47 protein-coding genes (2 of these 47 cut by a window edge) are annotated in these 57,671 nt (G+C 71.3%); 26 read left to right on the plus strand and 21 right to left on the minus strand.

Translation table 11 applies throughout. The annotated features are described in order from the left end of the window. On the plus strand, positions 1-140 hold the 3' end of the coding sequence (locus LUU90_RS15345; protein WP_425596238.1) for a response regulator transcription factor. The gene continues 520 nt to the left of window position 1, outside the view; only the last 140 of its 660 coding nucleotides appear in the window; its start codon lies beyond the left edge, outside the window; the stop codon is at positions 138-140. A 36-nt stretch (positions 141-176) separates the two neighbouring features. On the opposite strand, the gene LUU90_RS15350 is transcribed toward LUU90_RS15345, so the two are convergent. Next, on the minus strand, positions 177-626 hold the full coding sequence (locus tag LUU90_RS15350) for a MarR family winged helix-turn-helix transcriptional regulator (RefSeq protein WP_275004349.1): 450 nt from the start codon (positions 624-626) through the stop codon (positions 177-179). Positions 627-792: 166 nt separating this feature from the next. Between LUU90_RS15350 and LUU90_RS15355 the strand changes: the two genes are divergently transcribed. Beyond that, a complete protein-coding gene (locus LUU90_RS15355; RefSeq protein ID WP_275004351.1) occupies positions 793-3,966 on the plus strand; it encodes an efflux RND transporter permease subunit in 3,174 nt (1,057 codons plus the stop codon). A gap of 13 nt (positions 3,967-3,979) precedes the next feature. Here LUU90_RS15355 and LUU90_RS15360 read toward each other — a convergent pair whose 3' ends face one another. From LUU90_RS15360 to LUU90_RS15380, 5 genes are all read right to left on the minus strand, one after another. Continuing rightward, positions 3,980-4,603: a dihydrofolate reductase family protein gene (locus LUU90_RS15360; protein WP_275004352.1), complete on the minus strand. Its 624-nt coding sequence runs from the start codon at positions 4,601-4,603 to the stop codon at positions 3,980-3,982. Further along, a complete protein-coding gene (locus LUU90_RS15365) occupies positions 4,600-5,496 on the minus strand; it encodes a metalloregulator ArsR/SmtB family transcription factor (RefSeq protein WP_275004354.1) in 897 nt (298 codons plus the stop codon). Before LUU90_RS15365 ends, LUU90_RS15360 begins: the two co-directional genes overlap by 4 nt. A 55-nt stretch (positions 5,497-5,551) precedes the next feature. After that, entirely contained in the window at positions 5,552-11,641 is a 6,090-nt protein-coding gene (locus LUU90_RS15370) for an Ig-like domain-containing protein (protein WP_275004356.1), read from the minus strand. A gap of 152 nt (positions 11,642-11,793) precedes the next feature. Next, a complete protein-coding gene (locus LUU90_RS15375) occupies positions 11,794-12,117 on the minus strand; it encodes a hypothetical protein (protein ID WP_275004358.1) in 324 nt (107 codons plus the stop codon). A gap of 52 nt (positions 12,118-12,169) precedes the next feature. Further along, positions 12,170-13,372 carry a winged helix DNA-binding domain-containing protein gene (locus LUU90_RS15380; protein WP_275004359.1) on the minus strand — a complete coding sequence of 401 codons (1,203 nt, stop codon included), beginning with the start codon at positions 13,370-13,372 and terminating at the stop codon, positions 12,170-12,172. A gap of 144 nt (positions 13,373-13,516) precedes the next feature. Here LUU90_RS15380 and LUU90_RS15385 point away from each other — a divergent pair, with 144 nt between their 5' ends. From LUU90_RS15385 to LUU90_RS15405, 5 genes are all read left to right on the plus strand, one after another. Further along, a complete protein-coding gene (locus LUU90_RS15385) occupies positions 13,517-13,729 on the plus strand; it encodes a heavy-metal-associated domain-containing protein (RefSeq protein WP_275004360.1) in 213 nt (70 codons plus the stop codon). Continuing rightward, on the plus strand, positions 13,726-14,781 hold the full coding sequence (locus LUU90_RS15390) for a heavy-metal-associated domain-containing protein (protein ID WP_275004362.1): 1,056 nt from the start codon (positions 13,726-13,728) through the stop codon (positions 14,779-14,781). Before LUU90_RS15385 ends, LUU90_RS15390 begins: the two co-directional genes overlap by 4 nt. Positions 14,782-14,891: 110 nt before the next feature. Further along, positions 14,892-17,090 (plus strand): heavy metal translocating P-type ATPase, encoded by a 2,199-nt coding sequence (locus LUU90_RS15395; protein WP_275004458.1) that lies wholly within the window; start codon positions 14,892-14,894, stop codon positions 17,088-17,090. A 71-nt stretch (positions 17,091-17,161) separates the two neighbouring features. Then, positions 17,162-17,470 (plus strand): YHS domain-containing protein, encoded by a 309-nt coding sequence (locus tag LUU90_RS26415; RefSeq protein WP_342470383.1) that lies wholly within the window; start codon positions 17,162-17,164, stop codon positions 17,468-17,470. Positions 17,471-17,493: 23 nt separating this feature from the next. Beyond that, on the plus strand, positions 17,494-17,832 hold the full coding sequence (locus LUU90_RS15405) for a metal-sensitive transcriptional regulator (RefSeq protein ID WP_275004363.1): 339 nt from the start codon (positions 17,494-17,496) through the stop codon (positions 17,830-17,832). 115 nt (positions 17,833-17,947) lie between these two features. On the opposite strand, the gene LUU90_RS15410 is transcribed toward LUU90_RS15405, so the two are convergent. Further along, the gene (locus LUU90_RS15410; protein WP_275004365.1) at positions 17,948-18,505 is read right to left on the minus strand and encodes an NADPH-dependent FMN reductase; all 558 of its coding nucleotides are present in this window, start codon (positions 18,503-18,505) and stop codon (positions 17,948-17,950) included. A 237-nt stretch (positions 18,506-18,742) separates the two neighbouring features. Between LUU90_RS15410 and LUU90_RS15415 the strand changes: the two genes are divergently transcribed. Further along, positions 18,743-19,165 (plus strand): winged helix-turn-helix transcriptional regulator, encoded by a 423-nt coding sequence (locus LUU90_RS15415; protein WP_275004366.1) that lies wholly within the window; start codon positions 18,743-18,745, stop codon positions 19,163-19,165. A 101-nt stretch (positions 19,166-19,266) separates the two neighbouring features. Here the strand turns inward: LUU90_RS15415 and LUU90_RS15420 are convergent, their stop codons facing one another. Continuing rightward, entirely contained in the window at positions 19,267-19,620 is a 354-nt protein-coding gene (locus LUU90_RS15420; RefSeq protein ID WP_275004368.1) for an LOG family protein, read from the minus strand. 43 nt (positions 19,621-19,663) lie between these two features. Between LUU90_RS15420 and LUU90_RS15425 the strand changes: the two genes are divergently transcribed. The 4 genes from LUU90_RS15425 (at position 19,664) to LUU90_RS15440 (ending at position 27,596) form a co-directional block, all read left to right on the plus strand. Further along, positions 19,664-21,868, plus strand: a complete 2,205-nt coding sequence (locus tag LUU90_RS15425) for a heavy metal translocating P-type ATPase (protein ID WP_275004369.1) — start codon at positions 19,664-19,666, stop codon at positions 21,866-21,868. A 250-nt stretch (positions 21,869-22,118) separates the two neighbouring features. Then, positions 22,119-24,947 carry a glycoside hydrolase family 97 catalytic domain-containing protein gene (locus tag LUU90_RS15430; RefSeq protein WP_275004371.1) on the plus strand — a complete coding sequence of 943 codons (2,829 nt, stop codon included), beginning with the start codon at positions 22,119-22,121 and terminating at the stop codon, positions 24,945-24,947. 82 nt (positions 24,948-25,029) lie between these two features. Further along, on the plus strand, positions 25,030-26,499 hold the full coding sequence (locus LUU90_RS15435) for a glycerophosphodiester phosphodiesterase family protein (RefSeq protein ID WP_275004372.1): 1,470 nt from the start codon (positions 25,030-25,032) through the stop codon (positions 26,497-26,499). A gap of 149 nt (positions 26,500-26,648) precedes the next feature. After that, complete coding sequence (locus LUU90_RS15440; protein ID WP_275004373.1) at positions 26,649-27,596, plus strand: DUF808 domain-containing protein; 948 nt, start codon at positions 26,649-26,651, stop codon at positions 27,594-27,596. Here the strand turns inward: LUU90_RS15440 and LUU90_RS15445 are convergent. Together LUU90_RS15445 and LUU90_RS15450 are read right to left on the minus strand one after the other, a co-directional pair. Continuing rightward, positions 27,586-28,347, minus strand: coding sequence for a GNAT family N-acetyltransferase (locus LUU90_RS15445; RefSeq protein ID WP_275004374.1), 762 nt, complete (start codon positions 28,345-28,347; stop codon positions 27,586-27,588). The two genes, LUU90_RS15440 and LUU90_RS15445, sit on opposite strands and share 11 nt — an antisense overlap. Positions 28,348-28,567: 220 nt before the next feature. Beyond that, entirely contained in the window at positions 28,568-29,680 is a 1,113-nt protein-coding gene (locus tag LUU90_RS15450) for a LacI family DNA-binding transcriptional regulator (protein WP_275004376.1), read from the minus strand. 132 nt (positions 29,681-29,812) lie between these two features. Between LUU90_RS15450 and LUU90_RS15455 the strand changes: the two genes are divergently transcribed. The 4 genes from LUU90_RS15455 to LUU90_RS15470 are packed head-to-tail and all read left to right on the plus strand — an operon-like array spanning position 29,813 to position 35,840. Beyond that, on the plus strand, positions 29,813-31,132 hold the full coding sequence (locus LUU90_RS15455) for an ABC transporter substrate-binding protein (RefSeq protein ID WP_275004378.1): 1,320 nt from the start codon (positions 29,813-29,815) through the stop codon (positions 31,130-31,132). 7 nt (positions 31,133-31,139) lie between these two features. Beyond that, on the plus strand, positions 31,140-32,069 hold the full coding sequence (locus LUU90_RS15460) for a carbohydrate ABC transporter permease (protein WP_275004379.1): 930 nt from the start codon (positions 31,140-31,142) through the stop codon (positions 32,067-32,069). Next, a complete protein-coding gene (locus LUU90_RS15465; RefSeq protein WP_275004380.1) occupies positions 32,066-32,905 on the plus strand; it encodes a carbohydrate ABC transporter permease in 840 nt (279 codons plus the stop codon). Before LUU90_RS15460 ends, LUU90_RS15465 begins: the two co-directional genes overlap by 4 nt. A 13-nt stretch (positions 32,906-32,918) precedes the next feature. After that, positions 32,919-35,840, plus strand: coding sequence for an alpha-L-rhamnosidase (locus tag LUU90_RS15470; protein WP_275004381.1), 2,922 nt, complete (start codon positions 32,919-32,921; stop codon positions 35,838-35,840). Here LUU90_RS15470 and LUU90_RS15475 read toward each other — a convergent pair. Then, positions 35,837-36,622 (minus strand): SDR family NAD(P)-dependent oxidoreductase, encoded by a 786-nt coding sequence (locus tag LUU90_RS15475; RefSeq protein ID WP_275004383.1) that lies wholly within the window; start codon positions 36,620-36,622, stop codon positions 35,837-35,839. The genes LUU90_RS15470 and LUU90_RS15475 overlap by 4 nt on opposite strands. A 140-nt stretch (positions 36,623-36,762) precedes the next feature. Here LUU90_RS15475 and LUU90_RS15480 point away from each other — a divergent pair, with 140 nt between their 5' ends. The 9 genes from LUU90_RS15480 (at position 36,763) to LUU90_RS15520 (ending at position 47,172) form a co-directional block, all read left to right on the plus strand. Next, a complete protein-coding gene (locus LUU90_RS15480; RefSeq protein WP_275004384.1) occupies positions 36,763-38,190 on the plus strand; it encodes a glycoside hydrolase family 125 protein in 1,428 nt (475 codons plus the stop codon). After that, on the plus strand, positions 38,187-39,074 hold the full coding sequence (locus tag LUU90_RS15485) for a carbohydrate ABC transporter permease (RefSeq protein WP_275004385.1): 888 nt from the start codon (positions 38,187-38,189) through the stop codon (positions 39,072-39,074). The genes LUU90_RS15480 and LUU90_RS15485 overlap by 4 nt, the downstream gene beginning before the upstream one ends. Then, positions 39,071-40,012, plus strand: coding sequence for a carbohydrate ABC transporter permease (locus LUU90_RS15490; protein WP_275004387.1), 942 nt, complete (start codon positions 39,071-39,073; stop codon positions 40,010-40,012). The genes LUU90_RS15485 and LUU90_RS15490 overlap by 4 nt, the downstream gene beginning before the upstream one ends. Before the next feature lie 74 nt (positions 40,013-40,086). Further along, complete coding sequence (locus LUU90_RS15495) at positions 40,087-41,340, plus strand: ABC transporter substrate-binding protein (protein ID WP_275004388.1); 1,254 nt, start codon at positions 40,087-40,089, stop codon at positions 41,338-41,340. Positions 41,341-41,456: 116 nt separating this feature from the next. Beyond that, positions 41,457-42,557 carry a glycoside hydrolase family 76 protein gene (locus tag LUU90_RS15500; RefSeq protein ID WP_275004390.1) on the plus strand — a complete coding sequence of 367 codons (1,101 nt, stop codon included), beginning with the start codon at positions 41,457-41,459 and terminating at the stop codon, positions 42,555-42,557. A gap of 63 nt (positions 42,558-42,620) precedes the next feature. Then, on the plus strand, positions 42,621-43,715 hold the full coding sequence (locus tag LUU90_RS15505; protein WP_275004391.1) for a GntR family transcriptional regulator: 1,095 nt from the start codon (positions 42,621-42,623) through the stop codon (positions 43,713-43,715). Between the two features lie 116 nt (positions 43,716-43,831). After that, positions 43,832-45,730: a glycoside hydrolase family 76 protein gene (locus LUU90_RS15510; RefSeq protein WP_275004393.1), complete on the plus strand. Its 1,899-nt coding sequence runs from the start codon at positions 43,832-43,834 to the stop codon at positions 45,728-45,730. Between the two features lie 112 nt (positions 45,731-45,842). Next, on the plus strand, positions 45,843-46,367 hold the full coding sequence (locus LUU90_RS15515) for a hypothetical protein (protein ID WP_275004395.1): 525 nt from the start codon (positions 45,843-45,845) through the stop codon (positions 46,365-46,367). Next, positions 46,342-47,172, plus strand: coding sequence for an alpha/beta fold hydrolase (locus LUU90_RS15520; protein WP_275004396.1), 831 nt, complete (start codon positions 46,342-46,344; stop codon positions 47,170-47,172). Before LUU90_RS15515 ends, LUU90_RS15520 begins: the two co-directional genes overlap by 26 nt. Positions 47,173-47,206: 34 nt before the next feature. On the opposite strand, the gene LUU90_RS15525 is transcribed toward LUU90_RS15520, so the two are convergent. Continuing rightward, complete coding sequence (locus tag LUU90_RS15525; RefSeq protein WP_275004397.1) at positions 47,207-47,683, minus strand: ANTAR domain-containing protein; 477 nt, start codon at positions 47,681-47,683, stop codon at positions 47,207-47,209. Between the two features lie 124 nt (positions 47,684-47,807). Here LUU90_RS15525 and LUU90_RS15530 point away from each other — a divergent pair, with 124 nt between their 5' ends. Continuing rightward, on the plus strand, positions 47,808-48,302 hold the full coding sequence (locus LUU90_RS15530; RefSeq protein WP_275004399.1) for a heme-degrading domain-containing protein: 495 nt from the start codon (positions 47,808-47,810) through the stop codon (positions 48,300-48,302). 96 nt (positions 48,303-48,398) lie between these two features. On the opposite strand, the gene LUU90_RS15535 is transcribed toward LUU90_RS15530, so the two are convergent. From LUU90_RS15535 to recQ, 9 genes are all read right to left on the minus strand, one after another. Then, positions 48,399-49,046, minus strand: a complete 648-nt coding sequence (locus LUU90_RS15535) for an RICIN domain-containing protein (protein ID WP_275004400.1) — start codon at positions 49,044-49,046, stop codon at positions 48,399-48,401. Positions 49,047-49,182: 136 nt separating this feature from the next. Next, positions 49,183-49,827 carry a hypothetical protein gene (locus tag LUU90_RS15540; RefSeq protein ID WP_275004402.1) on the minus strand — a complete coding sequence of 215 codons (645 nt, stop codon included), beginning with the start codon at positions 49,825-49,827 and terminating at the stop codon, positions 49,183-49,185. A gap of 19 nt (positions 49,828-49,846) precedes the next feature. Beyond that, a complete protein-coding gene (locus tag LUU90_RS15545; RefSeq protein ID WP_275004403.1) occupies positions 49,847-50,149 on the minus strand; it encodes a hypothetical protein in 303 nt (100 codons plus the stop codon). A 110-nt stretch (positions 50,150-50,259) separates the two neighbouring features. Then, entirely contained in the window at positions 50,260-51,738 is a 1,479-nt protein-coding gene (locus LUU90_RS15550; protein WP_275004404.1) for an aldehyde dehydrogenase (NADP(+)), read from the minus strand. Next, positions 51,729-52,865: a mandelate racemase/muconate lactonizing enzyme family protein gene (locus LUU90_RS15555; protein WP_275004405.1), complete on the minus strand. Its 1,137-nt coding sequence runs from the start codon at positions 52,863-52,865 to the stop codon at positions 51,729-51,731. Before LUU90_RS15555 ends, LUU90_RS15550 begins: the two co-directional genes overlap by 10 nt. Then, positions 52,862-53,872 (minus strand): dihydrodipicolinate synthase family protein, encoded by a 1,011-nt coding sequence (locus tag LUU90_RS15560; RefSeq protein ID WP_275004406.1) that lies wholly within the window; start codon positions 53,870-53,872, stop codon positions 52,862-52,864. The genes LUU90_RS15555 and LUU90_RS15560 overlap by 4 nt, the downstream gene beginning before the upstream one ends. Next, positions 53,869-55,218: an MFS transporter gene (locus LUU90_RS15565; RefSeq protein WP_275004407.1), complete on the minus strand. Its 1,350-nt coding sequence runs from the start codon at positions 55,216-55,218 to the stop codon at positions 53,869-53,871. Before LUU90_RS15565 ends, LUU90_RS15560 begins: the two co-directional genes overlap by 4 nt. A gap of 153 nt (positions 55,219-55,371) precedes the next feature. After that, entirely contained in the window at positions 55,372-56,043 is a 672-nt protein-coding gene (locus LUU90_RS15570) for a GntR family transcriptional regulator (protein WP_275004459.1), read from the minus strand. 103 nt (positions 56,044-56,146) lie between these two features. Beyond that, positions 56,147-57,671, minus strand: the 3' portion of a protein-coding gene (recQ, locus tag LUU90_RS15575; protein ID WP_275004408.1) for a DNA helicase RecQ. It continues 332 nt past the right edge of the window; 1,525 of the gene's 1,857 nt are visible here — the last part of the coding sequence; the start codon falls outside the window, past its right edge; it ends in the stop codon at positions 56,147-56,149.

A 57,671-nucleotide genomic window follows, 5' to 3' on the forward strand; every position in this document is an offset into this window, starting at 1 on the left:
CCCGGCGCCTGTTCGTCACGGAGGCGACCGTGGGAAAGCATGTGGGCAACATCTTCGTGAAGCTCCGTCTGCCCCAGACGGACGACACGAACCGTCGTGTGCTGGCCGTGCTCGCGCACCTGGCCGGGCAGGGAGGTTAGCCCGGACCTGACGGTGATGGTCCGGGTGGTGGTTGGTCAGGGTGCCAGCTTCCGGGCGGCCCTCAGCAGGGCGCCGGTGCCCCGGATGAGCGCGTGCAGGTCGTCGACGGAGAGCAGCGCCAGGAGGTCCGGGGGCAGCTCCTCGTCGTGCGCGACGAGGCGGCGGATCGCCTCGGTCCCCTTCTCGGTGCTGGTCACGCGGCGGACGCGACCGTCGGCCGGGTCCTGCGTGCGGACCGTCATACCGGCGGCGGTCAGGCGGTCCAGGATCCCGGAGACCGTGGCGGCGGAGACGCCGAGCGCCTCGGCGAGCCGTTGCGGTGTCGACTCACGGTCCACCTGGACGAGCGCCAGGGCGCGCAGCTGCTGCACCGTCAGGTCGGTCTCCAGCAGGGGCCGCAGCCGGGAGGCGAAGAACTCCTCGCCGAGCCGGCGGTGCAGGTCGGCGAGCTCGGCGATGAGCTGGTCGCGGGTCTGGTCGGTCACGCGCTGACTGTAGTCGGCACTTCACCCGCTGCGCCGGTCGCCGGAACCGGAGTTGCAGGGCGGGAACCCTGGCAGGATCCTTTGCGTTAGGCAAAATACTGCGCCGAAGGAGTCGTGGGCCCGGCGTATCCCCAGATCTGGAGGCAGTGTGTTTCGTCTTGCCCGAATGTCGCTCGCGAACCGTGCGCTCGTCGCCCTCGCGACGATTGCCGTCTTCGTCGTCGGCATCTTCAGCATGGGGCAGCTCCGGCAGGAACTCATCCCGTCGATGAGCGTGCCGATGGTGGCGGTCACGGCCGCCGACCCGGGCACCTCGCCCGAGATCGTCGCGGAACGGGTCACCGACCCGATCGAGTCGGCGGTCCAGAGCGTCGACGGGGTCACGGGTGTGACGTCGACGGTCTCCACCGGCGTCTCGATGACGACCGTCGAGCTGGAGTACGGCACGGACGTCGACGCCGTCGAGCAGGAGATCACCTCGGCGGTCAACGGCCTCCAGGACCTACCGGAGGACACCGAGCCGCAGGTCATGGCGGGCTCGTTCGACGACCTGCCCGTCATCCAGCTCGCGGTCTCGGGCGACGGCAGCGAGCAGGAGCTGACGGACGCCATCGACTCCGTCCTGGTGCCGGAGCTGTCGGGCATCGCGGAGGTCCGGGACGTCACGGTCACCGGCGCCACCGAGCAGCAGGTGGTCATCGAGCCCGACGACCAGAAGCTCGCCGCGGCAGGTCTCAGCACCGCGCAGCTCACGTCGGTGCTGGAGGAGAACGGCACGGTGACGCCGGTGGGCGCCGTCACCCAGGACGGTGAGACGAACAGCGTCCAGGTGGGCACGTCCGTCGACTCCGTCAAGGAGCTCGAGGAACTGCCGGTCGTCCCCGCCGCCGGCCCGTCGGCCCCCGCGCCGAGCGCCGCGCCGAGCCCCGCCGACGTCGTCCGCCTCGGGGACGTCGCGGACGTGAGCGTGCAGGACGTGGCGCCCACCTCCTACTCGCGCCTGGACGGTGAGCCGTCGCTCGCCATCGCCCTGACGAAGACGCCGGACGGCAACACGGTGGACGTGTCGCACGCGGTGCACGACGTGCTGGCCGACGTCGACGACGAGCTGGACGACGCCGGCGTGAGCACCGCCGTCACGTTCGACCAGGCGCCGTTCATCGAGGAGTCGATCGAGGGCCTGACGACGGAGGGCGGCCTCGGCCTGCTCTTCGCCGTCCTGGTGATCCTGGTGTTCCTGGCCTCGCTGCGGGCCACGCTGGTCTCGGCGATCTCGATCCCGCTGTCGCTGGCGGTCACGTTCGCGGCCATGAACCTGACCGGCTACACCTTGAACATCCTCACGCTCGCCGCCATGACGATCTCGATCGGGCGCATCGTCGACGACTCGATCGTCGTGATCGAGAACATCAAGCGGCACCTGTCCTACGGTGAGGACCGGGTGCACGCGATCGTCACCGCCGTCCGCGAGGTGGGCACCGCCATCACCTCGTCGACGATCTGCACGGTGGCGGTCTTCGCCCCGATCGCGCTGGTGGGCGGCATGGCCGGCGAGCTGTTCCAGCCCTTCGCAGTCACCGTCGCGATCGCCATGGGCGCGTCCCTGGTGGTGGCTCTCGTCGTCGTGCCGGTGCTGGCGTACTGGTTCATCAAGGTTCCGGCCTCCACCGACGGCGGTGCCGCCATGCGCGAGGCCGCGGAGCTCAAGGAGCGCCGCGGCGCCTGGCAGCGCGCCTACGTGCCGTCGCTCGCCGCCGCGCTGCGCCGCCCGGCCGTCACGCTCGTCATCGCCGTGGTGCTGCTGGCCGGCACTGTCGCGCTGGTGCCGCGCATGGAGACCAACTTCATCGGGGATGCCGGGCAGGACACGCTCTCGGTGACGCAGGAGTTCGAGCCGGGTACGTCGCTGGCTGCGCAGGACAAGGCGGCGAAGGAGGTCGAGGACGTCCTCGCGGACGTCGACGGCGTCGAGACCGTGCAGACCACCGTCGGGTCCGGGGACGGGATGGCCGCCGCCTTCGGCGGTGGCGCCGGCGGCAGCAGCGCGTCGTTCGCGATGACGCTGGCCGAGGACGCCGACGGCGAGGCGGTGCAGGACGAGGTGAACGACGCGCTCGACGAAGCGGCCCCGGACGGCGAGATCACCGTGGCCGCCGGCGACTCCGGCTTCGCCAGCACCACCGTGGACCTGGTGGTCACGGCACCCGACGCCGAGGGCCTGGCCGACGCCGCCGGTGCGGTCGAGGATGCGGTGACGGCAGTGGACGGCGTCGAGGACGTGACGAACAACCTCGCCACCGAGCAGACGGGCGTGCAGGTGACCGTGGACCGGGACGCGGCGGCGGAGGTCGGCCTCACGGAGGCGACGGTCTCCGGCCTCCTGGCCGGTGCGATGAACGAGTCGAGCATCGGCACGGTCGACCTGGACGGGACGTCGCTCGACGTGGTCGTGGCCGGCGACATGCCGGAGACGACCGCCGACATCGAGAAGATCGACGTGCCGACGGCGGCCGGTGTGATCCCGCTGAGCGACCTCGTGACGGTCGAGGAGGTGTCGGCCCCGGCATCGGTCACGCGGGTCGACGGCGAGCGCAGCGCCACCGTGGCGGTCACCCCCGCCGGACAGGACCTGGGGTCGCTGACCGTGGCCCTGACCGAGGAGATCGACACCATCGACCTGCCGAGCGGCGCCGAGGTGACCATGGGCGGTGTGGCGTCCGACCAGGCCGAGGCGTTCGAGGACCTGGGGTTGGCGCTGCTGGCCGCCATCCTCATCGTCTACCTGGTGATGGTCGCGACGTTCCGGAGCATCGGGCAGCCGCTGATCCTGCTCGTGTCCGTGCCGTTCGCCGCGACGGGTGCGCTGGGCGCGCTGCTGCTCACCGGCACGCCGCTCGACGTCGCCGCCCTGATCGGCCTGCTGATGCTGGTGGGCATCGTGGTGTCGAACGCGATCGTGCTGATCGACCTCATCAACCAGTACCGGGCCGACGGCCGGCCGCTCGACGAGGCGGTCAAGGAGGGCGCTCGCCAGCGCCTGCGGCCCATCGTGATGACGGCGGCCGCGACGATCCTCGCGCTGACGCCGATGGCGTTCGGCCTGACCGGTGGCGGAGCCTTCATCTCGCAGCCGCTGGCGCTGGTGGTCATCGGCGGCCTCGTGTCCTCGACGCTGCTCACGCTGTACGTGGTGCCCGTCATCTACACGCTGTTCGAGCGGCGCACCGAGGACCGCTCCCCGAAGCGGGCCGCCCGGGCGGCCCGCCGGGCGGAGAAGGCGCAGGCCAAGGCCGCGCAGGCGGCACGGGTCGCCGAGGAGCTGGCGGCGGGCGCGCGGTAGGCGCCGCCGCTGGTCAGCGGACCTTGTCGTAGACGAGCGCCAGCGTGCCGTGCTCGCCCGCCCTCTGGCTGACGAGCTTCCACTTCCCGGCGGGCAGGCCGTCGTCGAAGAGACGCGGCCCGCCGCCGAGGAAGACGGGAAAGACGCAGAGCGCCAGCCGGTCGACCTCGTCGGCGACCAGCAGGTCCTTGATGACGCTCGCGCTGGAGAAGACGACGATGTCGCCGCCGTCGGTCGCCCGGAGGTCTGCGACCGCCTCGGTGGTCGGCTTGTCGACGATCGTCGTCCGTTCCCACGGCGTGCCGTCGTGGCTGGAGGTGGGGCCGGCGGCGAGCGTCGAGGAGAGGACCACCTTGTCGACGTCGACCAGCCACCGCGCGAACGCCTCGTCGCGCGGGTCGGCGCCCTCCTGACCGATGACGGAGGGCCAGAACCCGAGGAAGCCCTCGGCGTTCACCCGCCCGAGCAGGGCGGTGGTCGCGGGCTCCCAGAGGCTGGTCAGGTGGTCACGTGCGACGTCGGTGACCGCGTACGGCAGCACCCAGCTCATGTCCAGCGGATCGGGTGCGGCGTAGTGACCGTCGAGGGAGATGCTCATGTTGGCGACGACCCTGCGGCCGCCGGTCTGCTCGTTCACTGGGTGCTCCTCGTGCTGTCGTCGGTGCTGTTGTTCGTGCTCGTCGTCTGGTCCGACGCCGCCGCCAGGATCGCCGCGAGCTTGTCCAGGCTCTGCCCGAAGCCGATCTCGATGCCCGCGACGAAGTCCGCGGAGTCCACGGTGCTGTCGGTGATGGCGTAGCGGACGTCGAGCTCGGTGCCCGAGGCCGCGCCCGAGCCGTCTGGGGGCACGGTGGGCCGGAGCGCGAGGTCGACGAGGGCGGTGAAGGCGGTACCGCCGTCGGGGAGCAGGGGAGCGGAGCGGTAGGTGAGCCGCTCGGCGGGTCGCGCGACGTCGACCACGCCCTCGGCGCGGCCGACGACCACGTCCGCACCGCCGGCGTCCTCGATGTCGCGGTACTCCAGGACCACCCGCCCGCCCGGCCGGGCCTCGAAGACGAGCTCGGTGACACGGAGGTCGTCGGGCGCCCACCATGTGGCGAGCAGGGACGGCTCGGTCAGGTGGCGCCAGACCTGCTGAGGGTTGCCGGCCAGGGACCGGTGGAACGTGAACGAGCGGTCGTCGGCCCACCCCGGCCGTTCGGCCGCGAGCCGCTCGGCGTGCAGGCTCCGTCCGTAGCGGTCGAAGGTCTCACGCGTGCCGCCGGCCCCGTCGGCGCTGTCGGCGAGCCGGCTGAGCTCGGCCGCCAGGTCGCGCAGCGGGCCGGGCTCCAGGGCGTAGACCCGGCGCTGACCGCTGCGCTGCGAGGTGACGACGCCGGCGCGCTCCAGGGTCTGCAGATGCTTGGTCGTCTGCGGCTGCCGCGCGCCGGCGAGCTCGGCGAGCACGCCGACCGGGCGCGGCCGCTCGGCCAGCAGGCTGACGAGGCGCCAGCGCGCCGGGTCGGCGAGCGCGGTGAGGAGTGTGTCCATGGCGACAAGTATTCGCCGTGGAGCATATTCGCGTCAAGGAATAAGTGAGAAGTGGTCAGCCGATGTTCCAGGTGCTCACCTTGTAGAGGTTGTCCGGGGTCTTCACGCCGATGGCAGTGCCGTTGTAGCTCCTGCCCATGAAGCAGGACAATCGCTTGGAGCCGCTGTTGCCGCTGATCGTCGCCTTGGTCTCGCTGCCGTTCCATGTCTGCGCGTGCGACTTGATGTCGTGCCAGTAGGACGGCCCGCCGTCGGACGACGTGTCGCCCGCCCAGCAGGCGACCTGGTGGTTGCCGCCGCCCAGGTTGTCCCAGGTGATCTGCCAGTACTCGCAGCGCTCGTTCTCACACCCCGCGCTCACCCCGGACGACGAGATGCGGTACACCGGCGCCGGCCGCGGGTCGGTCTTGCCTGACGCGCTGGACCACGCGCTCCAGCCCGCGGCGTTGTGGGCCCGCGCCTGCAGCGTGAAGCTCTGGTCGTAGTCGTTGCCCACGCTGACGTTGAACGGCCACGACGTCCGTGTACCGGAGTTGCCGGCGACCTTGTACTCGATCTTGTCGACGTTGCGGCCGCCGTTGCTGCCCGGCCCGGTCACCGTGAAGTACCCCTTGGTCGCCGAGGACCGGTGGTACGTGATCCCCGGAGACCCGGGCACGGTGTACGGCGTCACGGCGTTGGACGGGGCCGACCAGTCGGAGCACGTGTACTGGTTGCAGGCCCGCGCGCGGAAGGTGTACGACCGCCCGTTGCTCAGGCCCTTGTACGTGTACGAGGTCGAGTTGCCCGCGCTTCTCGCGTCCAGGCCGCTGGCCTCCACCTCGTAGCGCGGCCCGGTGCCGCGGAACGCACCGGAGGCTCCCCACCGCACGTCGGCCTGGCCGCTCGTGTTCGACCCGAGCGATGCCGTGGGCGTCCCCGGCTTGTCCGGTGTGCCGTGCGGCACCACCTCGTTCGAGAACGGGCTCGCCTCACCATGGCCCGCCTTGTTCGTCGCCCGTACGCGGAACTTGTACGAGGAACCGGTGGAGAGGTCCTCCACCGTCTCCGTCCGGGACGTGGTGTCGATCGACCTGACCAGCTCACCGTTCGTGTAGACGCCGAGCCAGTACTTGTCGATGGCGTCGCCGTTGTTCGCCGGCGCGTTCCACTTCACGGTGATCTGGCCACCGCTGAAGGTGTTCACCCGGGTGGCGGTCGGCGCGGCCGGCGCCGCCGGGGGAGCGGCCGGGGTCTCCGGCGCCGACGGTTCCGACCAGTCCGACGGGTCGTCGGCGTCGTTCTTCGCCTGGACCCGCACGGTGTAGGCAGTGCCGTTCTCCAGGCCCGACCAGGTGACCGTGGTGCTCTCCAGGCACGTCTTCTGGGTCACGCCGTTGGTCGGGGGCGGGCTGATCTCCAGGTTGACGCACTCGATCGGCGACCGGTCCGTGTAGGCCTTGTTCTTCCAGCTGACGGTGAGCTCGCTGTCGCCGAACTCGAGCGTCGGCGGCGCCGGCTTGTCCGGCTTCTCGTCCGGGCGCGCCTCGCGCGACGGCGGTGACGGCTCCGAGTCGTCGACCTCGTTGGTCGCCACCACGGTGAACGTGTACTTCACGTTGTTCTTGAGCCCGCTGAACGTGCACGTGGTGGTGGTGCACTTCTGCTGCTGGCCGTTGCTCGCCTTCAGCGTGTAGCCCGTGATGTCGGCGCCGTTGTTGTTCGGCTGGTCCCAGCTCAGCACCACCGTCTCGGAGCGGACCTCCTCGATCCGGGGTGCCCGCGGGGCGTCCGGCTTGCCGAGCACCGTGAGCTTCGCGATGCCGTCGACCTCGCGGTCGGGGTCCTTCGTGGCGTCCTGCACCCGGTAGCGCACCATCATCGTGCCGGTGAAGTCCGCGGCGGGCGTCACCACCAGCTTGTCCCCGCTGTACGACGGGTCACCGTCACCGGTGTCGACCGTCGGCGCGCCCACCAGCGTCAGCGGCTCGCCCTGGAACGGGCTGACGTCGTTGTCGAGCACCGGGATCGTGACCGCCTGGCCCTGGTGCGCGTCCGGCACCAGGTCCTGGGTGGTCTGCGCCAGCGTGCGGGTCGACGGCACCACCTCGATCGTCAGCGTGGTAGCGACAGGCGGGTTCTGCCCGTCGGACACCGTCATGGGCAGCTCCCGTCGGGTGCCCTTCGGGACGGAGAAATCGACCTGGCCGGTCACCGTGGCGCCGGAGACCGACGCCGCGATGCCCTCACCGCCCACCACCTTGAACGTCAGAGGATCCTTGTCCGGATCCTTGACGTACCGCGACAGGTCGACGGAGGCGTCCTCACCGGCCGCCACCTCGAGCATCGGGGCGTCCAGGACCTTCGGCGGCTTGTTCTCACCGGGCGTCACGTCGATCGGCAGGGTCAGCACGGAGGTCAGGCCCTCCTCGTCGTCAGGCCCTGATCCGTCGGTCACCTCGAAGCTGACCGACGCCGCACCGGCGTAGTCCTCGACGGACGTGTAGACGACGGTGTACTCGTCGGTCGCGCTGACGGAGCCCTCGACGGCCTTGACGGTGTCCTCCGTGGTGATGCGCGGCCTGCGGTCCTCCCGCACCACCACGTAGTCCACGAGCTCGATCGTGAGCGGCTCGCCGCTCGTGGCCTTCAGCGGGTCCAGGCCTGGCTTCAGGTGCGGGCGTGACTGGTCGCCCGGCACCCGGATGAAGGCCTTGGCCTCCAGATCGTCCATGTCGGTCACCGTGTAGGTGATGACGCGCGCGCTCTCGGTGAGCTGCACCTCGACGGCACCCGACTCCGTGACCGTCACGCCCTCCAGGTCCGCGTCCACCGAGACCTCGAGGTCGGCGGCGACGCCGTCCGGGTCCACGTCGTTCTCCAGGACGTTCACCGTGACGCTGGCGGAGCCCTTGACATCGTCGGAGGTCACCACGTCGTCGTGCGCGATGGGCCGCAGCAGCGGTGCGTCCGCGTCCACGTTCACCGTGATGGCACCCGTGGCGCGGGCCTTGAAGCTGTCCTGGATGGCGTAGAAGAACGAGTAGGCGCCCTCCTGGTCGGGCGCGGCGGCGACGACGTCGTCGTCCACGGCCCGGGGCTTCACGTCCTTGGTGCCCTCGAAGCCCTTGGCCACCAGGCCGATCTGGTTGCCGTCGGGGTCGGAGTCGTTCTCCAGGGCCGCGATCGCGACCGTACGGCCCGGCCGGACCGTCGTCTCGTCGTCGGCGGCGTGCGGGTCCTGGTTGCTCGCCGGAGGTGCCGCGATACCGACCCGGACGAGGCCCTCGCCCGGTGCTCCGCGGGTGTCCTGGACCTGGTAGGAGAAGCTGTCGAGGCCCGTCGACTCCGGGCCCGCCTGGTAGTCGATGAAGCCGTCCACGATCTTCGCGGTGCCCTTGGCCGGCGCCTCCGAGATCGAGCTCAGCGTCACGTAGTCCCCGTCGGGGTCGGTGCCGTCGAGCGGGAGCGGGATGCGGACGATGCCGTCGCTCAGCACCCGTGCCTCGATGTCGGGCAGCTGGGGCGCGCCGTTCTCCGGTGCGTCCACCACGTTGATGGTGATCTGCGCGGAGTCCTTCTGCCCGTTCGCGTCCTCCACCTCGTAGACCGCGTGGAAGGTGCCCGCCTCCTGCCCGGCGCGGTACCGCACGGTGTCCTCGGAGACGAACGCCTCACCCTCCGCCGGCGACTCCTGGAGCTCGTCCGTGAGCGTCATCGTCAGGCCGTCGGGGTGGGAATCGTTCCTGAGCACCGGGATCGTCACCACGTCACCCACGTGGACCCTTGCGGTGTCCGGACCCGCCTCGGGCGGCCGCAGCTGCTCCGACGCCGGGATCGGCACCACACGTACCTGGCCGGTCACGGTCCCGGACCCGTTGGCCACCGTGTAGTCGACGACCACCGGGTCGTCGAGGCGCTTGACCTCGGAGATCTTGAGCACGTGATGGTTCAGGACCGAGACGCTCACCGGTGAGCCGGCCGGCTCCCGCACGCCCTGCACCACGAGCACGCCGCCCGCGGGGTCGGTGTCGTTCGCCAGGACGTCGACCAGCGCCGTGCCGCCCGTCGGCAGCAGCACCTGGTCCGAGACCGCCACGGGCGCCCCCGCCTCGGAGGGCGGGTTGGTGACGTCCACGCGGACGAGGCCCATGGTCGGGTTGGGCCCGTCGGTGACCTGGTACGTGATGTCGTACGAGCCCGGCTCGTCGCTCTCGAACGTGAACGTGGCCGCCGTCTGGTTCGGGGAGATCGTCGCCGACTTCGGCCCGTCCACCCGCGTCAGGCGCAGCTCGTCGCCGTTCGGGTCGTAGTCGTTCTTCAGCGGGCTCACCGTCACGGGGTCGCCCGCGAGGACCGTCACGTGGTCCTGCACCGCGAGCGGCGGCACGTTGCTCGGCACCACGTTGACCTTGAGCTTGCCCTCCACGGGCAGACCCTCGGCGTCAGACACCGTGACGTCCACGATCTTGTGGCCCGTCGTGGTGCCGCCGTCGCGGAACTCGATGGTGCCGTCCGGGCGGAACCGGACCTCGTCGAGCTTGTTCTCCGTGCTCGCGTTCGACAGGAACAGGTCGTCACCGTCGGGATCCTTGAAGTACGGCAGCACCTTGATGCTGCCCAGGCCCTCCTGGCCCACCTGCAGCACCGGCTCACCCGACTGCACCGGCGGGTTGTTCTCCTCCATCGGCACCACCTTGACGGTGACCGACTCGGTGGCCGTGCCGTTCTCCCGGCCGTCGTCGACCTCGTAGTCGAAGGTGGTGGTGCCCTTGGCGTCGGCCGGCACGTTGGCCTGCAGCGCCGCGCCGTCCAGCACGCGGTCCACGCCGACGTCGCCCTTCGGCTCGGTCTTGACCTTCGCCGTCATGACGTCGCCGTCGGGGTCGGTGTCGTTGCCCAGCACGTTCAGCACCGTCGTGCGGCTCGGGCGCACGCCGAACTCGTCGGGCTGGGGCTTCGGCGGGCGGTTCGTCTGGTCGCGCGGGGTCACCTTCTGGTCGACCTGCTCCGGGGTGGCCTCCTCGGACTCGGACTTCTCGCCCTTGGCATCCTCGGGCATCTTCAGTCGCCAGTCGTCCACCTTCTCGTACTCGTCGGCGGCCGCCCACAGTGACCCGTCCGCGACGTCGTTCAGGACGATGATGTTCCGGTTCACCCGGTAGACCAGGTTCGCCGCGTCGTCGACACCCTCCAGCACCAGGTCGACGTCGTTGTCCACTCCCGGGCAGTTGCGCAGCACCTGTCCCGAGCCGGACCAGGCGCCATAGGTGCACCCGCCGAGCTGTACCGGCGCGGCCGGTATGCCGGACGCCGCTCCCTCCGTGGTGTGGGTGGTCGGGGTGCCGCCACCCAGCGGCTGGGAGACGAGGCCTCGGGTGGTCGCCAGCACCACGTTGTCGGCCGCGTCGGACGGCTGCTGCAGTGCGCCCTGCGCGCCGTCCTCCACCGCGACCGTGTCACCACCCGGCAGCACCAGGTTCCCGGTCGACTCGTCCAGCACCACCGGCTCGTCACCCACCGCGGAGACCTGGACCTCGGCATCCGCCTCCACCGGCAGGTCGGACTCCTCCGGCTCCTCCGCGACACCCTGCGTGCTGGTCGGGACCGTGTACAGCTTGCCCTCGGACGGCACGGCGAGGAACACCGTGCCCTCCTCGCCCACGGTCAGCGTCCCGCCCTGGCCGGCCTTGAGCTGCGGCTTGAGCTCGTTCTCGTCGAACGCGACCGCACCGTCGAAGGGCAGCACCCAGAGCCGGCCCGTCTCGCCGTCGTACACCGCGGTGGTGGCCTCACCGGCGGAGACCTGCGCGCCCGCGGGAAACTTCATGGTGCCCCGCAGGGCCAGCTGTGCCGGGTCGACGGGGCTCGCCGAGTAGTCGCCCGTCCTGTCGAGGATCACGCGCTGTGCGTCCTGCTCGACGTCGAAGCTGGTGGCATTGGCCTGCAGGATGCCGTCAAGGGCCTTGGCCTCGTAGTTGAACCGCGCGAGCTTGCCCGACGCCGTCTGGGTCACCCAGACACCGGAGTCGTTCAGCTCGACGTCGGCCGTCGCCTCACCCTCGTAGAGGAGTGCGAAGGCGGCCAGCCCCGCACCGAAAAGGGTCACCGCACCCACCGACACAGCGGAACGGTGATTCTCGTACACGCGTGAGACCAGGCTCATGCGTCCTCCCCTTGGTCACTCCCAGCCAGGAACGCCCGCCTGGTCACGTCACTGGCGGAGCGGGGGAAGTGTATCGACGCGGGTGGCGCTCTGTCGCCGAATTCCGGCCCGGCGCAATGGCTGTAGACCGCCGGGTCGGGTGCGGGCAGCGGTCAGTACGACGCCGCGCGCCGCTCGATCCATTCCTTCGCCTGGACGGCGGTGTGCCCGGTCGCCTCGCGATACAGGCGGATGGCCTCGGCACGCCGGTCGGACCAGAGGCACCTGTCGATCTCGGCGAGCGTCTCCGGCGGGATCCCCGCGGCGGCGGGAACGTTGATGTCGAGGTGCTTCAGCACCAGGTCCAGCTTCCGCTCGACACGTTCGACGGCGCGGCCCGTGGTGCGCACGGTGCCGCTCACCGCCACCAGGAGCACCAGGAGCACGACGACGGCGGCGACGGGGACGAGCTGCACGATGAAGAAGGCTGAGGACATGACGGCACCGTAGCGGTCCGGAACTCAGCGGTCCGGAGCTCAGCGGTCCTACTCAGTGGTCCGCAAGCTCGACGGTGACCGATGACGCGCCGCGCAACGGTGCCAGCTGCTCGGCCTCGTCCCGGACCAGCTTCTTCCTGCCCGCGGGCAGGGGCCGGAACGTCGTGACGGTCAGGATCAGCCCGTGGCCCTTCTTGCGCGGTCGCCAGGTCCCGGCGATCTCGCCGTCGACCAGGACCGTTCCCGGGTCGCCGGCCGTCTTCCACACCTCGCGGTGGTACTTCCTGTCCACCAGCGTCTCGCGATCACGCAGCTGGGTGTACGGGTCCCGGGGCGGGAGCAGGCGCACCCCCGTGGGCATCGCCGACGACCGCAGCGTGTCGAGATCCGCCGAGCGGAGCCACGCCGGTCCGTCCAGGTCGACCTCGGTGAGGTCGTCCTCGACCAGGCGCCACCACGGGTCCACGTCACTGGCGGCGACACCCAGCCACGCGGCGAAGTCCTTGCGGGTGCTCGGCCCGTAGCACCGCAGGTACCGGTGCAGCAGCTCGGCGCGCGCGGCTTCCGGGTCCGTCTCGGGAAGCGGATGGCCGAGCCACTCGTCGACGAGGACGAACGGCGCCTTGTTCCCCGCGCGTGGGGCGAAGCAGACCACACCCTCCAGGGTGAGGATGCGCAGGCAGAAGTGCACCACGCCCTCGCCGAGCGGTTGGTTCGCCGCATACGGGCCCTCGCTCCGCCAGGCCTCGCGGCGTGCCGCGGGGAGTGCGTCGGCGACCCGCCGGGCGAGCTCCGCGCCCAGCTCGTTGATGGCCAGGCGGCGCCCGGACAGGACGCCGCGGATCTCGGCGCGGGTCAGCTCGACCGCCTCGGACAGGCTCAGACCGAGCGTCTCCAGCGCCTGCTCGACGCCGAGCACGAGATGACGTCGCGCGCCCTCGCTGGTGGGCAGCACGCCCGCGGTGAAGACCGCCGCGTCGGCGGTCGGGAACCAGTACGGGGCGCCGCGCATGGACCAGGTCTGCAGCAGGCTCTTCTGTTCGGCGACAGCCCGATCCGCCAGCTCCGGCGTCACGTCGCGCACCCGGGCGCGCAGGGCCTGCAGCGCGGAGCCGGGCGGGCTGTCCTGCACGGCGCACCGCCCGGCGACGTCGAGCAGGGCGTCCGTGCGCTGGCGCTCCACGAGGTGGTGGGCGCCCAGGCGAAACGCGACGACGTCGCCCCTCGAGACCGTCACGGGCCTGCCCTGAGCCATGCGTTCGAGCCTAGCGCCGGCCGTCCCGGTGCTCGACGGCACACGTGACCGGGCTCACTTGACCTCGATACCCCACAGGGGTATATGGTCTGTCACATACACCTACCCCCTAGGGGTAGGGTCCAGAGCGGAAAGGAAGCGATCATGACGACGAGCGAGTACCAGGTGACGGGAATGACCTGCGGGCACTGCGAGGTCGCCGTCCGGGGCGAGGTGGGCCGGCTTCCCGGCGTCGAGCAGATCGACATCAGCTCCGCGACCGGCCGGCTCGTCGTGCGCAGCGCCGACGCGCTGGACGATGCGGCGGTCCTGGCCGCCGTGGACGAGGCCGGGTACGAGGCGGAGCGTGTGTCATGAACGCCCCCCAGCGTCTGGGCGCCTACGGGGCGGGCCTGGTGACCCTGTTCGTCGCCGCCTTCGTCGTAGCGGGCGCGGTGGTCCCGTCGAGCGTCGTCGCGGCGTGGTCGTCGCCGGCGCAGGGCCGGTCGACGATGCAGGAGACGCACGGGGAGTCGGGCGCCATGAACATGCCGGGCACGGCCGAGGAGGCCGACCCTGCTGACGCTGCCGCCGAGGCTCCGGTCCGCGGGCTCTCCCTCGAGCAGGACGGCCTGCTCCTGAGTCCCGTGAGCGCGCCCGGCGAGGTTGACGAGCCGGGCACGCTGTCGTTCTCGATCACGACGGCGGACGGCGCAGCCGTGACCGAGTTCGAGACGGAGCACGACAAGAAGCTGCACCTGATCGTGGTGCGCTCGGACGGGTCGCAGTTCCGGCACGTCCACCCGACCATGTCGGCGGACGGGGTCTGGTCCGTCCCGTGGACCTGGGACGAGGCGGGCAGCTATCGCGTGTTCACCGACTTCGTGCCCGGGTCCACGGGCGAGAACCTGATCCTCGGCCGCACCCTCGACGTCGCCGGGCCGGTCTCGCCGGAGCCCGCCACAGCGGTCGTCACCAGTGACGCCGTCGACGGGTACACCGCCACGCTCACGGGAGACCTGAGCGCGAACGGCGACTCGACGCTCACCGCGACCGTCACGAAGGACGGCGAGCCGGTCACCGCCCTGGAGCCGTACCTCGGCGCCTACGGGCACCTGGTCGCGTTGCGTGACGGCGACCTGGCCTACCTGCACGTGCACCCCGAGGGCGACGAGCCGGCGCCCGGGTCGACGTCGGGCCCCGACGTCGAGTTCATGACCGAGGCGCCCACCCCCGGCCGGTACCTGCTGTACCTCGACTTCAAGGTCGACGGGGAGGTGCGCACGGCGCGGTTCGTCCTGGACACGGGCGACCTGGACACGGCCGGCGCCCCGGCTGCCGGGGAACCTGCGGACCGGCCCACCGACGATACGGACGCGGACGAGCCCGCCGACGAGCACGGCGCCGGCGACTCCGACCACGGCCACTGACAAGGAGCATCATGTCCGACACCACGTCCGGCACCACGTCCGGCACCACGTCCGGCACCGAGGTCCGCACGGACGCGCCGGTAACCACCGTCGACCTCGACATCGGTGGCATGACCTGCGCGTCCTGCGCCATGCGGATCGAGAAGAAGCTCAACCGGCTCGACGGGGTGAGCGCCACCGTCAACTACGCCACGGAGAAGGCCAAGGTCACGGCCCCGGCCGGGTACGACCTCGGCGCCGTCGTCGCGGAGGTGGAGAAGACCGGCTACACGGCCACCCTCCCGGCTCCGAAGGAGGCTCCCAAGGGCGACGACGCCGCCGTCGACGCGCGTGACCTGGAGCTGCTGTCGCTGCGGGACCGGCTGATCGCCTCGGTGGTGCTCGCCGTCCCGGTGATCGCGCTGGCGATGGTCCCAGCATGGCAGTTCACCTACTGGCAGTGGGCATCGCTGACGCTGGCGGCGCCGGTGATCCTGTGGGCGGCGTGGCCGTTCCACAAGGCCGCGTGGACCAACCTGCGCCACGGGGCGGCGACCATGGACACGCTGGTCTCGCTCGGCGTCCTGTCCGCGTTCCTCTGGTCCCTGTACGCGTTGTTCCTCGGCACGGCGGGGGAGCCGGGGATGACGCACGGGTTCGAGCTGACGATCGCGCCGTCGGACGGCGCGGCCAACATCTACCTCGAGGTCGCGGCGGGCGTCACGATGTTCGTGCTCGCCGGGCGCTACTTCGAGAAGCGGTCCAAGCGCCAGGCCGGCGCGGCGCTGCGGGCGCTGCTCGAGCTGGGCGCGAAGGACGTCGCGGTGCTGCGCGGCGGCACCGAGACCCGGGTCCCGGTCGGGGACCTGGCCGTCGGCGACGAGTTCGTCGTGCGGCCGGGCGAGAAGATCGCCACCGACGGCGTCGTCGTCGCCGGTTCCTCGGCGGTCGACGCCTCGATGCTGACGGGGGAGTCGGTCCCGGTCGAGGTGGGGGTCGGCGACACCGTCGCCGGTGCCACCGTGAACGAGGGCGGACGGCTCGTGGTCCGCGCCACGCAGGTGGGCTCCGGCACGCAGCTCGCGCGCATCGCCCAGCTCGTCGAGGACGCGCAGTCCGGCAAGGCGGAGGTCCAGCGCCTCGCCGACCGGGTCTCCGGGATCTTCGTCCCGGTGGTCATCGCGATCGCGGTCGCCACCCTCGGCGTCTGGCTCGGTGGCGGGTTCCCCGCGACCGCCGCGCTGACCGCCGCCGTCGCGGTGCTGATCATCGCCTGCCCCTGCGCGCTCGGGCTGGCGACGCCCACCGCCCTCCTGGTCGGCACGGGACGAGGAGCCCAGCTCGGCATCCTGATCAAGGGCCCGGAGGTCCTGGAGTCCACCCGCAGGGTCGACACCGTGGTGCTCGACAAGACGGGCACCGTGACGACCGGCCGGATGGCGCTCCTCGACGTCGTCCTGGACGCCGGCACCGACCGGGCGGAGCTGCTGCGCCTGGCCGGTGCGCTGGAGGACGCCTCCGAGCACCCCGTCGCGCAGGCCATCGCGAAGGGCGCCACCCAGGAGATCGGCGACCTGCCCGTCCCGGAGTCGTTCGAGAGCGTCCAGGGGCTGGGCGTGCAGGGGGTCGTCGACGGGCACGCCGTCGTCGTCGGCCGAGAGGCTCTGCTCGCCGACTGGTCGCAGTACCTGCCGTCGCGCCTGGCCGAGGCTAAGGCTCAAGCAGAGGGTGAGGGTAAGACCGTCGTGGCCGTCGGCTGGGACGGCCGGGCCCGCGGCATCCTCGTGGTCGCCGACCAGGTCAAGCCGACCAGCGCGGCCGCCGTCGCGCAGCTCGTCGAGCTGGGGCTCACGCCGGTGCTCCTCACGGGCGACAACCGTGCGGTGGCTGAGCAGGTGGCGGCGGCGGTGGGCATCACAGCGGTCATCGCCGAGGTGATGCCGCAGGACAAGGCCGACGTCGTGGCCCGGCTGCAGGCCGAGGGCAAGGTCGTCGCGATGGTCGGCGACGGCGTGAACGACGCCCCCGCCCTCGCCCAGGCCGACCTGGGCCTCGCGATGGGCACCGGCACGGACGCGGCGATCGAGGCTGCGGACATCACCCTGGTCCGCGGCGACCTCACCTCGGCGGCCGACGCCATCCGCCTCTCCCGCCGGACCCTCGGCACGATCAAGGCGAACCTGTTCTGGGCCTTCGGGTACAACGTCGCGGCGATCCCGCTGGCAGCGCTCGGGCTGCTCAACCCCATGCTCGCCGGCGCGGCGATGGCGTTCTCCAGCGTCTTCGTCGTCGGGAACAGCCTTCGCCTGCGTTCGTTCGCGAGCCGCTGACAGATCCGACCACCGATCCATCGACCACCGATCCATCGACCACAGATCACCACCGAAGAGAGGACCCATCCATGGGACACGACCACGCGCACGGCGACCATCAGCACGGCGACCATCAGCACGGCGAGCAGGCGGAAGGCGCCCACTGTGGTGGCCACGCGCACTCCACCGCGACGAGCCCTCACGGCACGAACCTGCTGGGCCCGTCGGCCGAGGAGCTCGCGGAGTGCCCGGTGATGCGCGGGAGCACCGTCGTCAAGGCCGACGCCGAGGCGAAGGGCCTGTTCCGCGACTACGAGGGCCAGCGGTACTGGTTCTGCTGCGCGGGCTGCGAGGCCCCGTTCGACGCCGACCCCGCGAAGTACGCCGCGGCGGTCTGACCTGAGGTGACACCATGGGAACCATGACCGAACCAGGATCCCCCGACCTCGACGTGCCCGGGGAGGGTGACGAGCACGCCACCCACGGCTACATCACCGACAAGGCCAACTACCTCGCCCGGCTCAAGCGCATCGAGGGGCAGGCGCGCGGGATCCATCGGATGGTCGACGAGGAGCAGTACTGCATCGACATCCTCACCCAGGTGTCCGCCCTGACCAAGGCGCTGGAGAGCGTCGCGCTCGGCCTGCTCGACGACCACCTCAAGCACTGCGTGGTGGACGCCGCCCGGATGGGCGGGGCCGAGGCCGACGCGAAGGTCAAGGAAGCGTCCGACGCGATAGCGCGGCTGGTGCGTTCTTAGACGCGCCTGTCCGGTCGGACCTGTCGCCCCAGCTTCGACGCGCGACGCATGACGTCGGACGGGTAGCCCTCGCGCGAGGGCTACCCGTCCGACGTCCGACACGGGAGGCTCGGGCTCAGGCGTGCAGCGGCTGGAACGCGCCGGCCCACGCGACGGTCTGGTCCAGCAGGGTGTCCAGGGCGGGCGTCAGGTGCTCGCCCGGCTTGAACACCGAGTAGTTCTCGAACTCCGTGATCAGCGACAGCGCCACCTGCTGCCGCACCGTGGCGACCTGCAGCTCGGCGAGGATGAGACGCAGGTGCTCCGCCGCGCGGGCACCACCGACGCCGCCGTAGGAGACGATCCCGGCGGCCTTGTTGTTCCACTCGTTGTAGACGTAGTCGAGGGCGTTCTTCAGTACGCCCGAGGTGGAGTGGTTGTACTCCGGCGTCACGAAGATGTAGCCGTCGAACTCGTCGACCTTGGCGGCCCACGCCTTGGTGTGGTCGTGCGAGTACTGGCCCATCGCTGGCGACAGGGGCTCGTCGAGGTGGGGCAGGGGGTAGTCGGCGAGGTCGACGAGCTCGAACTCCGCGTCGTTGCGCTGCGAGGCGATCTCGTAGACCCACTTGGCGACGGCCTCCCCGTTCCGGCCGGGGCGGGTGCTGCCGAGGATGATTCCGATCTTGAGCATTGCTGGTCCCTGTCTTCGGTAGTGCTGCGACATGAGTGGTGCTGGTGTTCGAGGACCGGTGCCCGCCCCGTCCTGGAGCGCCGTCCCGCAGGTCGGGAAGCGGGTGTTCCACAAGGGAACGAACGCGGGGGCGAACTGGTTGGTCCAGGTGTCACAACAGCGCGAGAGCGCGGGTAATCCAGTTTTCAATCACGCACTTCGGAGTGCGTCGGTTACCGGAGAGGAACTTTTACGGACATGCCGTCGACACCGCGCGATGCGCGTCTTGAAGGCCTGGCGGCGCAGTTGCCCGGGGGTCCGTCCGCGCTGTGCGACGCCGAGACGTACGAGCTGACCAAGGAGCTGCTCGGCCAGGTGGCCGACCGGTGGACGCTGCTGGTGGTCGGGGTGCTGTCCGAGGGGCCGCAGCGGTTCTCGTCCATTCAGGCGGTGGTGACCGGCATCTCGCATCGGATGCTCAGCAAGACCCTCCGCTGCCTGCTGCGGGACGGGATGGTCACCCGCACTGCCTATGCCGAGACGCCGCCCAGAGTCGAGTACGAGCTGACCGAGCTGGGGTGGAAGCTGATGGACCTGGCGCGCGGCTTCGCGGAGTGGACGGAGAACCACGGGCAGGACGTGCGGACCAATCGGGAGCAGTTCGACCGCGAGCGGGCGTAGCGGCGAGCCGCGTAGCGGGGGGCTCGTGGAGCGGCGTGCGAGCCGGACTCACCAGGGCAGACGTGGTGCGACAACGGTGTGCCGCGCTGATCACTGGGTCCTCAGTCGCTCGGAGCGGCTGAGAGAGCGAGGTCGACGGCGTCCCGCGGAGTGGCTGCGGACCGGGGAGCATCCAGCAGTGGGTGGCCCTCCGCGTCCAGGATCTGCCAGCCGCCGAGGGTGATGACCGGCGCGCCGCGCCATCTGGCCAGTGCGACCTCGGACAGGGTGCCCCACGAACCGCCGACGACGATCACGGCGTCGGCCGACCAGACCAGGATGGTGTTGCGGGCCTCGCCCATGTTCGTGGCCGGCACGGCGCTGAGGTCCGGATTCGCGTCGTCCCGGGTACTCCCGGGGCGTATGCCGATGACGAGCCCGCCTGCCGAACGTGCGCCTGCCGGGACGGCTGCCATGACTCCCCTTGACGGAGATACCCCTCAGGGGTATACACGAACCATGAGCGCAACACGCAACCACGCCGGCCACGCAGGCGCTGCGGGGGATGGCGGGCACCTGGGTCACACCGAGCACGCGGGTCACACCGAGCACGCGGGACACACCGAGCACGCGGGTCACGGAGAGCACGCGGGTCACGGAGAGCACGGCGGCCACAGCGAGCACGGAGGTCATGCGGGTCACGGCGGCCACGCCGGCCACGGCGACCATGTCGGCCAGTTCCGGCGCCTGTTCTGGATCATGCTGGTCCTGGCCGTGCCGGTGGTCGGGTTCTCCGACATGTTCGCGATGCTGCTGGGCTACCCGCTGCCCGACACACCGCTGGCGAACGCGGTATCGCCGCTGCTCGGCACCGTCATGTACGTGTGGGGTGGCTGGCCCTTCCTCACCGGCGCCGTCAGCGAGCTCCGCTCACGCAAGCCCGGCATGATGCTGCTGATCGGGCTGGCGATCACCGTCGCCTTCGTCGCCTCGCTCGGCGCGAGCCTGGGCCTGCTGGACCACCAGCTCGACTTCTGGTGGGAGCTAGCGCTCCTGATCGTGATCATGCTGCTCGGCCACTGGATCGAGATGCGCTCGCTCGCGCAGACGACGTCCGCCCTGGACTCGCTCGCCGCGTTGCTCCCGGACGAGGCCGAGCGGGTCGAGGGCGACCGGACGGTCCTGGTCGCCCCGGCAGACCTCCAGGTGGGCGACGTCGTCGTCGTCCGGCCGGGTGGGAGCATCCCCGCGGACGGCCGCGTGGTCGACGGGCGGGCCGAGATGGATGAGTCCATGGTGACGGGGGAGTCACGCACCGTCTCACGCGGTGCCGGCGACGGCGTGACCGCGGGCACCGTCGCCACGGACTCCGGCCTGCGGGTCGAGGTGACCGCCACCGGTGACGACACCGCCCTGGCGGGCATCCAGCGGCTCGTGACCGAGGCGCAAAGCTCCTCCTCGCGCGCACAGCGCCTGGCGGACGTCGCGGCGGGCTGGCTGTTCTGGTTCGCGCTGGCCGCCGCGGCGGTTACGGCTGTGGTCTGGTCGTTCGCGGGCCTGCCGGACGACGCGGTCGTCCGTACCGTCACCGTGCTCGTGATCGCCTGCCCCCACGCCCTCGGGCTGGCCATCCCGCTCGTCGTCTCGATCGCCACGGAGCGGGCGGCCCGCGGCGGCGTCCTGGTCAAGGACCGGCTCGCCCTCGAGAGCATGCGCACCGTGGACACCGTGCTGTTCGACAAGACCGGCACCCTCACCAAGGGCGAGCCCACCGTCGCCGACGTCTCGTCGGCGGGTGGCTCCGGCACTGGCCCAATGGACGGTCCGCTGGACGGCCCGGTGGACGGCCCTGACCGCGAGAGGGTGCTGGCGCTCGCGGCGGCCGCCGAGTCGGACAGCGAGCACCCCCTGGCCAGGGCCATGGTGCGCGCGGCACGGGATCAGGGCCTCACGGTCCCGCGAGCCTCGGGGTTCTCCTCGTCGCCTGCGGTGGGCGTGACGGCGACCGTCGACGGCCACGAGATCCGGGTCGGTGGGCCGCGCCTGCTCGAGGAGAGCGGGCAGGACGAGCTGCCGGTGGCCGACGCCTGGCGCCGGGACGGGGCGATCATCCTGCACGTCCTGCGGGACGGAGCGGTCATCGGCGGGATCAAGCTCGCGGACGAGGTGCGCGCGGAGTCCGCGGACGCCGTCCGGCGCCTCCACGACCTGGACGTCCAGGTGGTCATGATCACCGGCGACGCCGAGGCGGTGGCCCGGTCGGTGGCCGACGAGCTCGGCGTCGACCGCTACTTCGCCGGCGTCCGGCCGGAGGACAAGTCGGCCAAGGTCCAGCAGCTCCAGAGCGAGGGGCGGAAGGTCGCGATGGTCGGCGACGGCGTCAACGACGCCCCCGCGCTGGCACAGGCCGATGTCGGCATCGCCATCGGTGCGGGCACCGACGTGGCCATCGCGTCCGCCGGTGTGATCCTCGCGAGCGACGACCCCCGGTCGGTGCTGTCGGTGATCGAGCTGTCGCGGGCCAGCTACCGCAAGATGAAGCAGAATCTGTGGTGGGCGGCCGGGTACAACCTGATCTCGGTGCCGCTCGCCGCGGGCGTCCTGGCGCCGGTCGGGTTCGTGCTGCCGATGTCGGTGGGCGCGGTCCTGATGTCGCTCTCCACGGTCGTGGTGGCGCTGAACGCGCAGCTCCTGCGCCGTCTGGACCTCCGCCCGGGCAGGTAGTCCCCTGCTGTGGGTGCGACCGTGTCGCACGGTCGCGCTCACCGCGGGCGGGTGGCGCCAGGGATCTTCCTCCAGCCGGGATCTACCTCGACGGGTCACGCTCGACGAGGATGTGGGCCGACGAGGATACGGATCTATGAATATATAAAAATCTTCCAATTAGGGTATTGACCCGGTCTGGTGTCTTCCTTAGCGTGGCCGACGGCGCACCGGGCGCCCGTCTGAGTCGGTCGGAGTCAAGGGAGACCTCGTGAAGCTGCTCGCCGCCAACCGTCCTGCCCTGCTTGTCGTGACAGCGATGTCAGCCCTGGCGCTCGTCGCGAGCGGGCTGGTGCTCGGAGGTGGCGCCGCGAGCGCCGCCCCGGTCCGCGACAAAGAGGCGGCCGGGTCGCCGGGCGCGACCGGCGCGGTGTCAGCGGCGGGCGACGTGCCGACCTGGCGGGTGGAGGGGCCGCGCGGCTCCGACATTGACGGCGTGCTGCGCCTGGACGCGTCGGGGGAGGTCACGCTCGACGTCGTGGCCGACGGTGCGCGGGTGCTCTCGGCCACGCGGCTGGGCCTGCAGGGCAGCGACGGGGACCTCACGACGGGCCTGACGTTCGTGGACCGTCAGGATCGGACGGTCTCGGACTCGTACACGATGACCACCGGCAAGCGGGACCGCAGGTCATTCACGCACACGGAGTCCGTGTTCACGTTCGCCGGCGCTGACAGCGACAGCGCGCAGCTCCAGATCGCGATCCGGGTGTCGGACGACGGCGTCGCCTACCGGTACCTCCTCGACGGGCCTGGTGAGCACCGGGTGGACGACGAGTCCGGCGCGTGGGAGCCGGCGGCGGACGGGCCGGCGTGGATGCAGCGGTCCTACGCGGTCAACTACGAGGCGGAGTGGATCAGCACCACCGCTGCGGCCGGCAACGGCAACAGCGGCGGGAGCGGCGACAGGACCAGCCGCGTCAACCTCCCCGTGCTCTTCCAGCAGGGTGAGCGCTACGCGCTGGTCGCGGAGGCTGACCTGCACGGCGACTACTCCGGCTCGCACCTGACGCACACGCCGGGCTCGCTGCGCTACGACGTGGAGCTGTTCGAGGGGCGGCCGGTGACCGTGACCGGCGACCTGTCGACACCGTGGCGGGTGGCGATCGTCGGCGACCTGCCCGGCGTCGTCGGTTCCACGCTGGTGGACGACCTGGCCACGCCCAGCGCGCTCGACCCGCGTGCGGAGTGGATCAAGCCGGGCCGGTCGAGCTGGAGCTGGCTGACCGACTGGGACAGCCCGCGCGACGAGGCGCGCCAGCGCGACTTCGTGGACCTCGCCGCGCGCAACGGCTGGGAGTACGTGCTCCTCGACGAGGGCTGGGACGCGAGCTGGCTGCCGCGCACCGTCCGGTACGCCCACACTCGTGGGGTGGACGTGATCGCGTGGTTCCACAGCCGTGACCTGCGCACGCAGGAGCAGCGTGACGAGTGGCTCCCGCGCCTGAAGTCCTGGGGCGTGAGCGGCATCAAGGTCGACTTCATGGACTCCGACTCGCAGGAGATCCACCAGTGGTACGACGACGTCGCCCGGGACACCGCCCGGTACGAGCTGATGATCAACTTCCACGGTTCGGCCCTGCCGACCGGTATGCAGCGCACCTGGCCGCACATCATGAGCTACGAGGCGGTGCGCGGCGTCGAGAACGGGCTGTCCCCGGAACGGGCCGCCATCGTGCCGTTCACGCGCAACGTGCTGGGGTCGATGGACTTCACGCCGGTCGTGTTCTCCCGCGACAACGACAAGTCGTCCAAGGCGCAGCAGGCGGCGATGAGCGTGGTGTACGAGTCGGGCTGGCAGCACATCTCGGACAAGCCCGAGGGGTACGACGCCGAGCCGGCCGCGATGCCGTTCCTCCAGAACATCCCGGCCGACTGGGACGACGTGCGGCTGCTCGGCGGCACGCCCGGTCAGGACACCGTGCTGGCCCGCCGGTCGGGCGACCGGTGGTTCGTGGGTGGCCTCCGTGCGGGTTCGGGCGAGCCGCTCCGGCTTCCCCTGGCCGGTCTGGCGAGCGGGCGCAAGGTGCTCGTCGACCTCCTGACCGACGCTCCCGGGAGCGGTGACACGCCGACCGGGTCAGCCACCGTCCACACCACGGTCCGGGCCACGACGGCGGACACGCTCGAGATCCCGACCGCGACCAACGGCGGCTTCGTCGCGGTCGTGTGCGCGGCGACGCGTGGACGCACCTCGTGCCTCGAGCCGGTGGAGGCACGGCCGGACGTCGCGTTCGACGTCACCCCGGCGGAGGCCGACGTCGAACCAGGCGCCACCGTCGAGGTGCGGGCCACGTTCGTGGTGGCCGACCGCCCCGTCACCGGCGTCACGCTCACGCCGGACCTGCCGGCGGGCTGGACGGCCGACCACGGGACCCGGAGCTTCGCGCGACTCGCCGCCGGGCAGGCCGCCGAGGTCACGTGGCAGGTCCAGGTGCCCGCCGACGGCGCCACCGGCACGTTCGAGGTGCCGGTCGACGTCGCCTACCGGGCGGCCGGCGACCCTGACGGAGACGGGCGCACCCGCGAGTATGTCGCCTCGAGCCAGGCCACCCTGTGGGTGACGCCGCCCGCGCTGACCGGAACGCACCACGTGTCCGACCTCGACTGGCTCGAGCAGTCCAACGGCTACGGCCCGATCGAGCGCGACCGGTCCAACGGGCAGGCCGGCGCCGGGGACGGCCGTCAGCTGAAGATCGCCGGGGTCACCTACCCGAAGGGCATCGGCATGCACGCCACGGGTTCGCTCACCACCTGGCTGGGCGGCACCTGCACGGCGTTCCGGTCGGTGGTCGGCATCGACGACGAGGTGCTGGAGACGCCGGGGGAGTCGGGCACCGGCTCGGTCCGGTTCCAGGTGTACGGCGACGGCGCCCTCCTGGCCGAGACACCGGTGCTGACCAACGACGACGGAGCCGTGGAGCTCGACGTCGACGTCACCGGGGTCCGCCGGCTGCGCCTGGTGGCGGACGACGGCGGCGACGGCAAGAACTTCGACCACGCCGACTGGGCGGACGCCCGCGTCGTGTGCGGGGAGGGCTGACTCGCCAGGGGTTCAGCAGGTGTTCAACGGGGCGCCGCGTTCGCTTCGTCCCGAAGGCCGCCGCCGGGGTGAGGGTCGGTGCATGAACATACGCATCCGCGCCGGAGCCGTCGCCTCGGCGGCCGCGCTCGTCCTGTCCAGTGCAGTGGTCTCCGTCGTCGCGGCGGAGTCGAGCCCTGTGCAGTCGAGCCCTGTGCAGTCGAGCCCGCAGCAGGCCGCCGTCCACGGCGGCCAAGGTCACGGTGGCGCCACGCCTGCCGAGCGCGCCTACCGCGACCTGCTCGACCATGGTCCGAAGGCCAAGATCCTCACGGCCGCGCATCGCGCGCAGTGGCGTGCCGCCCCGGAGAACAGCGTCCCTGCGGTGCTGGCGGCGTTCGAGGACGGCGCCGAGATCGTCGAGCTGGACGTCCGGCTCACCGCCGACGGTGTCCCCGTCCTGATGCACGACACGACCGTGGACCGCACCACCGACGGGACCGGCCGCGTCGACAGCCTCACGCTCGCGCAGATCGAGCGGCTTCGGCTGCGGGAGGGGCTCGGCGGGAGCCAGGCGGCGGTCACCGACGAGCGTGTCCCCACGCTCGAGGACGCCATGCGGCTCGCGAAGGACCGGGGCCTCGTCAACCTGGACAAGGGCTGGCCGTTCCGCGAGGAGATCTGGGACGTACTCGTCGAGACCGGCACCGTCCGCAACGGCATCTACAAGTCGGACGCGCCGGTCGACCAGGTCCAGGAGTTCCGATCAACGCACCGGGACGCCGTCTACATGCACATGGTGACGGACGCGAACATGGCGCCCGTGGAGCAGTTCGGCGACGACCAGCCCGTCGCCTACGAGGTCAACTTCGACAGCACCGCGGACGCCGTCGCGCGCCGGCCGTTCCTGGACCGGATCGCCGGGAAGAGCCGCGTGTGGAGCAACACGATGTGGAACGGGCTGTCGGAGCGGATGACCGACGAGGCGTCGCTGATCGACCCGCTGCGCGGCTGGGAGGCGCTGGTGCGCGGTTACCGCACCACGATCTTCCAGACCGACGACGTGGTGAAGCTCGAACGCTGGCTCGCGACCGGCGTCGGCGACCCGCTGCCGCGTGGTGGCGTGCGCGTCCAGGCGGAGGACTTCCTGCCCGGTGAGGGGGTCGGGTACCACGACCTGGACACCGCGAACCGGAGCAACCTGCAGATGCGGCCTGGTGAGGGCGTGGACATCCAGGACCTGGACGGGGCGGTCAGCCTTGGCTGGATGCGCGGTGGTGAGTGGCTCACGTACGAGGTGGTGGTCCCGCGGGCCGGCACGTACGAGGTCTCGGTCCGGGCCTCGTCGCCGTACTCGCCGGCCGGCGCCTACACGGTGGCGTTCGACGACGGCACGCCGAGCGCCCCGGTCGCCGTCCGGAACACCACGAGCCACGCGAAGCAGGAGCTCCAGCCGAGCGGCGTGACCCAGCGGCTCACCCGGGGCACGCACACGCTCCGGATCAGCCTGCCCGAGGACGCCTACCAGAACTGGAACCTCGACTACGTCCAGCTGGACCCGGTGCGGCGCTGACCCGCGTCCCGATGCCGGTGCTGCCGGTCAGATGGCGGTCAGTCGCCGTCAGATGCCGGTCAGGTGCGAGGTCACCGGCCGGAGTTGCATAGGCTTCGGGTCATGACGACACATCGCTCGGAGACGGGGGCGGCGCCGTGGGTGGCCTGATGGGACTGCTGGACGATATCGCCGCGCTGGCGAAGCTGGCGGCGGCGTCGATCGACGACGTCGGGGCCGCGGCCGGCCGCGCGACCGCGAAGGCGGCGGGTGTCGTCGTCGACGACACCGCCGTGACACCGCAGTACCTGCGCAGCGTCGCGGCCAAGCGCGAGCTTCCGATCGTCTGGAAGATCGCCAAGGGCTCGATCCGCAACAAGCTGCTCTTCATCCTCCCGGCGGCGCTGCTGCTGAGCCAGTTCCTGCCATGGCTGCTGCCGATCATCCTCATGATCGGCGGCACCTACCTGGCCTACGAGGGCGCGGAGAAGATCTGGCACAAGGTCTCGGGCCACCACGACGCCGTGGTGCCCGCCACGGAGATCAGCCCTGAGGCCGAGAAGAAGATGATCGCGGGCGCCGTGCGCACCGACCTCATCCTGTCGGCCGAGATCATGGTGATCGCGCTGGCCGAGGTCGCCGGCGAGGCGTTCTGGTCACGGCTCATGATCCTGGTGGTGGTGGCGTTCGTCATCACCGTCATCGTCTACGGCATCGTCGCGGCGATCGTGAAGATGGACGACGTCGGCCTGCGGATGGCCCAGTACGACTCCGGGTTCGCCAAGACGTTCGGCCGCGGCCTGGTCAAGGCCATGCCGAGGGTGCTCGCCGTGATCTCGGTGGTCGGCACGATCGCCATGCTCTGGGTGGGCGGGCACATCCTGCTCGTCAACCTCGGCGCGGACGGCACCGGCTGGATACCGGCGCCGTACGAGTGGGTGCACCACCTCGAGGTGGCGATCCACGACGGCGCCGGCGCGCTGGGCGGCACCCTCGGCTGGCTCTTCAACACGCTGTGCTCCGCGATCGTCGGCCTGATCGTGGGCGCCGTCGTCGTGGCCGTGCTGCACCTCCTGCCCTCACGGAAGAAGAAGGAGGAGGAGTCGGTCAGCCACTGACCGGCGTGCGCACCGAGCCGAACGCCATGCGCCGGCGCAGCGTGAAGCCCAGGCTCTCGTAGAGCCGGATCGCGTTCGTGTTGCCCGCCGAGGCGTGCAGCATGGCGCGAGCGCCGCGCCGGTGCAGGTGGTGGACCACGTCCAGCACGAGACGCGTGGCCAGGCCCTGCCCGCGGTACCGCTCGTCGGTGGCGACGGCGCTGATCTCGGTCCAGCCGGCGGGCCGCAGGCGCTCGCCGGCCATGGCCGCGAGGTGGCCGTCGCGGCGGATCCCGACGTACCGGCCCAGCTCGTAGGTGCGGGGCAGGAACGGGCCGGGCTGGGCCCGCGCCACCAGGTCCAGCATCTCGGGGACGTCGGCGGCGCCGAGCACCACCGCCTCGTCGTCCGGCCGGCCCTGCAGGCGTTCGGTCTCGACGAGCTGGACGCCTTCGAAGGGCTCTCCCCGCTCCCAGCCGGGTGGCAGCGCCACCGACTCCGGCGGGGCGGGGAACTCGGCGCCGTATCCGACCAGGTCGATCACCGCGTCCCAGACGCCGGGGTCGTCCCAGCTGCGCACGGCGGCGAAGGGTGAGACGTCGGCCGGGTACCGGCGGGCGAGGTCGCCGCCCTCCGCCAGGTGCGCGTGCGCGCCGACCAGTGCTGACCACGCGGGGTTGTCGAGCACAGGGTCGTCGAGCACGGTGTCGTCGAGCACGGTGTCGTCGGCCCCGGGGCGGCCGGTGCCGATGTCCGAGCTGGTGATGGTCATACGAGATCTCCGGACGTGAGGTTCACGTCCATCACCAACTGCCGCCCGGCCGGACGCATTCCGGCCGGTCCGCCCTCAGCCCTGTACGGCTCCGCGACGGGTGCGGGCGCCGGTCTTCGGAAGATGGCGACGATGGTGACGACCAGCGCCACGACGACCGCCGTCCTCGCCTCCATGTACCCGGCGATCCCGGTCCCACGAGCCCCCGAGCTGTCCCGGCTCAGCACCGCGGCGGAGCGCTCGACCGGCGCTCGCGGAGCGTGGCGGCGATCTGGAGCTGTACCGCCTCCGTGCGCCCCTCGAGCCGTTCGAGCAGGAGGCGCGCCGCCTCGCGCCCCATCAGCACACCGCTCTGGTCGACGCTGGTGAGCGAGACGAGCGGGTGCCGGGCGATCGGGATGTCGTCGTAGCCGACCACCGACACGTCGCGCTCGTCGAGCCCCGCCTCAGCGATGGCGCTCAGCACGCCGATCGCGAGCGTGTCGTTGCCCGCGAAGATCGCCGTCGGCGGCTCGGGGGAGTCGAGGAGCTTCCGCGTCGTCGCGTGCGCCTCCGACCCGTCGAACAACGTGTGGATCACTGACGGCTCCAGGCCCAGCGCCTGCATGCGGTCCCGGTAGACGGCGGTGCGTACGACGTGCGGTTCGTCGCCCGCCTGGCCGGCCCAGGGCGGCTCGGGCCGGGACGGGTGGATCGTCAGGTGGGTGATCCGCCGGTGGCCCTGCTCGACGAGGTGCGACATGACCTGTTCGGCGCCGGACCGGTCGTCGCCGGTGATCGTGTCGTAGCGGTCGGACCGGTCGTGCCGCCCGATCATCACGACGGGAGTGCGTTCGGCGATCCGTTCGAGCCAGGCGGGGTCGACGCGGGGCGAGATGGCGACGATGCCGTCGACCTGACGGTCCGCGAGGCTGTTGATCGCCACGTCGCTCTTCTGGTCCCGGCCCAGCGGCGCGATGATCATCTGGTACGGGGTCTCGGCGAGGGCCTCGGTGGCGCCGTCGACGATCATCGTCAGGAAGTCGTTGCCGACCTGGGGGATCTCGAAACCGAGAGTGAAGCTCGCCCCGCGCATGGCGCGGGCGGCGACGCGGGGGCGGTAGCCCAGGCGTTCGATGGCCTCCTCCACCTGCGCGCGCATCTTGTCGCTGACGCCGTACGCGTTCCGGATCACCTTGGACACGGCGGCCCGGGAGACGCCGGCCTCACGCGCGACGTCCTGGATCGTCGAGGGGCGCGGGCTCGCGCCCGATGACTGTGCCGATGCCGACCGCGATGCCGATGCCGACACCGGAGACAACGGGCCGTCCGGCTGGGGTTCTGCTGAGGTCACGGCTGTGTTCCCGATTCTGTAGACCGGTTGACACTCTATCCGGCCCTCGCTTAGCGTGAAGCCGCTGAAAGGATTCATCGTCGGGAGTGTAGATCGCTCTACGATCCTTTCGCTCTACAAGGAGGTAGAGAGATGTCCCACGTAATGCGTGAACGAAGCATCCGCCGTCGTGCGGCAGTCGCGGCCGCGGCGGTCCCGCTGCTCGTCCTCGCCGGATGCTCGTCGACCGGTGCGGCCGACGGAACCACCGAGATCACCTTTCTCACGAGCAACGACGCGCCGAACCCGGAGACGGCGGAGGCCCTGGCCGAGGCGTTCGAGGCGGAGCACCCCGACGTCTCGGTGACCGTCGAGATCCGCCCGGGCGGCACCGAGGGGGACAACCTGGTCAAGACCCGCCTGTCCACGGGGGAGATGGCTGACGTCTTCTACTACAACTCGGGCTCCCTGCTGCAGGCGCTCAACCCGGACTCGTCGCTCGTCGACCTGAGCGACCAGGACTGGGTCGGCTCGCTCACCGAGGAGTTCGTCCCCGTCGTGAGCACCGACAACGGGACGTACGGCGCGCCGCTGGGTGCGTCCTTCGCCGGCGGCGTCGTCTACAACCGGGCGGTCTACGAGGAGCTCGGGCTGACCGTCCCGGAGACCTGGGACGAGTTCATGGCGAACAACGAGAAGATCGCCGCCGAGGGTGACGGCGTCGCGCCGGTCATCCAGACCTACGGCGAGACCTGGACGAGCCAGCTCTTCGTGCTGGGCGACTTCGCCAACGTGCTCGCGATCGACCCCGAGTGGGCCGAGCAGTACACGGCGCACCAGCGGTCCTACGCCGAGGAGCCCGCCCTTCTCGGGTTCCAGCACCAGCAGGAGGTCGCGGAGGCCGGCTACTTCAACGAGGACTTCCCGTCCGCCACGTTCGCGGACGGCGCCCGGATGGTCGCCGAGGGCGAGGGCGCGCACTACCCGATGCTTTCCAGCGTGGTCCAGACGATCGTGCAGAACACGCCGGAAGCCGTCGACGACATCGGGTTCTTCGCGCTGCCCGCCGCGGAGGCCGGGAACACCCGGGCGACCATCTGGCAGCCGAACGCCCTCTACGTCCCGCGGTCCACCGAGGGCGCCGAGCTCGAGGCGGCGAAGGAGTTCGTCGCGTTCGTCAACAGCGACGCGGGGTGCGAGATCCAGAACGAGATGCTCCCGCCCGCAGGGCCGTACGCGGGTACGTGCGAGCTGCCGGAGGACGCCCCGCCACTGCTCGCCGACATCCAGGCGTACTTCGACGAGGGCAGGACGGCGAACGCGCTGGAGTTCCTCAGCCCGGTCAAGGGTCCGAACCTGGAGAAGGTCACGGTCGAGGTCGGGTCCGGCATCCGCAGTGCGGAGGACGCCGCCGCGTTCTACGACCAGGACGTCGAGAACCAGGCCAAGCAGCTCGGCCTCGAGGGATGGTAGGCGCGGGATGACGGCGACCGTCACGCCCCAGGTCCGGCCCAACAGGCGTCGCCGTCGGGCGGCGGGCTCCACCTCGGCCACGCAGCGCACCATCTATCCGTCGTGGTTCTACCTGCCCGCCGCGGTGCTGTACCTGGTCTTCTTCGCGGTGCCGACGTTCGCGTCGTTCTACTTCAGCCTCACGCGCTGGACGCTGTTCGACACCGAGTTCATCGGCCTGGAGAACTACGTCCAGTTCTTCTCGGAGCCACAGCTCTCGCGCGGGTTCGTGAACACGCTGGTCTACGGCTTCGTGACGTCGGGCGCCAAGGTGGTGCTCGGGCTCGCGCTCGCCGTGCTGCTCACGTCGCAGCTCGTAGGACGCGGGTACCTGCGTTCGGTGGTGTTCTTCCCGGTGCTGGTCTCCACGATCGGCGTCGGCATCACGTTCAAGGCCCTGCTCGACCCGTTCGACGGCGTCGTGAACACGATGCTGGCGGCGTTCGGCATCGACGGGCCGGGGTGGTTCACCGACCCGGCCCAGGCGCTGCTGACGATCGCCGCCGTCGACGTCTGGAAGGGGCTCGGGATCGCGACGCTCATCTACATAGCGGGCATCGTCGCGATCCCGCAGGAGTACTACGAGGCCGCACGGGTCGACGGCGCGAGCCGCTGGCAGCAGTTCCGCTCGATCACGCTGCCGCTGGTCCAGCCCGCGACGGCGACCGTCATCATCCTGTCGCTCATCGGAGGACTGCGGTCGTTCGACCTGATCTGGGCGACCACGGGCGGCGGACCGGGCTTCACCAGCGACGTCATCGGATCGGTCATCTACAAGCAGTACCAGGCGGGCTTCTACGGGCTGTCCACCGCGGGCAACGTGATCCTCTTCCTGGTCGTCACGGCGGTCATGGTGCCGATCTCGATCCTGCTGAACCGTAAGGAGGTCGACCGATGACGCGCACCGGGTCCAGAGGCGTCTCCCTGGTCGCGGGCATCGTGGCCATCCTCGCGTCGGTGGTGGTCTTCGTCGTCCCGTTCGCGTTCATCTTCCTCACCGCCTCGAAGGACGCGTCGGAGGCGTCCCGGCTCGAGTTCTCCTGGCCGCAGGACTGGGCGTTCGCCGAGAACCTCGCCGAGGTGCTCGCCACGCGCGACGGCGTGGTCGTCCGGGCCTTCGTGAACAGCACGGTGCTGACCGTCGTCAGCGTCGTGATCATGGTGATCCTCGCGGCCATGGTCGGGTACCTGCTGCAGCGGCGCAGCTCCCGGCTCAACCCGCTGGTCAGCTTCCTCGTGCTGGCGGGCCTCATCGTGCCACCGGCTGTCGTGCCGACGATCTGGGTGCTCCAGGGGCTCGGGCTGTTCAAGACCATGCCCGGCCTGATCCTCATCGAGGCGACGTTCGGGCTGTCGTTCTGCATCCTGCTGTTCCGCGCGTTCGTCGCGACCATCCCGCGCGAGCTGGACGAGGCGGCCATCATCGACGGCGCGGGGCCCCTGCGGCTCTTCTTCTCCGTCGTCCTGCCGCTGCTGCGACCGGTGATCATCACCGTCGTCGTGGTGCAGGCGGTGGCCGTGTTCAACGACTTCACCAACCCCCTGTACTTCCTGCCGGGGGACGAGAACGCCACCGTCCAGCTCACGCTCTACAACTTCCAGAGCCAGATGGTCAGCCAGTTCAACCTGCTGTTCATGGACATCCTGCTGATCACCATCCCGCCGCTCGTCATGTACATCTTCTTCAACCGCCAGATCGTCGCCGGCATGACGTCCGGCGCGGTCAAGGGCTGAGAGAGGTTCACCTGTGAACAACGAGTCCCCGAGCACGATGCCGGTCAGCACGATGTCGGTCAGCCGAGTGCGCGTCGAGCGCCGTACCGACGGCAATTTCGCCGACACCCCGACCCCGCGGCTGAGCTGGACCGTTGAGTCCCCGCAGCCCGGCTGGTGGCAGGCCGGCGCCGAGGTGCGGCTCGACGGCGGACGGGCCGGCGAGCGGGTGGCACGCCTGGACACCGACGAGTCCCGGTTCGTGCCGTGGCCGTTCGAGCCGCTGCTGCCGCACGCGCGTCACACGCTGGAGGTGCGGGTCACCGGCGTCGACGGCGGCACCTCGCCCTGGAGCGAACCGGTCGCCGTGCAGGCGGTGTTCCTGGCCGACGGCGAGTGGGTGGCGCCGTTCGTCGGGATCGCCGACCCGCCGGAGACCGCGGCGCCCGTCCTGCTCCGGACAGATCTCGACCTCGACGGTGACGTCGCCCGCGCCACCCTCTACGCGTCGGCGCACGGCGTCTACCAGGTGGAGATCAACGGCCACGACGTCGACGACGCGGTGCTCAAGCCCGGCTGGACCGCCTACCAGCACCGGCTCGTGCACGAGGCGACCGACGTGACGGCGCTGCTCCGGTCCGGCGCGAACGCCGTCGGCGTCCGCCTGGCCGGTGGCTGGTGGACCGAGCGGTACGGGTTCCACGGCACCGCCCGGGCGTTCTACGGGGAGCAGCCCGCCGTGGCGGTGCAGCTGCACGTCGAGCTCACCGACGGGACCGTCCGCACGCTGGTCACCGGGCCGGACTGGCGGGGTTCGGCGGCCGGGCCCGTCGTGGCAAGCGGCATCTATGCGGGTGAGCGGGTCGACGCGGGCCGCGCGGTGCCCGGCTGGAGCCGGCCCGGTTTCGACGACTCGGCATGGCCCGCGGTACGGGTGGAGACGCCGCCGGAGGCGCTGGACGCCGTGCCCGAGCCCGCGATCGCGGAACCGGTGCGGCGCGTGGACGAGCTCACGGTCCGGGACGTGATCACCACCCCGTCGGGGCGTACGGTGCTGGACTTCGGGCAGAACCTCGTCGGCCGGCTCCGGGTGCGTGTCACGGGGGAGCGTGGCCAGGTGATCACACTGCGGCACGCCGAGGTGCTGGAGCACGGGGAGCTCGGCGTCCGCCCGTTGCGGCACGCCGCGGCGACCGACCACCTCGTGCTGTCGGGCGGCGACGACGTGCTCGAGCCCGAGTTCACGTTCCACGGCTTCCGGTACGCGGAGGTCGACGGCTGGCCGGGGGACCTGGACCTCACGACCGCCCGTGAAGCGGTCACCGCCGTCGTGATCAGCAGCGACATGCGCCGCACCGGCTGGTTCGAGTGCTCGGACGAGCGGGTCAACCAGCTGCACGAGAACGTGGTCTGGGGGATGCGCGGCAACTTCGTCTCCCTGCCGACCGACTGCCCGCAGCGCGACGAGCGCCTCGGGTGGACCGGCGACATCCAGGTCTTCGGCCCCACGGCGAGCTATCTGTTCGACAGTGACGCGTTCCTCGCCTCGTGGCTGCGCGACGTCGCCGCCGAGCAGGCCGACCGCGGCGGCGTCTGCCCGATCGTCGTGCCGATGGTGCTGCCGTTCGGGGCCAAACCAGCCGCCGCGTGGGGTGACGCCGCCACGGTCGTGCCGACGACCCTCCTGGACCGGTTCGCCGACCGGCGTGCGCTGGCCGAGCAGTACCCGAGCATGCGGTCCTGGGCCGATGCCCTGCTGGCGCTCGCCGGTGACCGCCTGCTGTGGGAGGGCATGTTCCAGTTCGGGGACTGGCTCGACCCCGACGCGCCGCCGGACGACCCCGCGGGTGCGAAGGCCGACCCCGACATCGTGGCGAGCGCCTATCTGGTGCGGTCGCTGCGGCTCGTCGCCGCGGCGGCGCGCGAGCTCGGCGACGGCGAGGGGGCCGGCACGTACGGTGACCTGGCCGAACGAGCGCGGCAGGCGTGGGTGCGCGAGTACACGACGCCGGCGGGACGGGTGGTCTCCGACGCGCAGACCGCGTACGCGCTGGCGATCATGTTCGACCTCGTCGACGAGGCGACGCGGGCGCGCATGGGCGACCGGCTCGCCTGGCTCGTGCGCCGGGCCGGGTACCGCATCGGCACCGGGTTCGTGGGCACGCCGATCGTCCAGGACGCGCTCACCTCGACCGGCCACGCCGACGTCGCCGCCCGCCTGCTGCTCCAGACCGGGGTGCCGTCCTGGCTGTACGCCGTGACGATGGGCGCGACCACCGTCTGGGAGCGGTGGGACAGCATGCTGCCCGACGGCAGCATCAACCCCGGCGAGATGACGTCGTTCAACCACTACGCCTTCGGCGCCGTCGCCGACTGGCTGCACCGCACGGTGGCCGGCCTCGCCCCGGACGCCCCCGGCTACCGCAGGCTGCGGATCGCGCCGGTCCCGATCGCCGGGCTGAACCGGGCGGCCACCCGGTTCGAGACGGCCTACGGGACCGCCGAGGCGGGCTGGACGGCCCAGGACGGCCAGATCGTGGTGCACGCGGTGGTGCCGGCCAACACGACGGCGCTGGTGGTGCTGCCGGGCACCGTAGCGGGCGCAGTTGCGGGCACAGTTGCGGGCACAACAGCGGGCGAGCCCGCAGGCGGGATCGTGGTGGGCTCCGGCCGGCACGAGTGGACGGTGCCCGACCCCCGCGGGCGGACGGAGCCCCGCGCCGTCACGCTCGGCTGGACGCTCGGCGAGATCGCCGACGACCCGGAGGCGTACGAGACGGTGCTGGCCGCCGTCGACGCCCTCGGCGAGGAGTGGCACGGCACGCTGCGCTCGCTCCGGGAGTGGACCGACCAGCGCACCCTGGAGGACGAGCTGGTGCGCCTGCCGCCTGCCGCCGTCGACCGCCTGCAGGAGGCGCTCGACGGGCTCAACTCCCGCCGGACCGTGCGGGTCTAGACGGAGTCCTTGGTGATGCTCCACCCGCCGTCGACCGGCAGCTCGACACCCGTGACGAACGACGCGCGGTCCGAGCAGAGGTAGGTGATGGCATCGGCCACCTCGGACGCCTGGCCCAGGCGTCCGAGGGCGGTCGCCCCGGCGGCGCTCGCCCGCTCGGCCTCGCCGACGCCGTCCCAGTGGGGCGTGAGGACGGGGCCGGGCAGCACGCTGTTGACCCGCACCGCGGGGGCGTACTCGGCGGCGAGCTGCCGGGCCAGCCCGGTCATCCCCGCCTTCGCGGAGGCGTAGGCCGCACGGCCCGGCAGCCCGAAGCGGGCGTGCACCGACGAGACCATGACGACCGCGCCACGGCCCGACGCCGACAGGTCGGTCAGCAGCGCGCGGGTGCCGAGGTAGGCGCCGGTCAGGGAGACCCGGATCTGGTGCTCCCAGCTGGTCAGCGGAGTGTCCTCGAGGGACGCGACGGTGGTGGCGTACGCGTTGTTCACCAGGATGTGCGGCGGTCCCAGCTCGTCCCGGCAGCTGGTGGCGGCCTCGGCCCAGGCCGCCTCGTCGGCGACGTCCATGACCGACGCCGCGGCGCGGAACCCGGCGTCGCGCAGCTCGTCGCGCAGGTCGAGCACCGTCGGCGAGACGTCGACGAGGAAGAGCCGGGCGCCCTCCTCGGCGAGCCGCCGGGCGGTGGCGGCGCCGATGCCTCGGGCTGCGCCGGTGACGACGGCCGTCCGGCCGTCCAGTTCAAGCGTCGGTTCAAGCGTCGGTTCAAGCGGCATTGCCATGCGCCCATCCTGCCCGACGCGACTGCTCTTATTACCACTATTCCGATACGTTGACATGAGGGTAATCTGTTCGTACGCTCCTCGACAGGTCAGGCCAACGTCGGCAGACCGAGGAGGAGACGGACAATGAGGTTCGGGCAATGAAGCTCAGCAGAACTACGACCAGCACGCCCAGCACGACCGGCACGGACGCCCTGCACGACCCGGAGGTCCTCGCCGGTCTGGTCGACGCGGTGCGCGAACGGCTCGGCGAGGCGGTGGCGGACGCCGTCGCGCGCTGTATGTCGGACACGCTCGCGCGGACGATCACGCGGCATCCGGACGGCACGGCGTTCGTGATCACCGGCGACATCCCGGCGATGTGGCTGCGGGACTCCACCACGCAGCTCGCGCCGTTCCTGCACCTCGCGGGCACGGACGCCCGGCTCGCGGACACGATCGCCGCCGTCTCGCGGCGGCAGCAGGCCTCGATCCTGCACGACCCGTACGCCAACGCGTTCAACGACGGCCCCACCGGCGACGGGCACCGGGACCGGACCGGCGATCCGGAGACCGGCCAGTCGCCGTGGGTGTGGGAGCGCAAGTACGAGATCGACTCCCTCGCGTACCCGGTGCAGCTCGCCTACGACCTGTGGCAGATCACCGGCCGGACCGACCACCTCACGCAGCTCGGCCAGGTGGCGCGGACGATCATCGGCCTCTGGCGCACCGAGCAGCGGCACGACGAGGCGTCCCCGTACACGTTCGAACGCACCGACTGCCCGCCGTCCGACACCCTGGTGCGGGACGGGCGCGGATCCGAGACCACGTTCACGGGAATGACCTGGGCGGGTTTCCGGCCGAGCGACGACGCCTGCCGGTACGGCTACAACGTGCCCGGCAACGCGTTCGCCGTCGTGGCGCTCGGCTACCTCGTCCGTCTCGCCTCCGAGGTGCTGCACGACGACGCCCTGGCCGACGACGCCGCCGCGCTGCGCTCGGACCTCGAGCGCGGCATCCGGGAGCACGGCGTCGTCCAGGGGCCGCGGGGCGAGCCGGTGTACGCGTACGAGGTGGACGGTCGCGGGGGAGTGCTCCTGGCCGACGACGCCAACTCGCCCAGCCTGCTGTCCCTGCCGTTCCTGGGTTGGTGCCGCGCCGACGACCCGCTCTACACCGCCACCCGGGACCTGATCCTGAGCGACGCCAACCCGTACCACTACACCGGCACGGCGGCGTCGGGCATCGGCAGCCCGCACACGCCCGAGGGGCACGTCTGGCCGATCGCGCTCGCGATCCAGGGCCTGACCAGCACCGATCGCGCCGAGCGCCGTCGGCTGCTGGACCTGATCCTGACCACCGACGCGGGCACGGGTGCCGTCCACGAGTCCTTCCACGTGGACGACCCGGGCACCTACACCCGCGAGTGGTTCTCCTGGGCGAACGCGATGTTCTGCGAGCTCGCCCTCGAGACCGCGGGGCTGCGGACCTACCGGCGTCCGGCGCTTGAGTCGGCCACCGAATCAGCCACTGAGCCAGGCACCGAATCAGCCACTGAGCCAGGCACTGATCCCGGAGCCGCACGATGAGCGCCGCCGTGAGCGCCACCCGGCGCCAGCAGACCATCAGCGCGTGGATCTTCCTGGCCGTGCCGGTGGCGCTCTTCGCGGTGTTCCTGCTGCTGCCGGTGCTCATGGCGATCGGGCTGAGCCTCACCGACTACGCCGTCATCGGCGACTTCGAGTGGGTGGGCCTGGACAACTACGCGCGCATCGTCGACGACCCCATCTTCTGGGTGGCGGTGCGCAACACCGCGCTCTACACCGTCCTTTACGTGCCCGCCGGGCTCGTCGTGTCGCTGGGTACCGCCCTGCTGCTCAACCGCAGCAGCCGGGTCTCGCGTGTCTTCCGCACGCTGTTCTACATCCCGGTCGTCTCCTCGACGGTCGCCACCGCCGCGATCTGGTTCTGGCTGCTCAACCCGCAGTACGGCCTGCTCAACGCCGTGCTCGGCTGGTTCGGCATCAACGGGCCGGCCTGGCTGTACGAGTCCCGCTGGGCGATGATCGCCATCGTCATGATGAGCGTCTGGGCCGGGTTCGGCGCCAACATGATCATCTACCTCGGCGCGCTGCAGGGCGTGCCGGGAGAGCTCGTGGACGCTGCCCGGGTCGACGGCGCCGGAGCGTTCCGCGTCTTCTGGCACGTCACCCTGCCGGCCATCTCCCGGGCCACCTTCCTCATCCTCACGCTGCTCCTGATCGCCGCGTTCCAGGTATTCGACCAGGCGTACGTGCTCACCAAGGGCGGGCCCGGCAACTCGACGCTCACCCTCGTCTACTACATCTACGACCGTGGGTTCGGCCGCCTCGAGATGGGCTACGCCTCGGCGCTCTCGTTCGTGCTGTTCCTGGCGATCCTCGTGTTCTCGATCGCCAACGCGCGGGTCACCGGACGGGAGAACGACAGATGAGCACCCTCGCCACCGCCCCGGTCGGCACACCGGCGCCTACCCCCACCACCGTGAGCACCGAGTCCCGGCCGCCGACCGCCCGCGCGGTGCTCGGCAGGACCGTCTGGACGCTCGCCGTCGTGCTGATCAGCGTCACCACCGTGATGCCGCTGATCTGGACGTTGTCGACGTCGCTCAAGCCGGAGGGCGAGATCCTCTCGTCCTACCTGCAGCTCGTCCCCGAGAACCCCACTCTCGCGAACTACACAGCCCTCTTCACCGACGGGCCCTTCGGGCGCTACCTGGCCAACTCGGCGATCATCGCGCTCGGCGGCGTGGCCACCAACCTGTTCTTCGGCGGGCTGGCCGGGTACGCCCTGGCCAAGCTCAGCTTCCGGGGCCGCGGCGTCGTCTTCTCGCTGTTCCTCGGCTCCATGATGGTGCCGGGCATCATCACGATGGTGCCGACGTTCCTGGTGCTGCGCCGGTTCCCGCTGGTCGGTGGGAACGACCTCTTCGGCGAGGGCGGCGCGGGCTTCATCAACAGCTACGGCGCCGTGCTCATCCCCTTCGCCGCCGGTCCGTTCGCCGTGTTCTTCATGCGGCAGTTCTTCCAGGCCCTGCCGGACGAGCTGGGCGACGCCGCGCGCATCGACGGCGCGAGCGAGTTCCGCATCTTCTGGAACATCTACCTGCCGCTGGCCCGAGCGGGCCTGGCGGTGCTGGGCGTGCTCACGTTCCAGGCCGGCTGGAACAGCTTCCTGTGGCCGCTCATCGCCCTGAACGACCCGGAGATGCTCACCGTCCAGGTGGGCCTGGCCGGGTACGTCAACGAGTACCAGACGGAGTACGGGCCGCTCCTGGCCGGCACCATCCTGGCGAGCCTGCCGGTACTGATCGTCTTCATCTTCGCCCAGCGCTACATCATCGAGAACTTCGCCCACTCGGGAACGAAGTGAGCGACGTCGCGTCGACGGACAGCTCGACGGACGACTCACGAACGATGCAAACGAAACTGCAAAGGAGCAGAGTCATGAAGCGTGCTACACGAATCGCCGGGGCGCTCGCCGCGGCGGCGGTCCTGGCAGGGACCCTGAGCGCCTGCGGCGGCGGGTCCGACGGCGGCTCGGGAGGAGGCCCCGAGCAGGTCACCTTCTGGGGTTCCTGGTCCGGTGCCCAGGCCAAGCAGCTCCAGAAGCAGGCTGACGCCTTCAACGCGGCGCAGGACGAGTACGAGGTCAAGTACGTGGGGCAGGAGCTCGTCGAGGAGAAGCTGCTCACCGCGCTGGCCTCGGGCAGCGTGCCCGACGTCGTGCTCTGGGACCGGTACGCCACCCCGCTGTACGTGCCCAAGAACGCCCTCGCGCCGATCGACGAGTACCTGGAGGCCGACGGCGTCGACACGGCACAGTTCTACGAGCAGGCGATGGGCGAGCTCGTCGTCGACGGTGAGACCTACGGCCTGCCGCTGCTCGTCGACAACCGGTCCCTCTTCTACAACGCCGACCTGCTGAAGGAGGCCGACGTCGAGCCGCCCACGGACTGGGACACGCTCAAGGCGGCCGCCGAGGCGACCACCGTGCGGGAGGGCGGCAAGCTGAGCGTCGCCGGCTTTGCCCTCGACGACCCGGGCCTGTTCAACATCTGGCTCAAGCAGGCGGGCGGCCAGATGTTCAGCGACGACGGTACCGCCACGGCGTTCAACAGCCCGGAGGGCCTGGAGGTGCTCGAGTTCTGGCAGAGCCTGCTCGACGCCGGCGTGTACGAGCCGGGCTTCGGCGAGGGCGTCGACTCGTTCGCCGAGGACAAGCTGGCGATCAAGTACGACGGCCCGTGGGCGCTGACCGCGCTGGACGAGGCAGAGACCAACTACGGCATCGTCCAGCCGCCCGTCGGACCCGACGGCGACCAGGGTGCCGGCATGGGCGGCTTCGGCCTGGTCATCCCGCAGGGCGCCGAGAACCCGGACGGCGCCTGGGAGTTCATGAAGTGGTGGACCACCCAGCCGGCCAACGGCGTGGACTTCGCGAAGATCTCCGGCTGGATCCCCGCGAACGTCGAGGCGGCCAACGACCCGTACTTCACCAAGGACGACCGGTACCAGGCGTTCATCGAGACCATGGAGTACGCCGAGGTGCGCTCCAACATCCCGGGCGCCTCCGACGTCGAGGGCAAGGCGCTCATCCCCGCGCTGGAGCGGTTCCTGGGTGGCGAGATCGACGCCCGGACGGCGCTGGGCGAGGCGCAGGAGCTGGGCGACCGGATCCTCGCGGACAACGCGCAGTGACCGACCACCTGCAGTGACCACCTGCAGTGACCACGCGTGCCACGCGTCCCGCCCGGGCGCGTGGCACGCGCCACCACCAGCGCGTGCCACGCGCAGTAAGGACGCCCCACACAGCCATGGACAACCCGAACTCCGCCACCCCGAGCCCGGCCCAGACCTCCGCGGACCCGAGTAGCCGCTCGAACCCGTGGTCCGATCGCGCCGACCTGGCCCAGCGCAGCCTGGACCACTTCTTCGGCACGGCCGAGCCGCAGCTGCTCGACAACACCTACCCGGTCGGGGACAACTCGACGTTCAACTACTGGTGGCTGGCCCACGTCATCGATGCGCGCCTCGACGCGTTCGCCCGGACAGGGGATCAGGAGTGGCTGACGGCGGCCGAGGCGACGAGCACCAACCTGCGCGCCCGCAACGAGGGGTCGCTGTTCAACGACTACTTCGATGACATGCTCTGGTACGCGCTGGCCCTGGAACGACTGGCGCGTGCCACGGGCCGGAACGAGCCGCTGGACGACGCACGCGCCATCTGGGAGCACGTCGTCGAGCACGGGTGGAACGACACCCACGGTGCGAGCGTGGCCTGGCGCAAGCAGCAGCCCTACTACAAGAACACACCGGCCAACGGCCCGTTCGCCATCCTGTCCGCGCGCCTGCACGGGCACGATCCCGACCCGAGGTACCTGGACCACGGCACGGTGGCGTTCGACTGGATCACCGCCACGCTGGTGGGGCCTGACGGGTTCGTCGAGGACGGCATCAACCGCGGGGGCGACGGCCGCATCGACACCCAGTGGCGCTTCACCTACAACCAGGGCCTGTACATCGGTGCCGCGGTCGCCCTCGACGGAGTACTGCACGAGCCGGAGCTGGTGGGCCGGGCGCTGCGTACCGCCAGGACGGCGCTGGCCGAGCTGGCGCCCGACGGAGTCGTCGGCAGCGAGGGTGGCGGGGGCGACGAGGGCCTCTTCAAGGGCGTGCTCTACCGGTACCTGGGCACGCTCCTGGACCGGATCGGCCCGACGTCGTCCGACGCCGCGCCGCTGGTGGACTTCGTCCGCACGAGCACCGACCGACTGTGGGAGACGAGCCGACGCGACGGGTACCTGCTGGCGGGCGGTGACTGGCGTCGTCCCGCGGAGCCGCCGGTCTTCTACTCGAGCCAGCTGAGCGCCGTCATGGCGCTCGAGCTGCGTGCGTCGCTCGAGGCGCGGCGATGACCCGCCGCACCCGGTGGGGCACGGTAGATTCATCTGCCACGTCCGATCGGTGAAGGGGCACGTGTGAGCCAGCCGCTCTACCTCGAGGTGTACGAGAAGCTCCGCGAGGCGATCCATGCAGGCACCTACGGTGTCGGCGACCGGATGCCCGCCGAGGCCGAGCTGACCAAGCAGCTCGGGGTCAGCGCCATCACGCTCAAGCGCGCGATGGACCTGCTGCGCGCCGACGGCTACATCACCCGGCGGCCCCGGCTGGGCACCGTCGTCGTCAGCGAGACCGCCACGAACGCCGTCAGCACCGGGAGCGGACCCACCCCGTTGATCGGGTGCGTCCTGACGGACTTCGACGACACCTTCGGCACGCGGGTGCTGGCCGGGCTGCTCGACGCGTCGAGCACCGTCGCGAACCTCGTGATCAAGCGCAGCCTGGGCAACCGTGAGGCGGAGGACGACATGGTGCGGGGCCTCGTGGCCGACGGCGTCCAGGGGCTGGTCCTCGAACCGAGCTCGTCGCAGTACGTGGCACCGGCGGTCCTGGAGCTGATCACCCAGTCGTTCCCGGTGGCCATCCTCGACCGGGTGTTCGACGGTGTCCCGGTGTCGTCGGTCTGCTCCGACAACGTCTCGGCGGGACGCCAGGCCGCCGACGTCCTGTTCGCCGCGGGCTACGACCACGTCGGGCTGGTGTCGGCCGCCAGCAACGTCTCGACGGTGCAGGACCGGTTGGACGGCGTCGTCGCCGCGCACGCGACCCGGCACGTCCCGTTCGACCCGGCCCACCAGTTCCGGCAGGTCCGGTCCACGGTTCCGGGCAGTGGCGTCTCGCCCGACGACGACATCGCCGAGCTCGAGAAGTTCCTCGCCACCAACCCCGGTCTGACAGGGCTGGTCGCCACGGAGTACAACATCGCCGTCCTGCTCCGCGAGGCCGCCCAGCGGGCCGGACGGACCGTCCCCGGTGACCTCGGCATCGTCTGTTTCGACCACCCGGACGCCTTCTACGACAAGGCTCGCTACCGGTTCACGCATATCCGGCAGGACGAGTCCCGCATGGGGCACGAGGCGGTCGACCTCGTTCTTCGCCAGATCCGCGGCGCCGGGCAGGTCAGGAAGGTCACGCTGCCGACCGAGCTGGTGCAGGGCAGCTCGACGCGCTGAGGCCCGTTCCGGATCGGCAGATCCACGTCAACAGATGGGTGCATTTAACCCTTTCCTCCTATAGGTTTTGAGACGAATCCGGGACGCAACGTTGCACCCGGGGGAGGAGCTCATCGATGTCGATGCTGCGTCGCATCCGCCTTGTCCTGATCAGCCTTGCCGTCGTCGTCGGTCTGCAGCCGGTCGTCGCGGTGCAAGCCGCCACACCGCCGGGGGATCCGACGTCCTCCGGCTCGACCGAGGTCGCCCGCGCCCGCGTCGCCACCGAGGTCCTGCTGGACTCGTACGACGAGCAGAAGGCCTGGTTCCCGTCGAGCTGGTGGAACTCCGCCGTCGCGCTGCAGACCATGGGCGACTACATGCTGCGCACCGGCGACCGGAGCTACGTCGACGAGCTGGACCACAGCTTCGAGACCAACAAGGGCCCGTTCCCGGCCGGCGAGCGGTCGACCGACGAGATCTACGGCAACTTCACGAGCCGCGCGATCGACGACGCCGGGTGGTGGGCGCTGAACTGGGTCACCGCCTACGACCTGACCGGCGACCAGAAGTACCTCGACATGGCGGGCACCATCGCCGACTTCATGCACGGGTTCTGGGACCCGAGCACCTGCGGCGGCGGGATCTGGTGGAACGAGGAACGGACCTACAAGAACGCCGTCACCAACGGCCAGTGGATCCGGCTGACGGCCGAGCTGCACAACCGCATCCCGGGTGACACGGCGTGGCTGGAGCGGGCCGAGGAGGCCTGGGACTGGTACACCGCCAGCGGCATGATCAACGCCGAGGGCCTGGTCAACGACGGGCTGACCGACGACTGCGCCAACAATCGCGACACCGTGTGGAGCTACAACCAGGGCCTCGGCATCGGTGCCGCGCTCGAGCTGTACCGGGCGACGGGAGACGCGGAGCTGCTCGGCGCCGCGCGGGAGCTGGCCGACGCGGCGCTCGGATCTGACGCGCTGGTCACCGGCGGGGTGCTCACGGAGTCGTGCGATCCGCTGGGGCGGACGTGCGACGACAACCAGAAGCAGTTCAAGGGCATCTTCATGCGGTACTTCACGGAGCTGGCCGACACCACGGGCGACCCGCGCTACGAGGAGTTCGTGGACCGCCAGGCCGAGTCGATCTGGGCGAACGACCGCGACTCCGCGGAGCGGCTGGGCCTGCGCTGGGCGGGTGCGAGCACCGAGGCGTCGCCGAACGTCTTCGACTGGCGTACCCAGGCCAGTGCCCTCAGCGCGTTGATCGCCGACGTCCCCCAGGACGCGCCGAGCCGGTCACTGTCCGCGACGATGTCCCCGACGCAGCTGGTCGTGATGCCCAGCCCTGGCGCGACGTCGGCGGTGCGGACCGCGGTCGAGGTGGCGGCGACGTCGGACGGGCGGCCCGTGCGAGCCGACGTGCGGGTCAGCGGTCCGGAGGGCTGGACGGTGGACCCGTCCCGGAGCCGGGTCCGGCTGGCCCCGGCGGGCGACGGCAATCCGGCCCGGTCGAGCGTCCCGCTCGACGTCACGGTGCCCGCGAACACCCCTGACGGCAGCTATCCGCTGACCGTGACGGTCACGGCGAAGCCGGGGCTCAGCTACACCACGAGGGTCACGGTCCAGGTCGCGAGCACCATCGACTTCGACGCCGGGTCGACGGAGGAGCTCGCGTGGCTCTGGGACGCGGGCGGCTCCGGCCTGAGCCATGTCGGGAGCCGGTTCGCCGACGGCACCAGCCATTTCGTCTACAAGTTCCCGTTCCCCGCCGAGGCCACCTCCGCCGAGGCGACCCTGACCATCGACAACCAGTACGTCGTCGAGATCGGTCCTGACGGCGAGACCTGGACCACCGTGCTGGCCGAGGACGAGCCGATCAGGGACGGCTCCAACAAGGCTGACCACACCCTTGACCTGACGCCGCACCTCGGTCCGGACAAGGCCGTCTACATCCGGGTGACCGACGCCTTCCCCGAGGACGGCTGGGGCGGCGGGGTCTATCACGTGTCGGCGCAGTTCGGGACGTCCTGACCGGCCGGCGAACGGTCGGTACCCACGACCGTCGCCGCGGGACGGGCGGCGGCCACGGGACAGGCGATGGCTACTTGACAGACGGTGGCAAGTACTTGCTACCGTCTGTCAAGTGAGCACAGAGGAGCACGTAGCGCTGGCCGGCGAGCTGCTGAGCCTGGTCGAGCGCCGGATCATCGACCCGCTGGAGATCCTGTTCGGCTCGGACGACCCGGATGGTGCGGACGGTGCGCACCGGGTGAACGACGTGGTCGCGCCCGTCAGGGAACGAGCACGCATCGAGGCCGAGGTGTGGGCCGCGCAGCTGTTGGGGAGGGACGAGCGGCTCGCGGGACGCACCGCGGCACGGCTGATCGCCTCGCTCTTTCCCGCCGACGGCCCGTTCGACCCGCCCGACGAGTGGTGGAGCACGGCCTTCGGCCGGGTGGTCGCCCAGCGGATCGGGCATCCGGGCCGGACGGCGGTGTCGTTCGCCGTGGCGGGGGCGATGCTCGGCATCACCCGGCAGGGGGTGCACGACCTCGTCAAGCGCGCGAAGCTCGCCCGCCACCCCGACGGCGGAGTGACCACCGCGTCGGTCCAGGCGCGACTCAACCAGCCGAAGGGGTTCCATGTCGCACGACGTGACGGTCACTGACCACGAGATCCCGATCGCGGTACGGGACTCCGGCACGGACGGCCGGCCCGTCCTCCTGCTCCACGGTCTCGGCGGCACGCTGGAGGCGTGGACGCAGCTGGACCTCGGCGGGTGCCGGACCGTGGCCATGGATCTGCGCGGCCACGGTCTGTCCGGTGACGGACCCTGGGAGTGGGAGCGGGCCCTGGACGACGTCGAGGCGGTGGTGCGGAGCCTTGGCCTGGGCGACCCCGCGGTCGTCGGGCACTCGCTCGGCGGCATGCTCGCCGTGCAGTGGGCCCTGCGTCATCCGGACTGCCCCGCCGTCGTGGACCTGGACGGGCTGAGGTCCGCGGAGAGCGACGTGGAAAACTATCCGGGGATGGATCCCGCCATGCGGGACCAGGAGCTGGCGAACCTGAAGGCCGCCTTCGACGCCCAGGCCATGGCGATGGACCGGCCACTGCCGCCCGAGCTGCGGGCGATGTTCCCGCAGCGGGCGCTGGTCGAGCGGGACGGGCAGACCTACGGCAGGCCCGCCGCACGGCTCCTGGAGGAGGTCCGGTACACGCCCGAGTTCCGGGACACGATCCCCCTGCTGCGTCAGGTCGCCTGCCCGACCCTCGTGGTGATCCCGACCCATGACCCGCCCGGGATGCCGGGCGGGGACCTGATGGAGGCGTTCCGGCGGGGTATCCGCCGCGACCTCGCCGGGCTGCCGGACCACATCCAGGTCAGGGAGCTGGAGGCGAGCCACGGCATGCTCGCCGAGCGGCCCCGGGAGCTCGGCGACCTCATCGCCGGGTTCCTCCGTGCGGGCGGCTGAGCGGTCCGCCGCGGCTGTTCAAGCCGTCGAGCCGTCAGGCCGCCTGGTGGGCCGAGGACAGGGCAGGCTGGGGCTCGGTGACGGGCTCGCCGGCCTGCTCGGGGCCTTCGTCAGCGCCCCGGCCAGGGCCCTCGGCAAGGTTCTGACCCGCGCCCGGACCGGCGTCCTGCGGGTGCTCCAGCGGCCGGACGCAGTCCAGCGCGTGCGCCAGCGTGTGCTGCGTGATGCCGCCGTGGTCGACTTCCTCCTGCAGCGCGGTCATGACCTGGTCGGCCGCCACACGCACCGGGATCTGGGCCTTGTCGGCGGCGTCGAGCAGGATCTGGGCGGCCTGGTCCTCGTCGCAGCGACGCGCCACCACGACCACGCTCTTGGCCCGTTCGATCATCGCCTCGCCGAGAAGGGCAGGGGAGACGAGCTCGTCCACCCGGTCGGGACGGTCGCTGTCGAAGCCGAAGCCACCCCCGACGTCGTCGGCGAAGGTGCTACGAGGCTGGTTGACGGATGACATGTGAACCTCCCAGATCCCCTGCGGACCTGGAGCCACTTCATGACTCCCGAGTTCCTGAGTATAGAGCGCTTCGGACGATTCGGACAGGGCCTCATCGTTCGGCAGCATTCGGCAGTATGGGGGTATGAGTTCATCAGATGTCAAAACGGACCTCGCCTCCACCATCGCCGAGGTCGAGGCCCAGGAGGCCGAGCTGGTCCTGACCACGTTCACGCACGAGGAGGCCTGGCGCCTGGGCGCCCGGCTCGTCGAGCTGGCGACCGAGCGCGATCTGCCGGTGGCCGTGGACATCCGCAAGGGCACACAGCAGGTGTTCCACGCGGCGCGGCCCGGCACGACCCCGGACAACGACTCCTGGATCAAGCGCAAGGTGCGGGTGGTCTACCGGTTCGGGGCGTCGTCGTACCTGGTGGGGCTGCGGGCCAGGGCGAAGGGGAAGGACTTCAACGCCGACCAGGGCCTGCTGTTCCAGGAGTACGCCGCGCACGGTGGGGCCTTCCCGGTGCGCGTCGCGGGCGTCGGCATCGTCGGCGTCGTCACCGTGTCAGGCCTGGCGCAGCAGGACGACCACGCTCTCGTGGTGGAGGCGCTGCGTGAGCTGGTGGCGCCCCAGATGTGACACCTGATATGTGACACCTGGCGACCGCCGACCCGCGGTGGTCCGTCTCGGCTCGGGCTCGGCTCGGGCTCGGCTCGGGCTCGGCTTGGTCTCGGCTCACCCCGAGACGGACCACCGCTGGTTGTCCCCGGCGTGGCAGTCGTACACGATCACCGGCGTCTCGTTGTCGGTGGCCGCGCCGGAGACGTCCAGGCACAGTCCCGTGGCCGCGTTGCGCACCGTGCCGTCGGCCTGCGGTGCCCACTGCTGGTTCGCGCCGCCGTGGCAGGTCCAGATCGTCACCGCGGCCCCGGACGTCCCGCCGCTCGGGTCGTCCAGGCACATGGAGCCGAGGGCGCGCAGCTCCCCGGAGGGGGACGCGGTCCACTGCTGGCTCGCGGTGTCGTTGCAGTCGTAGAGCTGCAGCGCGGCGCCGTCCGTGGCCGTGCCACCGGGGATGTCGAGGCACCGGCCGGACGCCACGCCCTGGAGCGTCACCACCGCCGGAGCGGGTGGGGTCGCGCTCGGGGTGGGTGACGGGTCCGGGCTCGCCGAGGCGCGCGGGCCCGGCGCCGGCGAGCTCGCGGACGCCGACGGGGACGTCGACGGGGACACCGACGCGTCGGCCGCCCCCTGTGGGTCGGAGGCGTCCCGCGTCAGCACCCACACCGTGCCGATCACCGCCGCGAGCGCCAGGACCACGGCGAGCGCCCCTACGAGCATCCCGGCGGACAGGCGGCGGCGCGGTGTGACGTGGTCGTACATCCTGACGTTTCCTTTCGGGCCCTGACGTCGTTCGCGCGGGCCAGCCGCACCCTACTGCGTCGTCCGCGCGGGTAGGTTCGACCAGGAGACCAGGCGAGCAACGCGTCGAGACAGGGTGGTCGAGACGCCGGAAGGCTCAGGACCCGCTGCCCACCACGACGTCCCGCACCCAGGCGGAGCCTTCCGGACGGAAGCCGACGCTCCGCAGGTACGCGAGCTCCCCGGGTCCGGCCTGCGGCACGACGACGCGGTCGAACCCCTTGCCCGCGAAGATCCCGCTGCGCCGGTACACGAACTCGCCGGGCGTGAAGTCGCGGAACCGCTTCGTCACCCAGTCGAGCTCGACGACGCCGACTCCGTCGCCGGCGTCGCGCACCTCGACCACGCCGACCGTCTCGTCGCCGCGCTGCACGAGGAACGCCGACCGTTCCTCTCCGGGCTCCGGCACGGCCACGAACTCCGGCGCGACGCTCGCGATGTCGGCGGCATGGGTGCGCAGGACGTGCAGCAGGTAGGCGTCGTCGGGCGCCACCTCGACGACCTCGTACACCGCGGCGTCGTGGCGCTCCCGGTTGAGCCGCAACAGCCAGTAGATGTTGATGAGGCTGATCGCGGCGTTCATGGCGGCGAACGGCCAGATCCCGAGGAGCGCGTTGTAGGTGGTCGCGACGAGGGAGCCGATCAGGTTGAGCCAGCGGAAGCGGAGTACGCGTGCCTGCGTCAGGGACAGGACGACGAGGACGGAGCCGACCCACCCGGCGATCTCGAGCCAGGGAAACATGCCCCGACCCTAGGCGCACTCACCAGGACCAGCCGCGCGAGCTGAGCTCCAGCTCCTCCCGCAGCCGTTCGCCCGCCGCGGCGCGCTCGTCCGCACGCAGCGGCGCCGGACCCGTCGGCAGGCCCGCGAGCCGGCACGCCTCGCGCAGCAGCGCGTCGTACGCGCTCTGGACGGCGAACCAGTGATGGGCCCGCGCGTACACGTCGGGGTCCTCCTCGACGCGGCGCAGCTCCGCCGCGAGCTCGCCGAGCCGGACCTGCAGGCGCAGCGTCACCAGCGGGTCCGGCGCGCGTGCCGCACGCGGTAGGAAGTTCCAGGTCATGACGCGTCACCGCCACGTCGTCGTCGCAGTGCTGGGGACATGTCCAGCGTAGGTCCGCGGGGCCGCCACGGCTACGTGACGGCCCCGCGGATCCGGTCGGCGTCGCGGTGTCAGCTACCCCCGGGCAGGACCAACGTGCCGTCGATCCGCACCGGGACGACCGGGGGACCGTCCCGCAGCTCCCGGGGGAGCGCGTGGTGGGGCGCCTGCTGCCACGCGAGCGGCCGCAGGAACCTACGGATCGCCGTGGCACCCACGGAGGTGTGCAGCGTGTTGGTCGACGGCCACGGACCGCCGTGGTGCTGCGCCCAGCTCACGGCGACGCCGGTCGGGTAGCCGTCGTACAGCACGCGTCCGGCCCGCGCCGTGAGCACAGCCCGTGTCGCGGGCAGGTCGCGGTCGTCCTCACCGGCGGTGAGGATGCTCGCGGTGAGCGACCCCTCCACCTGCTCGACGACGGTGACCGCCTCGGCGTCGGAGTCGTACCGGACGACGACGGCGAGCGGGCCGAAGCACTCCTCGACGAGCTGTGGCGTGAGCGATCCGGCGGTGACCTCCAGCAGAGCCGGCCGGGTGGCTCCCGGGCCGGCGCTGCTCCCGCGGGCCCGGACGGCGGCCTCCGAGGTGCGGGCCGTGACGCCCTGCTCGTACGCCGACGCCATGCCCGCGGTCAGCGCGGGCCGGGCGGAGGTCTGCTCGATCACCTCGGCCAGAGCCGCCACCAGCCGATCTCCTGCCTGGCCTGCCGGGACGAGCACGAGCCCTGGCTTGGTGCAGAACTGGCCGCCGCCCTGGAGCACCGAGGCGGCGAGACCCGTGCCGTAGCCGTCGGCGTTCGTCCGCGCCGCGCTCGGCGTGACGAGCACGGGGTTGATGCTGCTGAGCTCCCCGTAGAACGGGATCGGCGTGGGACGCGCCGCCGCCGCGTCGGCGAGCGCCCGCCCACCGCCGAGCGAGCCCGTGAAGCCCGCGGCCCGGACCGCCGGATGGGACACGAGCAGCAGGCCCGCGTCGAAACCGTGCACGAGCGCGATGGTGCCCCGCGGCGCGCCGCAGAGGGCGACGGCCCGCTCCGCGAGCCGGGCGACACGTTCCGACGTCGCCGGGTGCCCCGGGTGCGCCTTCACGACGACGGGGTTGCCGGCGGCGAGCGCCGACGCCGTGTCACCGCCGAGCACCGAGAACGCGAACGGGAAGTTGCTCGCCGCGTACACGGCCACGGGTCCGATGGGCACCAGCATCCGGCGCAGGTCGGGTCGGGGGCCCATCGGGGTGGGGCCCGCGTGGTCGATGGTCGCCTCGAGATAGCCGCCGTCGCGTACGACGTCGGCGAAGAAGCGCAGCTGGAACGCCGTCCGGGTGAGCTCCCCGCCGAGGCGTTCCCGGCCGAGGGCGGTCTCCCGGTCGGCCTCCGCGACGAGTGCCTCCCGGTCGTCGTCCAGTGCGTCGGCGAGCGCCTCCAGGAGCTCCGCACGGCGCTCGCGCGGCCAGGCGGCGAGCACGTCCGCTGCCGTTGCCGCGTGCTGCAGGAGCGCCGCGAGGTCGTCCGGGCCGGTCTCCCGCGGTGCGGGGCTTCGGGTCACATCCATGCCGTCGACCCGTCCGCTCGCACGGGGACCTTGCGTTCCCAGTGCACCCAGTCGTCCTGGGTCAGCGCCGCCTCGTCGATCTCGATGCCCCAGCCGGGTCTGTCAGGCCGCAGCTCGAGATGCCCGTCCACGGGGACGTAGGGGTCGTGGCACCACGACACCTCGTCGGGCTTGTACTCCAGCACCGAGAAGTTCCACGTCGCCGCGGCGAAGTGCACGTTGGCCGCCGTCGCGAGCGGGCCGAGCGGGTTGTGCGGGGCGACGGGGACGTCGTGCGCCTCGGCCAGGGTGGCGATCTTGCGCATCTGCGTCAGCCCGCCGACGACGCAGATGTCGGGCTGGATGATGTCGGCGCCCTGCACGCTCAGCAGGCCGAGGAACTCGTTCGGCGAGTACAGCGACTCCCCGGTCGCGAACGGGACCGTCATCTCCGCGCGGATCCGTCCCCACGCAGGGAGGTACTCGGGACGGATCGGCTCCTCGAGGAACATCGGCTCGTTCGGCGCCAGCGCCGCGGCGAGCTCGACCGCCTGCCGTGGCTCCCAGAGGCAGCCGTGCGCGTCGAACGCGAACTCCCACTCGTCGGGATGCGCCTCGCGGATGTCCCCGAACCAGTCGCCGAGCTCGCGCGCGACGAGCCCGAACCGAGACCGGTGCAGGTCGCGCCGGTAGGGGCTCAGCTTGAAGGCGTCGACGCCGAGCGTCGCGTGCAGCTCGGCGGTGCGGTCCCGCAGCTCGGCGACGTCGGGGGCGGAGTAGAGGCCCGCGTAGACGCGGACCCGGTCCCGCACCCGGCCGCCGAGCAGCTGGTACACGGGCACCCCTGCCGCCTTCGCCGCGATGTCCCAGAGCGCGTGGTCCACCGCGGCGATGGCGGCGAGGCCGAGCGCCCCCTGCGGGAACCGCGCCGACTGGTGCAGCAGCTGGTTCACGAAGGCGACGCGGGACGCGTCGATCCCCGCGATCTGGTCGGCGATGAACTCGATGATCGCCGGGTAGGCCAGATCAGGGCCGTGGTTGTAGATCTCCGCCCAGCCGTCGATACCGTCGTCGGTGGTGATCCGCAGCAGGACACGCGGACGGTCGCCGACGCGCTGCAGGTAGGTGGTGAGCCGGTCGATCTTCATGCGCGAACCTTCCGGTCGTTGCTGGTTGAGCTCTCGCTGTTCCGGTCGTTGCTGTTCCGGTCCTCGCTGTTCCAGTCCTCGAGGATGCGCGCGACGTCCGCCCGGTCGGCGTCCGGCAGCGTCGTGCTCGGGGGCCGGACCGACCGGTCGCACAGGCCCAGCTGGTGCATGGCCTCCTTCACCACCGAGACGTTGTCCGCCGACCGGTCCCGCGCCCGCAGCTGCTCGAACTGGCGGATGCGGCGCCACACGGCCGCTGCACGCGTCGTGTCGTCCTGCCGCAGCGCGTCCAGGAGACCGAACGAGATCTCCGGTGCCACGTTCACCAGGCCGGACGTGAACGCCCGCGCACCCGCCTGCCACGCCGACGGCGCGTACGACTCCGCCAGGCCCGCTATCCAGAGCAGGTCGGCGTCGGTCGCCTGCACCGTCTCGGCGAAGGCGACGGGATCGGGCACCGAGTACTTCACCCCGACGACGTTGGGTGCCTCCTGGGTGAGCGCCGCGATGTCTGCGCCCCGGATCGCCGGCGAGCTCACGTACGGCAGGACCGCGAGACGTGGCACGGCGCTCGCGACCGCTGCCGTGTACTCGACCCATCCCCGGCGGGACATGTACGGGAGGACCGGCTGGTGCACCATGATCGCGTGTGCGCCGAGCTCGGCGGCGTGCCGGGCCTCCGCTCGTGCCGTCGCGGGGTCGAGCCCCACGCCCACGATGACCACGGCGCGGTCGCCGGCGACGTCGGTCACGGTGCGTGCGACGTCCGCACGCTCTCGTGGCGACAGCGCGTAGAACTCACCGGTGTTGCCGTTGGGCGTGATCGCCTCGAGCCCGGACCCGATGAGCCGTTCGGCGAGCTCGGCGGTGAGTGCGAGGTCGACGTCGCCGTCGGGCGCGTACGGGACGACGGGGATGCCGACCACCGTCTCGAGCCGCGCGACGACGTCGCTGTGCCCGGTGCTCCTGTGTCCGGCGCTGGTCTGCCCAGGGGTGTGCCCGGTCATGATTCTCCGTTCTGCGAGGGGATGACGGCGTCCTGCCGGGTGTCGAGCTGCTGGACCGGCTTGATGCGCACCCAGAAGCCGTAGATCGCGGCGCTCACGAGGCAGCTGACCGCCGCGAGCACGAGGGGCCACTGGTAGGAGCCGCCGGAGGCCGTCAGTGCCAGGCCGATGGCGATGGGGCTGATGAGGTTGCCGACCTGCGACCCGAAGTTCTGGAAGCCGGCCAGGGAACCGACCCGCTCGGGGCTGGGGGAGACCTCGGCGGGCAGGCTGAGGATCGCCGCCCCGGCGAAGGAGTGCGCCGCGCTGGAGACGGTGAGGACCACCATGAGGACGACGTTGCTCTCCACGAACGGGCTGAAGCCGATGCACGCGCTGAGCACGAGGCCCGAGATGATCGGCACCTTGCGGGCGACGTTCGGGGACAGGCCGGACGCGAGCATCCGGTCCGAGACGATCCCGCCCAGCACCGTCGACCCGATGGCGATGACCGCGGGCAGTGCCCCGACCATCCCGAACTCCGCCTCGGTGAACCCACGCTCGTTGAGCAGGTAGCTGGGGTACCAGGTGAGGAAGAACGCGCCGGCGAGCGACCGGAACACGTAGCCGAGCATGAGCGCCCACGTCTGGTTGTCGCGCAGCAGCGCACTCCACCGCACGGGCTCCCCGGAGTGCCGCACCATCTCGGCCTGGTCGGAGCGGATGTGGGCGAGCTCCGCGGCGTTCACACGCCGGTGGTTCTGCGGGGCGCGGTAGATCGCGAGCCAGCCGGCGATCCACAGGATCCCGACCGCGCCGATCGCGACGAAGGTCCATCGCCAGCCCGCGAAGACCGCGATCCACGTGACGATCGGGATCGAGAGGGCGGAGCCGATCTGCTGGCCCATGTCGAACAGGCTGGAGGCGAACGCCCGCTCGCGGCGCGGGAACCAGGTGGAGACCACCTTGATGTTCGCGGGCTGCACGGGTGCCTCGCCGATTCCGAGGCCGAGCCGGAAGACGATCAGGCTGGTGACGCCGGTCGCGAAGGCGGTGAGGGCTGTCCACAGCGACCACCAGCCGACGGCGATCGGGTAGATGACGCGCGGCCCGAACTTGTCCAGGAGCCAGCCGGACGGCACCTGGAACAGCGCGTAGGTCCAGAAGAACGAGGACAGCAGCACGCCCTGCACAGCAGGGCTGATGTGGAAGTCCTCGGAGATGAACGGCAGGGCGACACTGAGCGCCGCCCTGTCGAGATAGGCGATGGTGAGCCCGAGCGCGGAGAACGCGACGATCGTCCAGCGCATCTGGCTTCGCCGGGCGCGCGCCGCGGTGGGCGCGGGCTGCTGAGTACCATTGAGCATCGTTGCTCCTTGTTCATCGATTGGTTGATCGATTGGTTGATCGAGTGGTTCATCGAGTGACGTGCGTGCTCCGTCTCGGAGCACTCGCTTCAGAGGTGCGGCCCGGGAACTTGGCGGTGAACGGGCCGTACCTCGCTGATCAGGTGCGGCGGGTCAGACGGGTTCTCCTCCCTGCCGGAGCCGGTCGAGGAAGCCGGCGATGTGCCGGCGGGTCAGGTCGGCCGCGAGGTCGGCGTCGGACGCCTCCGCGGCCGCCAGGATCTGGGTGTGCTCCTGCGCCTCGTCGCGCCAGCTCGGCTGCCGCGCCCAGGTGGTGACGGCGGCGAGCGCCGCCTGGTCACGCAGGCTCTCCAGGATGCCGACGAGGATCGGGTTGTCCGCCGCCGCCCACAGCGCCGCGTGGAACGCGCGGTTCGCGAGGCTGCGCTGCGCGGGCTCGGTCGTCTCGTCGGCGAGCTCCAGCGCGGCGCGCGCCGGCGTGGTGTCCACGCCGCCCAGCACGCTGCGCCGCGTGGCCTCGGGCTCCAGCAGGAGCCGGGTCTCGTAGATCGCCACCGCGTCCGCCTGCGTGAGCTCGCGCACACGGACCCCGACGTAGGGCCGCACGACGACGAGCCCGCTCATCTCCAGGGTCTTCAGCGCCTCGCGCACCGGAGTCTTCGACATCGCGAGCTCCTGCGCGAGGTCGGCCTCGACCAGCGGCTGTCCGGCGGCCAGGCAGCCGCTGAGGATGCCCTCCTTGATGGTCGCGAGGGCGTGCTCCGTGCGGGAGGGCAGGGCGGTCGGGTGGGGCAGAAGGGGCGGCGTCGTCGGCACGTCGTACATCATATATGAGACCCGAGGGTGTTTCGTGCCGACGCAGTCGGAACCGGCGGGCGAGGCGCGCGGCGCCCGCCGGGGTTTCCCCGCGGCGCTTACCCCGCGGCGGCTACCCCTCCGCGTGCAGCGCCGCCAGGATCCCCTCGCCGTAGCGCTCGAGCTTGGCCTGGCCGACGCCGCTGATCCCGCTCAGCGCATCGAGGTCCGCCGGCTGCTCGGTGGCCACGGCACGCAGCGTCGCGTCGTGGAACACCACGTAGGCGGGCACACCCTGCTCCTTGGCCGTCGCGGCCCGCCAGGCCCGCAACCGTTCGAAGACCGGCTGGTCGGCGTCCGACAGCGGCGCCGCTTCCGGCCGGGTGCCGCCGGAGCGCGCAATCCTGCGCGAACCGCCCGACGCCGGGCGGGGATCACGCCGCAGGCGGACGTCACGCCGCCTGCCCAGCACCTCCGCGCTGGCCTCGGTGAGCATCAGCGTCCCGTGGTTCGAGTCGACCTCCAGCAGCCCCAGGGCCAGGAGCTGGCGCGCCACGGACCGCCACTCAGCCTCCGACAGGTCCTCGCCGACGCCGAACACCGTCAGGCTGTCGTGCCCCCACTGCGTGATCTTCGGCGTGGACTTCCCCCGCAGGATGTCGACCACGTGCCCCACGCCGAACCGCTGGTTGCGCTCGCGGTCCAGGCGGAACACCGCGGACAGCAGCTTCTGCGCCGGAACGGTGCCGTCCCAGGCCTCCGGCGGGTTCTGACAGGTGTCGCACGTGCCGCAGCTCCCGGCGTGGTCCTGGCCGAAGTAGCGCAGCAGCTGGGCGCGGCGGCACTCGACCGTCTCGCACAGCGCGAGCATGGCGTCGAGGTGCGCCGAGAGCTTGCGGCGGTGGGCCAGGTCGCCGTCGGACTCGGCGATCATCTTGCGCTGCTGGACGACGTCGGCCAGGCCGTACGCGAGCCACGCCGTCGACGGCAGGCCGTCGCGGCCCGCGCGCCCGGTCTCCTGGTAGTAGCCCTCCACCGACTTGGGGAGGTCGAGGTGGGCGACGAACCGGACGTCGGGCTTGTCGATGCCCATGCCGAACGCGATGGTCGCGACCATGATCACGCCGTCCTCGCGCAGGAACGTCGACTGGTTCGCCGACCGTACGTGCGCGGGCAGGCCCGCGTGGTACGGCAGGGCGCGGATGCCCTGGTCGGTCAGCTGCTGGGCGGTCTTCTCCACCGACGCGCGCGACAGGCAGTACACGATGCCGGCGTCACCCGGGTGCTCGGTGCGCAGCAGGTCCAGGAGCTGCCGGCCCGGGTTGTCCTTGGGTACGACCCGGTAGGTGATGTTGGGGCGGTCGAAGCTGGCGACGAAGTGCCGGGCCTCGTTCAGGCCGAGGCGGGTGGCGATCTCCTGGCGGGTCTGATGGGTGGCGGTGGCGGTCAGGGCGATGCGCGGCACACCGGGCCAGCGCTCGGCCAGCTCGCTCAGCCGCAGGTAGTCGGGCCGGAAGTCGTGGCCCCACTGGGACACGCAGTGCGCCTCGTCGATGGCGAACAGGGCGATGGTGCCCTGGTCGAGCAGCCGCGCGGTGGACTCGACGCCGAGCCGTTCCGGGGCCAGGTACAGCAGGTCGAGCTCGCCCGAGCGGTAG

Origin of the sequence: Promicromonospora iranensis (assembly GCF_028994775.1) — a bacterium.
Taxonomy (GTDB): Bacteria; Actinomycetota; Actinomycetes; order Actinomycetales; family Cellulomonadaceae; genus Promicromonospora; species Promicromonospora iranensis_A.

Excerpts from the sequence above, each read along its gene's own strand:
- LUU90_RS15355 (WP_275004351.1), top strand. The coding sequence starts at position 793 with ATGTCGCTCGCGAACCGTGCGCTCGTCGCCCTCGCGACGATTGCCGTC.
- LUU90_RS15365 (WP_275004354.1), bottom strand. The coding sequence starts at position 5,496 with ATGGACACACTCCTCACCGCGCTCGCCGACCCGGCGCGCTGGCGCCTC.
- LUU90_RS15370 (WP_275004356.1), bottom strand. The coding sequence starts at position 11,641 with ATGAGCCTGGTCTCACGCGTGTACGAGAATCACCGTTCCGCTGTGTCG.
- LUU90_RS15375 (WP_275004358.1), bottom strand. The coding sequence starts at position 12,117 with ATGTCCTCAGCCTTCTTCATCGTGCAGCTCGTCCCCGTCGCCGCCGTC.
- LUU90_RS15380 (WP_275004359.1), bottom strand. The coding sequence starts at position 13,372 with ATGGCTCAGGGCAGGCCCGTGACGGTCTCGAGGGGCGACGTCGTCGCG.
- LUU90_RS15385 (WP_275004360.1), top strand. The coding sequence starts at position 13,517 with ATGACGACGAGCGAGTACCAGGTGACGGGAATGACCTGCGGGCACTGC.
- LUU90_RS15390 (WP_275004362.1), top strand. The coding sequence starts at position 13,726 with ATGAACGCCCCCCAGCGTCTGGGCGCCTACGGGGCGGGCCTGGTGACC.
- LUU90_RS15395 (WP_275004458.1), top strand. The coding sequence starts at position 14,892 with ATGACCTGCGCGTCCTGCGCCATGCGGATCGAGAAGAAGCTCAACCGG.
- LUU90_RS26415 (WP_342470383.1), top strand. The coding sequence starts at position 17,162 with ATGGGACACGACCACGCGCACGGCGACCATCAGCACGGCGACCATCAG.
- LUU90_RS15405 (WP_275004363.1), top strand. The coding sequence starts at position 17,494 with ATGACCGAACCAGGATCCCCCGACCTCGACGTGCCCGGGGAGGGTGAC.
- LUU90_RS15410 (WP_275004365.1), bottom strand. The coding sequence starts at position 18,505 with ATGCTCAAGATCGGAATCATCCTCGGCAGCACCCGCCCCGGCCGGAAC.
- LUU90_RS15415 (WP_275004366.1), top strand. The coding sequence starts at position 18,743 with ATGCCGTCGACACCGCGCGATGCGCGTCTTGAAGGCCTGGCGGCGCAG.
- LUU90_RS15420 (WP_275004368.1), bottom strand. The coding sequence starts at position 19,620 with ATGGCAGCCGTCCCGGCAGGCGCACGTTCGGCAGGCGGGCTCGTCATC.
- LUU90_RS15425 (WP_275004369.1), top strand. The coding sequence starts at position 19,664 with ATGAGCGCAACACGCAACCACGCCGGCCACGCAGGCGCTGCGGGGGAT.
- LUU90_RS15435 (WP_275004372.1), top strand. The coding sequence starts at position 25,030 with ATGAACATACGCATCCGCGCCGGAGCCGTCGCCTCGGCGGCCGCGCTC.
- LUU90_RS15440 (WP_275004373.1), top strand. The coding sequence starts at position 26,649 with ATGGGACTGCTGGACGATATCGCCGCGCTGGCGAAGCTGGCGGCGGCG.
- LUU90_RS15445 (WP_275004374.1), bottom strand. The coding sequence starts at position 28,347 with ATGACCATCACCAGCTCGGACATCGGCACCGGCCGCCCCGGGGCCGAC.
- LUU90_RS15455 (WP_275004378.1), top strand. The coding sequence starts at position 29,813 with ATGTCCCACGTAATGCGTGAACGAAGCATCCGCCGTCGTGCGGCAGTC.
- LUU90_RS15460 (WP_275004379.1), top strand. The coding sequence starts at position 31,140 with ATGACGGCGACCGTCACGCCCCAGGTCCGGCCCAACAGGCGTCGCCGT.
- LUU90_RS15465 (WP_275004380.1), top strand. The coding sequence starts at position 32,066 with ATGACGCGCACCGGGTCCAGAGGCGTCTCCCTGGTCGCGGGCATCGTG.
- LUU90_RS15475 (WP_275004383.1), bottom strand. The coding sequence starts at position 36,622 with ATGGCAATGCCGCTTGAACCGACGCTTGAACCGACGCTTGAACTGGAC.
- LUU90_RS15480 (WP_275004384.1), top strand. The coding sequence starts at position 36,763 with ATGAAGCTCAGCAGAACTACGACCAGCACGCCCAGCACGACCGGCACG.
- LUU90_RS15485 (WP_275004385.1), top strand. The coding sequence starts at position 38,187 with ATGAGCGCCGCCGTGAGCGCCACCCGGCGCCAGCAGACCATCAGCGCG.
- LUU90_RS15490 (WP_275004387.1), top strand. The coding sequence starts at position 39,071 with ATGAGCACCCTCGCCACCGCCCCGGTCGGCACACCGGCGCCTACCCCC.
- LUU90_RS15495 (WP_275004388.1), top strand. The coding sequence starts at position 40,087 with ATGAAGCGTGCTACACGAATCGCCGGGGCGCTCGCCGCGGCGGCGGTC.
- LUU90_RS15500 (WP_275004390.1), top strand. The coding sequence starts at position 41,457 with ATGGACAACCCGAACTCCGCCACCCCGAGCCCGGCCCAGACCTCCGCG.
- LUU90_RS15510 (WP_275004393.1), top strand. The coding sequence starts at position 43,832 with ATGTCGATGCTGCGTCGCATCCGCCTTGTCCTGATCAGCCTTGCCGTC.
- LUU90_RS15520 (WP_275004396.1), top strand. The coding sequence starts at position 46,342 with ATGTCGCACGACGTGACGGTCACTGACCACGAGATCCCGATCGCGGTA.
- LUU90_RS15525 (WP_275004397.1), bottom strand. The coding sequence starts at position 47,683 with ATGTCATCCGTCAACCAGCCTCGTAGCACCTTCGCCGACGACGTCGGG.
- LUU90_RS15530 (WP_275004399.1), top strand. The coding sequence starts at position 47,808 with ATGAGTTCATCAGATGTCAAAACGGACCTCGCCTCCACCATCGCCGAG.
- LUU90_RS15535 (WP_275004400.1), bottom strand. The coding sequence starts at position 49,046 with ATGTACGACCACGTCACACCGCGCCGCCGCCTGTCCGCCGGGATGCTC.
- LUU90_RS15540 (WP_275004402.1), bottom strand. The coding sequence starts at position 49,827 with ATGTTTCCCTGGCTCGAGATCGCCGGGTGGGTCGGCTCCGTCCTCGTC.
- LUU90_RS15545 (WP_275004403.1), bottom strand. The coding sequence starts at position 50,149 with ATGACCTGGAACTTCCTACCGCGTGCGGCACGCGCGCCGGACCCGCTG.
- LUU90_RS15550 (WP_275004404.1), bottom strand. The coding sequence starts at position 51,738 with ATGGATGTGACCCGAAGCCCCGCACCGCGGGAGACCGGCCCGGACGAC.
- LUU90_RS15555 (WP_275004405.1), bottom strand. The coding sequence starts at position 52,865 with ATGAAGATCGACCGGCTCACCACCTACCTGCAGCGCGTCGGCGACCGT.
- LUU90_RS15560 (WP_275004406.1), bottom strand. The coding sequence starts at position 53,872 with ATGACCGGGCACACCCCTGGGCAGACCAGCGCCGGACACAGGAGCACC.
- LUU90_RS15565 (WP_275004407.1), bottom strand. The coding sequence starts at position 55,218 with ATGCTCAATGGTACTCAGCAGCCCGCGCCCACCGCGGCGCGCGCCCGG.
- LUU90_RS15570 (WP_275004459.1), bottom strand. The coding sequence starts at position 56,043 with ATGTACGACGTGCCGACGACGCCGCCCCTTCTGCCCCACCCGACCGCC.